Source organism: Aestuariivirga sp. (genome assembly GCF_047600585.1).
Taxonomy (GTDB): Bacteria; Pseudomonadota; Alphaproteobacteria; order Rhizobiales; family Aestuariivirgaceae; genus Aestuariivirga.
Genome location: NZ_JASGKP010000001.1, coordinates 628,885 through 684,334, shown reverse-complemented (window position 1 = coordinate 684,334; position 55,450 = coordinate 628,885). Strand labels below are relative to the sequence as shown.

At 64.4% G+C, this 55,450-nt stretch carries 56 protein-coding genes (2 of these 56 running past the window's edge); 30 read left to right on the top strand and 26 right to left on the bottom strand.

The features are described from left to right. Window positions 1-163, bottom strand: the beginning of a protein-coding gene (locus QM801_RS03145) for an SDR family NAD(P)-dependent oxidoreductase (RefSeq protein ID WP_415017758.1). 581 nt of this gene lie to the left of the window's left edge; 163 of the gene's 744 nt are visible here — the first part of the coding sequence; it begins with the start codon at window positions 161-163; its stop codon lies off the left edge, out of view. Window positions 164-166: 3 nt separating this feature from the next. After that, a complete protein-coding gene (gene pdxH / locus QM801_RS03140; protein WP_415017757.1) occupies window positions 167-799 on the bottom strand; it encodes a pyridoxamine 5'-phosphate oxidase in 633 nt (210 codons plus the stop codon). 162 nt (window positions 800-961) lie between these two features. Between pdxH and fabI the strand changes: the two genes are divergently transcribed. The 3 genes from fabI to aroC are packed head-to-tail and all read left to right on the top strand — an operon-like array spanning window position 962 to window position 3,474. Continuing rightward, entirely contained in the window at window positions 962-1,786 is an 825-nt protein-coding gene (gene fabI / locus QM801_RS03135; RefSeq protein ID WP_415017756.1) for an enoyl-ACP reductase FabI, read from the top strand. After that, complete coding sequence (locus QM801_RS03130) at window positions 1,776-2,378, top strand: histidine phosphatase family protein (protein WP_415017755.1); 603 nt, start codon at window positions 1,776-1,778, stop codon at window positions 2,376-2,378. Before fabI ends, QM801_RS03130 begins: the two co-directional genes overlap by 11 nt. Before the next feature lie 10 nt (window positions 2,379-2,388). After that, window positions 2,389-3,474, top strand: a complete 1,086-nt coding sequence (gene aroC / locus QM801_RS03125) for a chorismate synthase (protein WP_415017754.1) — start codon at window positions 2,389-2,391, stop codon at window positions 3,472-3,474. Window positions 3,475-3,478: 4 nt separating this feature from the next. Here aroC and QM801_RS03120 read toward each other — a convergent pair whose 3' ends face one another. Genes QM801_RS03120 through QM801_RS03110 form a run of 3 tightly spaced genes read right to left on the bottom strand, consistent with a single transcriptional unit; the run spans window position 3,479 to window position 5,432 of the window. Further along, window positions 3,479-4,213 (bottom strand): TlyA family RNA methyltransferase, encoded by a 735-nt coding sequence (locus QM801_RS03120; RefSeq protein WP_415017753.1) that lies wholly within the window; start codon window positions 4,211-4,213, stop codon window positions 3,479-3,481. Next, window positions 4,210-4,455 (bottom strand): exodeoxyribonuclease VII small subunit, encoded by a 246-nt coding sequence (locus QM801_RS03115; protein WP_415017752.1) that lies wholly within the window; start codon window positions 4,453-4,455, stop codon window positions 4,210-4,212. The genes QM801_RS03120 and QM801_RS03115 overlap by 4 nt, the downstream gene beginning before the upstream one ends. Next, window positions 4,452-5,432: a histone deacetylase family protein gene (locus QM801_RS03110; protein WP_415017751.1), complete on the bottom strand. Its 981-nt coding sequence runs from the start codon at window positions 5,430-5,432 to the stop codon at window positions 4,452-4,454. Before QM801_RS03110 ends, QM801_RS03115 begins: the two co-directional genes overlap by 4 nt. 47 nt (window positions 5,433-5,479) lie before the next feature. On the opposite strand from QM801_RS03110, the gene QM801_RS03105 reads away from it, so the two are divergent. Next, window positions 5,480-6,403, top strand: coding sequence for an L-threonylcarbamoyladenylate synthase (locus QM801_RS03105; RefSeq protein ID WP_415017750.1), 924 nt, complete (start codon window positions 5,480-5,482; stop codon window positions 6,401-6,403). 4 nt (window positions 6,404-6,407) lie between these two features. After that, window positions 6,408-7,820, top strand: a complete 1,413-nt coding sequence (locus QM801_RS03100) for an FAD-binding oxidoreductase (RefSeq protein WP_415017749.1) — start codon at window positions 6,408-6,410, stop codon at window positions 7,818-7,820. Window positions 7,821-7,823: 3 nt separating this feature from the next. Here QM801_RS03100 and QM801_RS03095 read toward each other — a convergent pair whose 3' ends face one another. After that, window positions 7,824-8,519 carry an SOS response-associated peptidase gene (locus tag QM801_RS03095; RefSeq protein WP_415017748.1) on the bottom strand — a complete coding sequence of 232 codons (696 nt, stop codon included), beginning with the start codon at window positions 8,517-8,519 and terminating at the stop codon, window positions 7,824-7,826. On the opposite strand from QM801_RS03095, the gene QM801_RS03090 reads away from it, so the two are divergent. Next, complete coding sequence (locus tag QM801_RS03090; protein WP_415017747.1) at window positions 8,518-8,937, top strand: NUDIX hydrolase; 420 nt, start codon at window positions 8,518-8,520, stop codon at window positions 8,935-8,937. The genes QM801_RS03095 and QM801_RS03090 overlap by 2 nt on opposite strands. Window positions 8,938-9,110: 173 nt before the next feature. Further along, window positions 9,111-9,314 carry a hypothetical protein gene (locus QM801_RS03085; protein ID WP_415017746.1) on the top strand — a complete coding sequence of 68 codons (204 nt, stop codon included), beginning with the start codon at window positions 9,111-9,113 and terminating at the stop codon, window positions 9,312-9,314. Here the strand turns inward: QM801_RS03085 and QM801_RS03080 are convergent, their stop codons facing one another. From QM801_RS03080 to QM801_RS03065, 4 genes are read right to left on the bottom strand one after another with little or no spacing between them, the layout of a single operon-like run. Then, the gene (locus QM801_RS03080; protein WP_415017745.1) at window positions 9,315-9,773 is read right to left on the bottom strand and encodes a GNAT family N-acetyltransferase; all 459 of its coding nucleotides are present in this window, start codon (window positions 9,771-9,773) and stop codon (window positions 9,315-9,317) included. Between the two features lie 8 nt (window positions 9,774-9,781). Next, a complete protein-coding gene (locus QM801_RS03075) occupies window positions 9,782-10,336 on the bottom strand; it encodes a helix-turn-helix domain-containing protein (protein ID WP_415017744.1) in 555 nt (184 codons plus the stop codon). Window positions 10,337-10,381: 45 nt separating this feature from the next. Then, complete coding sequence (locus tag QM801_RS03070) at window positions 10,382-11,374, bottom strand: MDR family oxidoreductase (RefSeq protein WP_415017743.1); 993 nt, start codon at window positions 11,372-11,374, stop codon at window positions 10,382-10,384. A gap of 1 nt (window position 11,375) precedes the next feature. Continuing rightward, on the bottom strand, window positions 11,376-12,713 hold the full coding sequence (locus QM801_RS03065; protein WP_415017742.1) for a dihydroorotase: 1,338 nt from the start codon (window positions 12,711-12,713) through the stop codon (window positions 11,376-11,378). A 65-nt stretch (window positions 12,714-12,778) separates the two neighbouring features. On the opposite strand from QM801_RS03065, the gene QM801_RS03060 reads away from it, so the two are divergent. Genes QM801_RS03060 through QM801_RS03045 form a run of 4 tightly spaced genes read left to right on the top strand, consistent with a single transcriptional unit; the run spans window position 12,779 to window position 15,295 of the window. Beyond that, the gene (locus QM801_RS03060) at window positions 12,779-13,603 is read left to right on the top strand and encodes a YgfZ/GcvT domain-containing protein (RefSeq protein ID WP_415017741.1); all 825 of its coding nucleotides are present in this window, start codon (window positions 12,779-12,781) and stop codon (window positions 13,601-13,603) included. Beyond that, window positions 13,600-14,187, top strand: a complete 588-nt coding sequence (locus QM801_RS03055; protein ID WP_415017740.1) for a DNA-3-methyladenine glycosylase I — start codon at window positions 13,600-13,602, stop codon at window positions 14,185-14,187. The genes QM801_RS03060 and QM801_RS03055 overlap by 4 nt, the downstream gene beginning before the upstream one ends. After that, entirely contained in the window at window positions 14,184-14,792 is a 609-nt protein-coding gene (locus QM801_RS03050) for a hydrolase (RefSeq protein WP_415017739.1), read from the top strand. Before QM801_RS03055 ends, QM801_RS03050 begins: the two co-directional genes overlap by 4 nt. Next, window positions 14,789-15,295, top strand: coding sequence for a tyrosine phosphatase family protein (locus QM801_RS03045; protein WP_415017738.1), 507 nt, complete (start codon window positions 14,789-14,791; stop codon window positions 15,293-15,295). Before QM801_RS03050 ends, QM801_RS03045 begins: the two co-directional genes overlap by 4 nt. Window positions 15,296-15,626: 331 nt before the next feature. Here the strand turns inward: QM801_RS03045 and QM801_RS03040 are convergent, their stop codons facing one another. The 9 genes from QM801_RS03040 to QM801_RS03000 form a co-directional block, all read right to left on the bottom strand. Continuing rightward, the gene (locus QM801_RS03040) at window positions 15,627-16,514 is read right to left on the bottom strand and encodes a cell wall hydrolase (protein ID WP_415017737.1); all 888 of its coding nucleotides are present in this window, start codon (window positions 16,512-16,514) and stop codon (window positions 15,627-15,629) included. A 298-nt stretch (window positions 16,515-16,812) separates the two neighbouring features. After that, window positions 16,813-19,452, bottom strand: coding sequence for a pyruvate, phosphate dikinase (ppdK, locus tag QM801_RS03035; RefSeq protein ID WP_415017736.1), 2,640 nt, complete (start codon window positions 19,450-19,452; stop codon window positions 16,813-16,815). An 86-nt stretch (window positions 19,453-19,538) separates the two neighbouring features. After that, a complete protein-coding gene (locus tag QM801_RS03030) occupies window positions 19,539-20,747 on the bottom strand; it encodes an MFS transporter (protein ID WP_415017735.1) in 1,209 nt (402 codons plus the stop codon). Window positions 20,748-21,048: 301 nt separating this feature from the next. Continuing rightward, complete coding sequence (gene glyS, locus QM801_RS03025; RefSeq protein ID WP_415017734.1) at window positions 21,049-23,124, bottom strand: glycine--tRNA ligase subunit beta; 2,076 nt, start codon at window positions 23,122-23,124, stop codon at window positions 21,049-21,051. Continuing rightward, window positions 23,124-24,032, bottom strand: a complete 909-nt coding sequence (locus tag QM801_RS03020) for a glycine--tRNA ligase subunit alpha (RefSeq protein WP_415017733.1) — start codon at window positions 24,030-24,032, stop codon at window positions 23,124-23,126. The genes glyS and QM801_RS03020 overlap by 1 nt, the downstream gene beginning before the upstream one ends. A gap of 190 nt (window positions 24,033-24,222) precedes the next feature. Next, window positions 24,223-24,864, bottom strand: coding sequence for a class I SAM-dependent DNA methyltransferase (locus tag QM801_RS03015; protein WP_415017732.1), 642 nt, complete (start codon window positions 24,862-24,864; stop codon window positions 24,223-24,225). A gap of 6 nt (window positions 24,865-24,870) precedes the next feature. Continuing rightward, on the bottom strand, window positions 24,871-25,062 hold the full coding sequence (locus tag QM801_RS03010) for a hypothetical protein (RefSeq protein ID WP_415017731.1): 192 nt from the start codon (window positions 25,060-25,062) through the stop codon (window positions 24,871-24,873). 36 nt (window positions 25,063-25,098) lie between these two features. Continuing rightward, the gene (locus tag QM801_RS03005) at window positions 25,099-25,950 is read right to left on the bottom strand and encodes a S49 family peptidase (protein ID WP_415017730.1); all 852 of its coding nucleotides are present in this window, start codon (window positions 25,948-25,950) and stop codon (window positions 25,099-25,101) included. A 53-nt stretch (window positions 25,951-26,003) separates the two neighbouring features. Continuing rightward, window positions 26,004-26,813 (bottom strand): tRNA1(Val) (adenine(37)-N6)-methyltransferase, encoded by an 810-nt coding sequence (locus QM801_RS03000; protein WP_415017729.1) that lies wholly within the window; start codon window positions 26,811-26,813, stop codon window positions 26,004-26,006. A gap of 148 nt (window positions 26,814-26,961) precedes the next feature. On the opposite strand from QM801_RS03000, the gene QM801_RS02995 reads away from it, so the two are divergent. After that, window positions 26,962-27,981, top strand: a complete 1,020-nt coding sequence (locus tag QM801_RS02995; protein ID WP_415017728.1) for a polyprenyl synthetase family protein — start codon at window positions 26,962-26,964, stop codon at window positions 27,979-27,981. 16 nt (window positions 27,982-27,997) lie between these two features. Next, complete coding sequence (locus QM801_RS02990) at window positions 27,998-28,240, top strand: DUF2798 domain-containing protein (RefSeq protein WP_415017727.1); 243 nt, start codon at window positions 27,998-28,000, stop codon at window positions 28,238-28,240. Window positions 28,241-28,421: 181 nt separating this feature from the next. Here QM801_RS02990 and QM801_RS02985 read toward each other — a convergent pair whose 3' ends face one another. The 4 genes from QM801_RS02985 to QM801_RS02970 all read right to left on the bottom strand — a co-directional run bounded on the left by QM801_RS02985 (window position 28,422) and on the right by QM801_RS02970 (window position 34,613). Continuing rightward, window positions 28,422-29,264, bottom strand: coding sequence for a 4-(cytidine 5'-diphospho)-2-C-methyl-D-erythritol kinase (locus QM801_RS02985; protein ID WP_415017726.1), 843 nt, complete (start codon window positions 29,262-29,264; stop codon window positions 28,422-28,424). Beyond that, entirely contained in the window at window positions 29,264-30,994 is a 1,731-nt protein-coding gene (locus tag QM801_RS02980; RefSeq protein WP_415017725.1) for a tetratricopeptide repeat protein, read from the bottom strand. The genes QM801_RS02985 and QM801_RS02980 overlap by 1 nt, the downstream gene beginning before the upstream one ends. 99 nt (window positions 30,995-31,093) lie before the next feature. After that, a complete protein-coding gene (locus QM801_RS02975; RefSeq protein WP_415017724.1) occupies window positions 31,094-32,845 on the bottom strand; it encodes a pilus assembly protein TadG-related protein in 1,752 nt (583 codons plus the stop codon). A 142-nt stretch (window positions 32,846-32,987) separates the two neighbouring features. Further along, on the bottom strand, window positions 32,988-34,613 hold the full coding sequence (locus QM801_RS02970) for an electron transfer flavoprotein-ubiquinone oxidoreductase (protein ID WP_415017723.1): 1,626 nt from the start codon (window positions 34,611-34,613) through the stop codon (window positions 32,988-32,990). Between the two features lie 102 nt (window positions 34,614-34,715). On the opposite strand from QM801_RS02970, the gene QM801_RS02965 reads away from it, so the two are divergent. Together QM801_RS02965 and moaB are read left to right on the top strand one after the other, a co-directional pair. After that, window positions 34,716-35,555, top strand: coding sequence for a uracil-DNA glycosylase (locus QM801_RS02965; protein WP_415017722.1), 840 nt, complete (start codon window positions 34,716-34,718; stop codon window positions 35,553-35,555). Further along, window positions 35,552-36,100, top strand: a complete 549-nt coding sequence (gene moaB / locus QM801_RS02960; protein ID WP_415017721.1) for a molybdenum cofactor biosynthesis protein B — start codon at window positions 35,552-35,554, stop codon at window positions 36,098-36,100. The genes QM801_RS02965 and moaB overlap by 4 nt, the downstream gene beginning before the upstream one ends. Window positions 36,101-36,209: 109 nt before the next feature. Here moaB and QM801_RS02955 read toward each other — a convergent pair whose 3' ends face one another. Further along, entirely contained in the window at window positions 36,210-37,079 is an 870-nt protein-coding gene (locus QM801_RS02955) for a DMT family transporter (protein WP_415017720.1), read from the bottom strand. An 84-nt stretch (window positions 37,080-37,163) separates the two neighbouring features. On the opposite strand from QM801_RS02955, the gene QM801_RS02950 reads away from it, so the two are divergent. The 4 genes from QM801_RS02950 (at window position 37,164) to QM801_RS02935 (ending at window position 41,006) form a co-directional block, all read left to right on the top strand. Then, the gene (locus tag QM801_RS02950; protein ID WP_415017719.1) at window positions 37,164-38,300 is read left to right on the top strand and encodes a PA0069 family radical SAM protein; all 1,137 of its coding nucleotides are present in this window, start codon (window positions 37,164-37,166) and stop codon (window positions 38,298-38,300) included. A gap of 114 nt (window positions 38,301-38,414) precedes the next feature. Then, window positions 38,415-39,023 carry a ribonuclease HII gene (locus tag QM801_RS02945; RefSeq protein WP_415017718.1) on the top strand — a complete coding sequence of 203 codons (609 nt, stop codon included), beginning with the start codon at window positions 38,415-38,417 and terminating at the stop codon, window positions 39,021-39,023. Between the two features lie 86 nt (window positions 39,024-39,109). Continuing rightward, window positions 39,110-40,216: a site-specific DNA-methyltransferase gene (locus QM801_RS02940; RefSeq protein WP_415017717.1), complete on the top strand. Its 1,107-nt coding sequence runs from the start codon at window positions 39,110-39,112 to the stop codon at window positions 40,214-40,216. 97 nt (window positions 40,217-40,313) lie between these two features. Then, complete coding sequence (locus tag QM801_RS02935) at window positions 40,314-41,006, top strand: HAD family hydrolase (RefSeq protein WP_415017716.1); 693 nt, start codon at window positions 40,314-40,316, stop codon at window positions 41,004-41,006. Between the two features lie 4 nt (window positions 41,007-41,010). Here the strand turns inward: QM801_RS02935 and mutY are convergent, their stop codons facing one another. After that, window positions 41,011-42,090 (bottom strand): A/G-specific adenine glycosylase, encoded by a 1,080-nt coding sequence (gene mutY, locus QM801_RS02930; RefSeq protein WP_415017715.1) that lies wholly within the window; start codon window positions 42,088-42,090, stop codon window positions 41,011-41,013. Window positions 42,091-42,137: 47 nt separating this feature from the next. Here mutY and QM801_RS02925 point away from each other — a divergent pair, with 47 nt between their 5' ends. From QM801_RS02925 to QM801_RS02875, 11 genes are all read left to right on the top strand, one after another. Beyond that, entirely contained in the window at window positions 42,138-42,617 is a 480-nt protein-coding gene (locus QM801_RS02925) for a DUF721 domain-containing protein (protein WP_415017714.1), read from the top strand. A gap of 44 nt (window positions 42,618-42,661) precedes the next feature. Then, complete coding sequence (locus QM801_RS02920; protein WP_415017713.1) at window positions 42,662-43,300, top strand: DsbA family protein; 639 nt, start codon at window positions 42,662-42,664, stop codon at window positions 43,298-43,300. A gap of 44 nt (window positions 43,301-43,344) precedes the next feature. Further along, complete coding sequence (gene smc, locus QM801_RS02915; protein ID WP_415017712.1) at window positions 43,345-46,800, top strand: chromosome segregation protein SMC; 3,456 nt, start codon at window positions 43,345-43,347, stop codon at window positions 46,798-46,800. A 5-nt stretch (window positions 46,801-46,805) separates the two neighbouring features. After that, on the top strand, window positions 46,806-47,645 hold the full coding sequence (locus QM801_RS02910) for a VanW family protein (RefSeq protein WP_415017711.1): 840 nt from the start codon (window positions 46,806-46,808) through the stop codon (window positions 47,643-47,645). Continuing rightward, entirely contained in the window at window positions 47,642-48,238 is a 597-nt protein-coding gene (locus tag QM801_RS02905) for an HAD family hydrolase (protein WP_415017710.1), read from the top strand. The genes QM801_RS02910 and QM801_RS02905 overlap by 4 nt, the downstream gene beginning before the upstream one ends. Window positions 48,239-48,746: 508 nt before the next feature. Further along, a complete protein-coding gene (locus tag QM801_RS02900) occupies window positions 48,747-49,586 on the top strand; it encodes a LytTR family DNA-binding domain-containing protein (RefSeq protein WP_415017709.1) in 840 nt (279 codons plus the stop codon). 162 nt (window positions 49,587-49,748) lie between these two features. Further along, window positions 49,749-50,153, top strand: coding sequence for an AtpZ/AtpI family protein (locus QM801_RS02895; RefSeq protein ID WP_415017708.1), 405 nt, complete (start codon window positions 49,749-49,751; stop codon window positions 50,151-50,153). A 2-nt stretch (window positions 50,154-50,155) separates the two neighbouring features. After that, a complete protein-coding gene (locus tag QM801_RS02890) occupies window positions 50,156-50,908 on the top strand; it encodes a F0F1 ATP synthase subunit A (RefSeq protein WP_415017707.1) in 753 nt (250 codons plus the stop codon). 30 nt (window positions 50,909-50,938) lie between these two features. Then, window positions 50,939-51,166: a F0F1 ATP synthase subunit C gene (locus tag QM801_RS02885; RefSeq protein WP_415017706.1), complete on the top strand. Its 228-nt coding sequence runs from the start codon at window positions 50,939-50,941 to the stop codon at window positions 51,164-51,166. Between the two features lie 87 nt (window positions 51,167-51,253). Continuing rightward, complete coding sequence (locus tag QM801_RS02880; RefSeq protein ID WP_415017705.1) at window positions 51,254-51,862, top strand: ATP F0F1 synthase subunit B; 609 nt, start codon at window positions 51,254-51,256, stop codon at window positions 51,860-51,862. Between the two features lie 5 nt (window positions 51,863-51,867). Beyond that, window positions 51,868-52,392: an ATP F0F1 synthase subunit B gene (locus tag QM801_RS02875; protein WP_415017704.1), complete on the top strand. Its 525-nt coding sequence runs from the start codon at window positions 51,868-51,870 to the stop codon at window positions 52,390-52,392. Window positions 52,393-52,628: 236 nt separating this feature from the next. Here the strand turns inward: QM801_RS02875 and gcvP are convergent, their stop codons facing one another. Beyond that, on the bottom strand, window positions 52,629-55,450 hold the 3' portion of the coding sequence (gcvP, locus tag QM801_RS02870; RefSeq protein WP_415017703.1) for an aminomethyl-transferring glycine dehydrogenase. 82 nt of this gene lie beyond the right edge of the window; the window shows 2,822 of its 2,904 coding nt (coding positions 83-2,904); its start codon lies off the right edge, out of view — the gene reads right to left on this strand; it ends in the stop codon at window positions 52,629-52,631.

The window sequence follows — 55,450 nt, the reverse complement described above, 5'->3', positions numbered from 1 at the left end:
CGATGTGGTCTTCAGGTCCCGCATCCCACGGGCAGTCTTCCGGGAAGGGTTGCCGCGAACAGGTGATCACGCGCCAGCCGGCGGTGGAGAAGCGCTTCACGGTGGCGTGGCCGATGCCGCGCGAGGCGCCGGTGAGGATCAGGGTCTTGCGGGAGTCTGTCATGACTCAAGGATATAGACGCGCCTTGTTCCATTCGCCATCCGGCTTTTCACGCCGGAAGACAACCCGGTCATGCAGGCGGAAGGGGCGGTCGTGCCAGAACTCGATGGAGAGCGGCCGGATGCGGAAGCCTGACCAATAGGGCGGGCGCGGCACCTCACCCAGGGCATAGCGCGCGGTGGCCATGGCCACGGCCGTTTCCAGTTCGAAGCGGGCCTTGAGCGGCCGCGACTGCTGCGAGGCCCAGGCGCCGATCCGGCTGTCGCGCGGGCGGGACTTGAAATAGGCATCCGCCTCGGCATCGCTCACCGTTTCGACAAGGCCGCGGATGCGCACCTGGCGGCGCAGGGTCTTCCAATGGAAATTCAGGGCCGCCTTGCCGGTCGAGAGCAGCTCGTGGCCCTTCTGGCTTTCGAAGTTGGTGTAGAACACGAAGCCGCGCTCGCTGAAGTCCTTGAGCAGGACCATGCGGACGTTGGGCAGGCCTTCGTCATCCACGGTTGCAACAGACATGGCTTCCGGGTCGTTCGGCTCGCTCTTTTTCGCGTCTTCCATCCACTCGGCGAAGAGCTTGAAGGGATCGGTGCGCTCGGTGAAGCCGAGGGCGGCGGTCAGCGTGGTCAGTTCATTGAGGCTCATGCCGGTACCTTAATCACAGGACTGGACCGCCGTCAGCGCCAGAGCAGGCAAAAAATGGCAGTCCACAGGCAAATTCCTACGCTATTGCAAGCATCTGGATTGTTCCCGGACTTTGTGCCAAGACTCGCCCCATCCGTTTCTTTTCTGGGCAGAACAATAATCATGAACAATAACAAGGGCTTGATGGCCGGCAAGCGCGGCCTCATCATGGGCGTGGCCAACAACAGGTCGATCGCCTGGGGGATCGCCAAGGCCTGCGCCGACCAGGGCGCGGAGCTTGCCTTCACCTTCCAGGGTGACGCCCTCAAGAAGCGGGTGGAGCCTCTCGCAGCCGAAGTGAATTCGCCCATCGTGGTGCCCTGCGACGTGACCGACGCCGCCTCCATCGACGAAGCCTTCAAGGTGATCGAAAAGACCTGGGGCAAGCTCGACTTCCTCGTCCACGCCATCGCCTTCTCCGACAAGAACGAACTCGAAGGCCGCTACGTCGACACCAGCTCGGCCAACTTCGACAAGTCGCTCAACATTTCCTGCTACAGCTTCACCGCCGTGGCGCAGCGCGCCGAGAAGCTGATGAACGAGGGCGGTTCGATGATCACCCTCACCTATTACGGCGCGGAAAAGTGGATGCCCCACTACAACGTCATGGGCGTGGCCAAGGCGGCCCTCGAAGCGTCCGTCCGCTACATGGCCGCCGACCTCGGCCCCAAGAACATCCGCGTCAACGCCCTCTCGGCGGGTCCCATCAAGACACTGGCCGCCGCCGGCATCGGCGACTTCCGCTACATTCTCAAGTGGAACGAATACAACGCGCCGCTCCGCAAGACGGTCACCATCGAGGAAGTGGGTGATGCCGGCATGTTCCTCTGTTCCAACCTCAGCCGCGGTGTGACGGGTGAAGTGCTTCACGTGGATGCCGGTTACCACGTCGTCGGCATGAAGGTCCCGACCGCGCCGGACATGACGCTCCACAAAGATGGCGACTGATCACGCCCTTCCCATCATCTATGTCCGCCACGGCGAAACCGACTGGAATGCCCAGGGCCTCATCCAGGGCAGCATCGACACGGAGCTGAACGCCAAGGGCCATGCCCAGGCACAGGCCGTGGCCGCGCTCCTCGCCACCCATCGCAGCGACTGGACGCGTTTCGAGATCATCGTCTCACCGCAACTCCGCGCACGCCAGACGGCGGAGCATATCGTGCGGGCGCTCGGCCGCGAGATCGACGGGCTCGAACCCCATGTGCGTGAGTTGGGCTTCGGCATCTGGGAGGGAAAGCCCTTCTGGGAACTGAAGGACTCGCCCGTTTACCCCGCCGATCCGGAGGGGCGCTTCTTCTGGCGTCCGGAAGGCGGCGAGAGCTACGAGGACGGCGTTGCCCGCGTGAACACGTGGCGGGCCTCCCTCACCCGGCCCACGCTGGTCATTTCCCATGGTGCCGTTGGCCGTTGCCTGATGGGCGCGGTTGCAGGCCTCGGCCCCCGCGAAATCGTCGGCCTGCCCACGCCGCAGGGCGCCTATTGCCGGCTCGAGAACGGCCGCATCGCCTGGTTTGACGGTGTGAACGATCCCGCCTAATCAGGTCCCCATGTCGCACAACACATTCGGCCACCTCTTCCGCGTCACCACTTTCGGTGAAAGCCACGGACCTGCCATCGGCGCCGTCGTGGACGGCTGCCCGCCCGGGCTGCTTCTGACCGAGGCCGATATCCAGAGCTACCTCGACAAGCGCCGCCCCGGCCAGTCGCGCTTCACCACCCAGCGCCAGGAACCGGATTCGGTGAAGATTCTCTCCGGCGTCTTCGAGGACGACCGCAGCAACGGCCAGCGCACCACCGGCACGCCGATCATGCTGATGATCGAGAATGTCGACCAGCGCTCCAAGGACTATAGCGAGATCCGCGACAAGTACCGCCCCGGTCATGCCGACCTCACCTATGATGCGAAATACGGCATCCGCGACTATCGCGGCGGTGGGCGCTCCTCGGCGCGCGAGACGGCGAGCCGCGTCGCCGCCGGTGCCGTTGCCCGCAAGGTGATTCCGGGTGTGACGATCCGCGGCGCCCTCGTGCAGATGGGCCCTCACAAGATCGACCGCAAGAACTGGGACTGGAGCGAGGTGGACCGCAATCCCTTCTTCTGCCCCGATGCCAGTGCCGCCAAGATGTGGGAAGACTATCTCGACGGCGTGCGGAAATCAGGCTCCTCCATCGGCGCCGTCATCGAAGTCACCGCCTCGGGCGTTCCCGCCGGCTGGGGCGCGCCGATCTACGGCAAGCTCGACAGCGAACTGGCTTCCGCCATCATGAGCATCAACGCGGTCAAAGGCGTGGAAATCGGCGCAGGCTTTGCGGCCGCAGCGCTTTCCGGCGAAGACAACGCCGACCAGATCCGCATGCGCCACGGCAAGCCGGAGTTCCTCTCGAACAATGCGGGCGGCGTTTTGGGTGGCATCTCCACGGGTCAGGATGTGGTGGTGCGCTTCGCCGTGAAGCCCACCTCCTCCATCCTCACGCCGCGCCAGAGCATCACCAAGTCAGGCGAAGAGGCAGACGTCTTCACCAAGGGCCGTCATGACCCCTGCGTCGGCATCCGTGCCGTGCCGGTGGGCGAAGCCATGATGGCAATCGTGCTCGCCGACCAGTTCCTCCGCCACCGCGGACAGGTGGGCTGAAAGCTCACCCCTTGCGGGCAGCGATGAGGAATTCCCTGTTGCCGTCACCGCCTTCGACCGGCGACGGCGCGAGACCGAGCACGGTCCAGCCCGACGCCGTCAGAAAATTCGAGATCGTGCCGCAGACGGCCCCGTGAAGCGCCTCGTCGCGCACCACCCCTCCCTTGCCAATCGCCTCGCGGCCCACTTCGAACTGCGGCTTGATGAGGGCGATCAATTCGGTGCCGGGCTTCACGAGCGCAAGGATTGCAGGCAGCGCCACCAGGAGCGAGATGAAGCTGAGGTCGCTGACGATCAGCGACACATCTTCCGGCAAATCATCCGGTGTGATGTGGCGGACATTGAGTCCTTCCTTCAGCGTGACGCGCGAGTCAGCGGCAATCTCCGCCACCATCTGTCCATGCCCCACGTCGATTGCCGTCACGTGACGCGCACCGCGCTCCAACAGCACCTGCGTGAAGCCGCCCGTGGAGGCACCCAGATCGGCACAGGATTTTCCTTTGGGATCAATCGGAAAGACAGAAAATCCGTGAATCAGCTTCAAGGCCGCACGGGAGACATAGTGGGCGCTCTCATCGGCGAGCACGAGCACATCATCAGGCGTGACGGGCTGTGACGGCTTGCGGGCCGCAGTGCCGTTGACGCGCACGATGCCGCGCAGCACGGCGTCTCGCCCGCGCGCCCGGCTCTGCACCAGCCCGCGCGCAACCAATGCTTCGTCAAGCCTCTGTGACGTCACTCGACATCGAGGGGCGCACGGCCCGTGGGATTGCCCTTGGGATCGAGCGTGATCTTCTCGATCCGCGCTTCCGCCTCGCGCAGCTTCGCCTCGCAATGCTTGCGCAGCAGTTCGCCGCGCTCGTAGATCTTGATCGACTCCTCGAGGTCGACGCGCCCGCCTTCCAGACGCGCCACGATCTCTTCCAGCGCGGCAAGCGCCTTCTCGAAGGAGAGCGCGGCAATATCGTCAGGTGTGGTCATGTCTCGTCCTCGTCGTCTTCGGCGGATTGTTCCAGGGCTGCGGCCAGTGTCTCGCCATGCATCAGCGCATGGAGATGGACACCCACCGAGCCCGCCAGTCCCTGCAGGTCATAGCCCCCTTCCAGCACCGAAACAACGCGGCCCCGGGCATGGGTATCGGCCACCTCCATCAGGCGGAGCGTGGCCCAGGCGAAATCCTCCTCGGTGAGTTCGAGGCTGCCCAGCGGATCGCGCACATGGGCATCGAAGCCCGCCGAGATGATGAGGAGATCGGGCGAGAAATTCTCGAGCGCCGGAAGAATGATGTTGTTCATGGCCTCGCGGAATTGCACGCCGCCATCGCCTGCCCGCAGCGGCGCATTGAAGATGTTGCCCACGCCCGTCTCGCTCACCGCACCGGAACCCGGATAGAGCGGCATCTGGTGGGTGGAACCATAGAACATGTTGGGGTCGGCCCAGAAGATGTCCTGCGTGCCGTTGCCGTGATGCACGTCAAAATCGACGACCGCCACCCGCTCGGCATCGTAACGCTGGCGCGCGTGATAGGCGGCGATGGCGGCCTGATTGAAGAAGCAGAAGCCCATGGCGCGGTTCTGCTCGGCATGGTGTCCGGGCGGGCGCATGGCGCAGAAGGCATTCTCCGCTTCGGCACGGAACACCGCGTCGACGGCGGAGGTCGCGGCGCCAACGGCGCGCAAGGCCGCCTCCAGTGTATGCGCCGACATCACCGTATCGGGGTCGATGTATTCGAAGCCGCTCTCGGGGGCGACGGCCATGATCTTCTGCACATGCTCGGGCGAATGCGCCATGAGCAGCTGCTGCTCGATGGCGCGCGGCGCCTCCCGCCGCAGGGCTCCGGCAAAGTGCGGCGACTCCAGCACCGAATAGACCGCCTTGATGCGGTCGATGCGCTCGGGGTGGCCGGGCGGCGTTTCATGGCGAAGGCTGGACCGGTGGGTGTAAACGAGGGTGGTCATGGGCCTTGGTGTAGCCGAGGCCGTGCCCCGCTGCTATAGCGCGCGCCATGACCCGGGATGACGATATTGCACACGCTGCGGAGGTGCTGCGCCAAGGAGGCCTCGTCGCCTTCCCGACCGAGACCGTTTACGGTCTCGGGGCGGATGCCTGCAGCGATGTGGCGGTGGCCAAGGTCTTCGCCGCCAAGGGCCGGCCGCAGTTCAACCCGCTGATCGCCCATGTCTCCGATCTCGCTGCGGCGGAGGCGCTGGGCCAGTTCCCGCCCGCCGCCCGCAAGCTGGCGGAAGCCTTCTGGCCGGGGCCGCTCACCATCGTGGTGGAACGGACACCGACCTGCCCGGTTTCGCGGCTGGCCTCCGCCGGGCTCTCCTCGCTCGCGCTCCGCGTGCCCTCCCATCCGGTGGCGCTGGCCCTGCTCAAGGCTTTTGGCGGCCCCGTGGTAGCCCCCAGCGCCAATGCCTCGGGCAGGATCAGCCCCACCACCGCAGCCCATGTGCGGGCTTCGCTGGGAACGGGCGTCGACATGATCCTCGATGGCGGCCCAAGCCGCGTCGGGGTGGAATCGACCGTCATCAGCTTCCTCGACGGCACGCCCCGGCTGCTCCGCCCCGGCGGCCTCAGCCGCGACAAGATCGAAGCCTGCCTCGGCCAGCCGCTCTCCGCCGCCACGGCGGGCCCGCTCCATGCACCAGGGCAGCTCGAGAGCCATTACGCGCCACGCGCTTCCTTGCGCCTCAATGCCGATGCGCCGAAGCCGGGCGAAATCTATCTGGGCTTCGGCGGCCATGCCCATGGGCCACACACCCTCTCGGCCCGGGCCGACCTGATCGAGGCCGCCGCCAACCTCTTCAGCAAGCTGCATGAGATCGACGCGGGCGCGAGCGCCATCGCGGTTGCCCCCATTCCCGAAACCGGCCTCGGCGAGGCCATCAACGACCGCCTGCGCCGTGCCGCAGCGCCGCGGGGCTAAGACCATGCCGAAGCGCCCCACCCCGGAAACCCTCACCCGCTTCGCCGCCATCGTGGGCGAAAAGGGCGTGATCCGCGATCCGCAGACGCAGCAGCCCTATCTCGAGGAATGGCGGAACCTGTGGACCGGCAGGACGCCGCTCATCCTCAGGCCCGCCTCCACCGATGAGGTGTCGCGCATCATGGCGCTCGCCAGCGAAACCGAGACGGCGATCGTCCCCCAGTCCGGAAATACCGGCCTCGTCGGCGGGCAGATCCCCAACCCGGATGGCAGCGAGGTGCTGCTCTCCCTTGACCGCATGACGCGCATCCTCACCGTCGATGCCGAGGACTTCTCGATCACGGTGGAAGCAGGCGCCACGCTGGCAAGTGTACAGGCCGCCGCCGCCGAACACGACCGCCTCTTTCCGCTCTCCCTCGCCTCGGAAGGCTCCTGCCGGATCGGCGGCAACCTCGGCAGCAATGCTGGCGGCGTCAACGTCATCGCCTATGGCAATGCGCGCGATCTCTGCCTCGGCCTCGAAGTGGTGCTGGCCAACGGGCGGGTGCTGAGCCAGTTGCGTGCGCTCCGCAAGGACAACACTGGCTATGACCTCCGCAACCTCTTCATCGGCAGCGAAGGCACGCTCGGCATCATCACAAAGGCGGTGCTGAAACTCTTCCCGCGCCCGCGCCGCTACGACACCGCCTTCATCGCCGTGCCCTCGCCTGCCGCTGCGGTAACACTGCTTTCCCGCTTCAAGCAGCACGCCAACTCCGGTGTGGTTGCCTTTGAATTGATTCCGGAAATTGTCGTCACCTTCGTCACCAAGCACATGGGCGTGCGCAGTCCGCTGCCTGCGGGCTCGCCGTGGTTCGTGCTTGCCGAATTCGCCGACGCCGGCGAAAGCGCCATGGAAGACGCGCTTGCCGCCGCCCTCGATGAAGGCCTCGCAACCGATGCCGCCGTGGCCCAGACCGAAGCGCAGCGCCTCGCCTTCTGGGAGCTTCGCGAGAAGCTGTCGGACTCGCAGAAGTTCGAGGGCGGCTCGATCAAGCACGATGTCTCGGTGCCGGTCTCGCGCATTCCTGCCTTCATCGCGGAAGCCATTCCGGCGGTGGAGCGCTTCATGCCCGGCTGCCGCTTCATGTGCTTCGGCCACATCGGCGACGGCAACCTCCACTTCAACGTCTCGCAGCCCGTGGGCATGGACAAGCAGGCCTACCTCGGCCGCTGGGCCGAGATCAGCCACATCGTCCACGAGGTGGTGCTGGCCCATGGCGGATCGATTTCCGCCGAACACGGCATCGGCCAGTTGAAGCGCGAGGACATGCGCCGCATCAAGTCGGCGACGGAACTCGAGGTGATGTGGAGCCTGAAGCGGATGCTCGACCCCAAGGGCATCCTCAACCCCGGCAAGGTGCTGCCGAAGATCTAGCCGCTAGAGCAGGCTCATCTGCCCGCCACCGGAGGCTGCGGCAGGGGGCGGCGCCTTCGGCTTGGGCGGCGGCGCGTTGCGGGCAATCACCGTGGGTTCCATCTCGAAATAGTCATCCGCCGCGGGCTTCAGCAGCGGCACGATCTTCTCCGCATCCTCATCGGTGCAATCGAGCCACAGCGCGAAATCCTCGGGCCGGATGACGACAGGGCTGCGGGTGTGGATGGTCGCCACAAGGGCATTGGCCTCGGTGGTGATGATCGCCGCCGTCTCCAGTTCCGAGCCGTCAGCACCCAGCCAGTGCTCCCAGATGCCGGCGAAAGCCATCAGGCCGTGGTCCGGGCGATGGATGAAATAGGGCTTCTTCTTGCCCGGGATATCGCCTTCCCATTCGTAGAAGCCGTCCGCCGGAATGAGGCAGCGGCGGCGGCGGATGGCATTGCGGAAGGTGGGCTTCTCCAGCACCGTTTCCGAACGGGCGTTGATCAGCGGCTTCCCCGGCGCCACCTCCTTCGCCCAGGCGGGCACGAAGCCCCAGCGCACCAGCGCGAAGTGCCGGTTGGCCCGGCCCTGGCGGACGATCGCCATGGGGCCGCCCGGGGTGACATACTGGCGGGGCGGGAAGTCCGGCTCTTCCAGGTAGTTGAAAAGCGTACGAGTCTCTTCCGGTGAGCGCCTGAAGCTGTAAAGTCCACACATGTCCCCACAGTCTAACACCACCGCCCCCCTCATCAAAGCAGCCTCGGCGTGCGTCTGGCGCGACGGCAGGGTGCTGCTGGCGCGGCGTGGGAAAGTGCTGGGCCAGGGCACCTGGGCCTTCCCCGGGGGCCGGGTGGAGCCGGGCGAAACCGCGCTGGAAGCGGCTCACCGGGAACTGATGGAGGAAACGGGCGTCTCCGCCGACCTGCAGCAGATGATCGGCGAGTTCCGCATCACCACGGCGGAAGCGACCTTCCACATCATCAGCTTCACGGGCTTCTACACGGGCGGCGACGCCGTGGCCGCAAGCGACAGCGATGCAGTCGCTTGGGTCCTGCCGGAGGAGCTTAACACCTACCGCCTCTCGCAGAACATCGAGGCCGCGGTGAAGCGCGCACGCACCTTGCTATCGCTTTGAAGAAAATTCCGTTTCCAGCGTTAACCTTCAATTAAGGGATGACTTCGCGGGCAGGCCTCTAACTGCTATGGTCCATTTACCGACGACGACCCGCTGACCTCACTGCCCCTGCGAACATGCTCAAGCTCGATCAAAAGACAGCCGCTTCATTGCCCTCCAAAGACGCGAAACAAGTGGCGCTGCGCTACATTCTCGAGGCTTGGGAAGAGGCAGTCTATGACGGCCTCGATCCCGATGCCGTTGCCACTGCCGCGATCTTCGCGGCCCTCTCCGACATGATTGCCGTCTATGGCGAGGAACCGGTTGCGCAGATGTGCGCACGCCTCCCCGAGCGCATCCGCCACGGTGAGTTCACCGTAATGAAGACCAAGCAGTAATCAGATTTCCATCGTCATGAAGGTGCTGTTCGGATCAGGCTTGTAGCCTGCGAACGGCGCGCATTCGCTGAAGCCGTGGCGCGTGTAGAGTGCGCGGGCCGGCGCAAAGAAATCGAACGAGCCCGTTTCGAGATAAAGCCGCGACAGCCCTGCCCGCTTCGCTTCGCCGATGAGATGCGTGAGGATGGCGGAGCCCACACCCGATCTTCGCGCCGTCTTCAGCGTGTGCATGGACTTGATCTCGCCCTCGCTCGCCGACATGCGCTTGAGCGCGCCCACACCCATCAGCGTATCGCCATCCCACGCCGACCAGAACGAGATGTCCGCCTCCTTCAGGCGGGAGAGATCGAACACATGCGCCGAGCCCTTGGGCGTCACGGAGATGTTGGTGTCGAAGTGAAAGCGCAGCATGGCGATCACCTGTTCGTTGTCGAGTCCGCCTCTTTCAATGCGCAACATGGTTGTCCTCACACCACAAAGATCAGATAGCGCGCGCCCTTGTCGGACGCCGCGAAGGATGTCTTTCCGAAAAGCTTCACGCGCAGGCTGTCGCCCGCGGCAAGATCGAAGGATTGCCCGCCAGCGGTGAAGGTCATGGCGCCCTCGAGCATGACGAAATAGTGCTCGATCCCCACCCGCGGCTCGCGGTCATAGGTGATGGTGGCGCCGGGCTTCAGTTCGCCCTGCACCACTTCGCCGGCATAGCCATGGGCGGGTGGCACCACGGCGCGGCGGGTGAAGCCGGACGTTCGATCCTGCCACACCGGCTGGTCCTTGGCGTGCAGAACGGCGGGACCCTCGCCCTCCACCATCAGCATCAGCCGCGACATGGTGAGGCCATAGGCAGCACAGAGCTTGCCCAGCACCTGCGCCGTGGGGCTGACCTCGGCATTCTCAAGACGTGAAAGTGTGGCCCGGCTCACTCCGCTCGCCTCGGCCAATGCCTCAAGCGAAAAGCCGCGCTCGATCCGCAGCGCCTTGAGCCGCTCCGCCAGCTTCTGGTCTGAATCCGCGTTGTTCATATACGGGAAATTCTCCCGAATATGAGAGGAAGTCAAGAGCTGTGATCAGCCCCGCACATCGACCACGACGCGGCCCCTGATCTTGCCCGCCACGATGTCGGCGGCCACCCGCGGCACGTCATCGAGCTTCACGTGGGTGGTAAGCGCCGTGAGCTTGCTCTTGTCGAGATCGCGCGCGATGCGCTTCCAGCAGGCAATGCGGCGCGGCTGCGGTGTCGAGACCGAGTTCACGCCGACGAGTTTCACGCCGCGCAGGATGAAGGGCGCCACCGAGGTGGGCAGGTCCATGCCGCCTGCGAGGCCCGTTGCGGCCACTGCGCCTTCCGGCAGCACCTGGGAAATGGCATTGGCGAGCATCACCGATCCAACGGTATCGACCACGCCTGCCCAGCGCGCCTTGGCGAGCGGCTTCACCGGGCCCTGCAGTTCCTTGCGATCGATGATGGACGTGGCGCCGAGCGACTTGAGGAAGGCCTCCTCCTCCGGGCGGCCCGTGGCGGCCACCACGTTGAAACCGAGCTTGGAGAGGATGGCGACAGCGGTCGACCCCACGCCGCCTGCCGCACCGGTCACCAGCACTTCGCCCTGCGAGGGCACCACGCCCTGCTCTTCCAGCGCCATCACGCAGAGCATGGCGGTGTATCCTGCCACGCCCACGGCCATGGCATCGGCTGTGGTGTAGCCCTCCGGCAGCGGCACCAGCCAGTCTCCATTGACGCGCGCCACTTCGGAGAAGCCGCCGTAGTGGCCCTCGCCCACACCCCAGCCGCCGAGCACTACCTTGTCGCCCGGCTTCCAGTCAGGGTGCATAGACGATCGCACGGTGCCGGCAAGATCGATACCGGGAATGAGCGGCCAGCGCCGGATGATCGGCCCCTTGCCGGTGATGGCGAGGCCATCCTTGTAGTTCACCGAGGAGTGCGCCACGTCGATGGTGACATTGCCCTCCATCAGGTCAGCCTCGGTGAGGCGGACGAACTCCACCTTCTGGCCGTCATCTGTCTTGCTCACGAGGATGGCACGAAACGGTTCGCTCACGTCACTTCTCCGGGCTCAGGGCTTCAAGGAATTGGGCAGGCTGGCCCGTGGCAGGCCCCAGGATTTCGCCCTGCCACATCACGCAGCGGCCGCGCACGAAGGTGCCAACGGGCCAGCCGATCACGCGCTCGCCGTCATAGGGCGTCCACTGGCTGCGGCTTTCGATCCAGTTGTTGCGAATGGTTTCCGTGCGCGACAGGTCGACGATGGTGAAGTCTGCATCATAGCCTTCCATGATGCGGCCCTTGCGGACGAGGCCGAAGATGCGCTGCGGACCATGCGCCGTGAGGTCGACAAAGCGTTCGAGCGTCAGGCGGCCGTGGTTCACATGGGTCAGCATCATCGGCACCAGCGTCTGCACGCCCGTCATGCCTGAGGGCGATTGCGGATAGGGCTTGGCCTTCTCTTCCAGCGTATGCGGCGCATGGTCTGATCCCAGCACATCGACGAGTCCGGAGTTGATCGCTGCCCACAACGCCTCACGGTGGCGCTTGTCGCGCACCGGCGGATTCATCTGCAGCTTGGCGCCAAGCCGCGCGTAGTCATCAGCCGAAAGCGTGAGATGATGCGGCGTCACCTCCACCGTCGCCACATCACGGTGCGCCGCCAGCAGCGGCAATTCCTCCGCCGTCGAAATATGCAACACATGAATGCGCTTGCCGTGCTTGCGGGCAATGCGCAGCAGCCGCGTGGTGCAGAGCACCGCCGCCTCCACGTCGCGCCAGACGGGATGGCTCGCGGCATCGCCCGCCACTTGGAAACCCACGCGGTCGCGCAGGCGGAATTCATCCTCGCTGTGGAAGGCGGCACGGCGCGTCAGCCGCGAGATGATGGCTTCCAGCCCTTCGTCATCATCCACCAACAGATCACCGGTGGATGATCCGGCAAAGACCTTGATACCGGCCGAGGCCTCGAGCTTCTCCAGCGCCGGGATCGCCTCCACATTCTCCCGCGTGCCGCCCACGTAGAAGGCGAAGTCGCAGAACATGCGGTTGCGGGCGCGCGACACCTTGTCGGCCAGCGCCTCCGGACCTGTGGTGGTGGGCTTGGTGTTGGGCATCTCGAACACCAGCGTCACCCCGCCTGCGACGGCGGCACGGCTGCCGGTTTCGAGGTCTTCCTTGTGAACGGGGCCGGGTTCGCGGAAATGCACCTGGCTGTCGATCACGCCGGGCAGGATGTGCAACTTCCGGCAGTCCCGCACCTCGGCGGCCACAAGGCCGGAGACATCCCCCACCGCCACGATCCGCCCCTTGTCGATGGCGATGTCGCGGATCCCCGTGCCATCCTGATTGACCACGGTTCCGCCCTTGAGGATGAGATCAATCTGCCGTGACATGGACAGCCTTTCTTGATTGCAGTTCAAGGCTTTCGTAAAGGTGTTGTTCAACCGACGCAAGGCACATGGCTTCACCTTTCGCAGCACAAACCCTCACCTCCCGCGCCGTCATCCGGCTGGCGGGCGAAAGCCCGTTGGACTTCCTGCACAACCTGCTCACCTGCCAGCTTGCGGGCCTGCCCGAACGCAGCTGGGCCTATGGCGCCCTGCTCTCGGCACAGGGCAAAATCCAGCACGATGTCTTCGTCATCCATGAGGGCGGAACCGTGTTCGTGGATTGTGCGGCGTCACAAACGAACGGCCTTCTGCAGAAGCTCAAGCTCTACCGCTTGCGCGCCAAGATCGACATCGCTGCCGACGAAACCCTCGCCGTTGCAGTGGGCACCGGCAATGGACTGGCCGCGCCCGATCCGCGGCGTCCTGCCATGGGACTTCGCGCTCTCGTTCCCAAGGGCAGCCTGCCCACGGGCGAAGGCTACGATGCGCATCGCATCGCCAATGGTTTGGCCGACAGCGATGCCGACATCGGCGAGAACCAGCTCTTCCCGCATGAGGCGAACTTCGACCTGCTGCAGGGCGTGAGCTTCACCAAGGGCTGCTACATCGGCCAGGAAGTGGTCTCCCGCATGCAGCACCGCGGCACGGCCCGGAACCGCATCCTTCCGGTGACGGGCGCGGCGTCGCTGCCAGCGAAAGGCAGCGAAATCCGGAGCGGCGAAACGCTTGTGGGTGAAATGCTTTCGTCCAAGGGCAATGCCGGTCTTGCCCTCATCCGCCTCGACCGGCTGGCCGAGGCAACCGCACCGCTGCTGACAGATGCTGTCACCCTCTCGGTTCACAAGCCGGACTGGATGACGATAGCAATCACCATTCCGGATGCCGCCCGATGACCCTTGAACCCCATGCCGACGGGAAGTTCCGCTGCCCCTGGTGCGGCACCGATGAGCTTTACGTGCACTATCACGACACCGACTGGGGCGTGCCGGAATATGATTCCCGCGCCCTTTTCGAGAAGCTCATTCTCGATGGTTTCCAGGCGGGCCTGTCGTGGATCACCATCCTGAGGAAGCGCGAGAATTTTCGCGCCGCTTTCGATCGCTTCGAGCCTCAGAAGATCGCGCGCTACGATGCCCGCAAGATCGCCAGGCTGATGAATGATCCCGGCATCGTCCGCAACAAGCTGAAGATCGAAGCCGCCATCAGCAGCGCGCAGGCCTATCTCGAGATCGAGGATTTCTCGGGCTACCTCTGGGGTTTCATCGACGGCAAGCCGGTGCAGAACGCGGTGCGCAGCATGAAGCAGGTTCCGGCCGAAACGCCGCTTGCCCAGAAGATCTCCAAGGATCTGAAGAAGCGCGGCTTCCGCTTCGTGGGGCCGACGATCGTCTATGCCTTCATGCAGGCCTGCGGCCTCGTCAACGATCACCTCGTTGAATGCCACCGCCACGACGCGGTGAAGAAGCTCGCGCGATGAACGGCGCTCCGCCCCGTGCATGGCAGCGCATGCTGTCGGGCCGCAGGCTCGACCTGCTCGATCCTTCGCCGCTCGACATCGAGATCGAGGACATCGCCCACGGTCTTGCCCGCGTCGCCCGCTGGAACGGACAGACGCGTGGCGACCACGCCTTTTCCGTGGCCCAGCATTGCGTCGTTGTGGAAGCGATCTTCGCACACCTCAATCCCGCCGCGAACGTGCCCGAGCGGCTGACCGCCCTCCTCCACGATGCGCCGGAATATGTGATCGGCGACATGATCTCGCCCTTCAAGGCAGCGCTCGGCGTCGACTACAAATCCTTCGAGAACAGGCTGCTGGCCGCCATTCACCTGCGCTTCGGCCTGCCCGCCGTTCCGCGCAGCGACCTCGTTGACCAAATCAAGCAGGCCGACCGTGTCGCCGCCTATCTCGAGGCCACGCAACTCGCAGGCTTTTCGGTTGACGAAGCACGCCGCTTCTTCGGCAGCCCGCGCGGCCTCACCGGCCTTGCGCCGGAATTCAGCCACGCGCTTTCGCCCTTGCCTGCAACCAAAGCCGCATCGCAATATCTCGCGGCCTTCGTCACACTGCAGGGCAAGCCATGATCATCGTCACAAGCCTCCGCGACTCGCACGCGCAACTTGCCGCGCACCAGGCGAAGCGCGCCATCAGCATCCTCAGCCCCGATACGCCGCACCCGGATTTTCCGTCGCTTGCGCAAGGCCAGCATCTCCGCCTCACCTTTCATGACGTGATCGCCGACGGCGGCGGGCTGGAAGGACCCAAGATGCGCGATGCCGAACGCCTCGTGGAATTCATTTCGGCGTGGGATCAATCGGCGCCGCTCCTCATCCACTGCTGGGCCGGGATCAGCCGCTCCACCGCAGCGGCCTTCACCGCCATGTGCCTGTTGCGGAAGAGCGAAGACGAAATGGACCTCGCGAGCGAACTCCGCGAGGCCTCGCCGTCGGCCACGCCGAACCGCCTGATCGTCTCGCAGGTCGATCAGATCCTCGGCCGTGACGGCCGCATGGTGAAGGCGGTTGCCGCGATCGGCCGTGGCGCCGACGCCTTCGAAGGCCGGCCCTTCACGGTGCGGGTGAGGTAGTTTTGAACCTGTGATCCACTCAAGCTGGATTCCGGCTCGCGCGCGACATCTCGCTTCGCTCGATCACGGCGCGCGTCCGGAATGACGGGTTGAAAGAGATGACACTTGTTTATGTCGTCACCCCCGCGAAGGCGGGGGCCCAGCTTCTTATTTCGAACGAGCCATCCGCCAAAGCTGGATTCCGGCTCGCGCGCGACATCTCGCTTCGCTCGATCAGGTGCTGCGTCCGGAATGACGGTGGTGGAGGCGAGGTGCCCAAAGGGCGGATGAAGGTGTTTCAAAACACAAAAGGCGCCACGGGGGCGCCTTTGGACGTCGGATCAGGAAACGATCAGCCGTCAGAGTAGAAGATGTGCGAGCCGATCTTCACGAGCTTGCGCATGCTCTTGGCCCAGCGCGGTTTCACGTAGTCGGCGTGATAGTTGGTGGCGGTGCTCATGGCCGAACCCATGTTCACTTCGCCGCTGATCGCCTTCTGGGCGATGCGCTTGGAACGGGCCCAGGCGTCCGGGCTCTTCACGTCATCGGGAAGGCCGTCACAGGCGAAGGAGAACTGGCAGGAGTTGCGGCGCTGCGAGCCCTGATAGACCACGCCACAGATCGACTTCGGATATTGCGGATCCTTGACGCGGTTGAGGATCACCTTGGCGACCGCGAGCTGGCCCATTTCCGATTCGGAACGGGCTTCGAAATAGACCGCGCGGGCGAGGCAGTTTTCCTCGGCGAGCTGGATGCGGCGCTTGGCCTGGTCCTGCTTGCGCTTGGCCTTGGAGGCACCGGAATCATCGTCGTCGGCAATTGCATTGCCGTTGCTGTTCATGTTGGCCAGAGCCAGCTTCTTGACGGCCTTGGCGGAGACATCCTGTTCGGCCTTCAGGTTGACCGAGGCCGGTTCGATGTGAATGAGCTTGTCCTTGGCGTTCTTCTTCTTCGCGCCGGTGACGGGCATGCCGTCGTCGGTGAGGGCTGCGACCTTGCCGGAGGCCGGCATCACGAGGTCACCCTTGCCGTCCGGCTGCACGGTCTGCTTGCGAAGCTGGGCCAGGGCCGCCGACTGGAAAGTCTGGTCTTCCGGCAGAAGCGAGCTTTTGCTTGCCAATTCCGTGGTCTGCGGAAGCGAGGGAAGCCCCGGAAGGCTCCCCATGGAGGCTTCCGCGGTGTGGGCCGATGCATTCTGACCAATGTAGTGACCGGCGAAGGCGAAGGCGGCGATCAACATGATGCCACCAAACACGATCGGCGAATACTCGGACAATGCGCTGCGGGGTTCTTCGAACTCCAGATCAAAGGAGTTGTCAACCCAAGATCGCCGTCCGCGATATTCTGGTGCCTTCAACTTCCCGCTCCGACTTAAACTCAGGCCATCCCTCCCCTAGGGGAGCCTCAGACCCGCTTCCAGTACAATACAACCATTCCCGTTTACCACAGGTTAACCACGTCCGGCAACCTCAAATGGCCTTCCCGGGGCCACTTTTTTGCCTAAAGTGAGGTATGGTTAAGCCCATGAAGTAACTTGACTAAGACTGGTTTTTCCGCAGGTGCGCCTGGGCTGCGGCAAGGCGCGCGATGGGCACACGGAAGGGCGAGCAGGAAACATAATCCAGCCCCTCGGACTCACAGAAGGCAATCGAAGTGGGGTCTCCGCCGTGCTCGCCGCAAATGCCGAGATGGATGTCGGAGCGGCCTTTCCGCCCCCGCTCCACCGCCAGATGGACGAGTTCCCCGACCCCGTCCACGTCCAATGTGACGAAGGGATCGGCCGGGAAGATTCCCTTGGAGGCATACTCGCCGATGAAGCGGGCGCTGTCGTCGCGGCTGATGCCGAAGGTGGTCTGGGTCAGGTCGTTGGTTCCGAAGGAGAAGAACTCCGCCGATCGGGCAATGTCTTCGGCCTTCAGGGCGGCACGCGGCAACTCGATCATGGTTCCCACCCGGTAAGTGAAGGTGAGGCCGGTCTCGCGCTGCACGTCCTGGGCGGCGGCATCGATCCGGGTCCGGACGAGATCAAGCTCGGCCCGCGACACGACGAGCGGCACCATGATTTCGGGGATGGGCGGCTTGCCGGTCTTCTTCGCAACGTCGGCCACCGCCTCGAACACGGCACGGGCCTGCATGTCGACGATTTCCGGATAACTGAGCAGCAGGCGCACGCCGCGGTGGCCCAGCATGGGGTTCTGTTCGCGCAGGTCCATGATGCGGCGGCGGAGCAGCACCACGTCGGCGTTGAGCGCGCGGGCCAGGGCTTCGATGTCGCCCATGTCCTCGGGCAGGAATTCATGCAGCGGCGGATCGAGAAGGCGCAGCGTCACCGGCAGGCCCGCCATGATTTCAAACAGTGCCGCAAAGTCGGCGCGCAGCATGGGCAGCGTCTTGGCCAGCGCGTCGCGGCGGTCGCGCTCGCGGTCGGCGAGGATCATCTCACGGATGGCCACAAGGCGGTCGCCTTCGAAGAACATGTGCTCGGTGCGGCAGAGGCCGATGCCTTCCGCGCCGAAGTCGCGGGCCATCCGGGCATCCTGCACGGTTTCGGCATTGGCGCGCACGGTCATGCGGCGGTGCCGGTCGGCCCAGGTGAGGAGTGTCGCGAAATTGCCGGAGAGCTCCGGCGGACGGATCTCGACCGTGCCCTTCAGCACCTGCCCCGTCGAGCCATCGAGCGTGATGATGTCGCCCCGCTTCAGGGTAAGGCCGGGGGCGCTCAGCGTGCCCGCCTTGGCATCAATGCGGAGCGCGGAAGCACCCGACACGCAGGGCTTGCCCATGCCGCGGGCGATGACCGCCGCGTGCGAAGTCATGCCGCCGCGCGTGGTCAGCACGCCTTCGGCGGCGTGCAGGCCGCGGATGTCTTCCGGCAGGGTTTCGGGGCGAACGAGGATCACCCGCATGCCATCGGCGGCAAGGGCGCGCGCCTCCTCCGCATCGAAGATGATCTGTCCCGACACAGCACCGGGCGAGGCCGGAAGGCCCGAGGCCACCACGGTACGCTTGGCATCGGGATCGATGGTGGAGTGCAGTAGCTGGTCAAGGGAGAGCGGATCGACGCGCAGCAGCGCCTCCTCCTCGCTCATGGCGCCGGCCTTCACGAAATCCGTGACGATCTGCAGCGAGGCAGCGGTTGAACGCTTGCCCGGCCGCGCCGAGAGGAACCAGAGGCGGCCATGTTCCACCGTGAATTCGACTTCAACCGCATCGCGGAGCCGCGCCTCAAGGGCGGCAACCCCCTGCTCCAGCGCCGAATAGGTGGCGGGCATCAGCGATTGCAGGGATTTGCCGCCGCCGTTGCGGAGCGGCAGGATGGGGCGAAGCCGCGAGGCGAGATCGGGCCCTTGGGCCTGCGCCAGGAATTCCCCGGCCATGGCGGCGGCACCCGTCTGCGGATGGCGCGACCAGGCGCGGCCGACGCCGCTGTCATCACCGGCATTGCCGAAGACCATCACCTGCACGATGAGGGCAAGACCTGCATCCTCGGGCGCACCCTGGATCTTGCGCTGTGTCTTGGCGCGGGGCGCATTCCACACGCGCGCCATGGCGGTGATTGCCGTCAGCAATTGCTGGCGCACGTCTTCCTGGAAAGTCTCGCCGTTGTTGCTTTCAAACTGCGCCTTGAAGCGGAGCGCGATTTCCTTGGCGTCCGAACCGCGGAGTTCGGCATCGGAGACATAGCCGCGCTCCTCCTTGTAGAGGGCGAGCACATCCTCGAAGGCGGCGGGGTCGTCGCCCAGCACGGTGTGGGCATAGTTCTGGATGAAGCGGCGGTAGCACTCCTGCGCGAAGCGCACGTCGTTGCTCTCCTTGGCGAGGGCATCCGCCGTCACGTCGTTGAGGCCGATGTTGAGCACCGCCTCGACTGCACTCGGCACGCCAGGCGGAACGCTGGGCCGCACGGCCAGCAGAAGCGGACGCTCCGCATCCCCGAGCTTCCGGCCCGTGGCGGTTTCAAGCTGGGCCAGTGCCTCGTCGATCTTCGCGGCAAGCTCGGGCTTCACCCCCTCGCCCAGACCACGGCAGGCGGAGACCGGCAGCACGAAGCCCGCCGGCACGGACAGTGATAGGTCAGTAAGCCTGCACAATTTCGCGGCCTTGGCGCCGAGGGCGGCCGTATCCGGCGCCGGCGTGGAGCCAAGCTGGCAAAACGTGATGGACTCGGTGCTGGTCATTGCTGCACCGCAACAAAGCCTGAGAATTGGGCAGGGTCAAGCATTCCGTGTGCAGACCATTAACCGCATACCTCTCATCGGCCGTTTCAGGCGGGCTGGGCCGCTCCCATGGTGGGGGCCCGGTTGCGGAAGACGAGCCAGAGCGCAATCGCCATGTTGCAGAGGTTCCAGCCGATGCCGTGCAGGAAGGCCCAGGTGTAGGAGCCGGTGGCATCGAAGATCTCGCCCGAAAGCCAGCCGCCCAGCGCCATGCCCATCACCGTGGAGGTGAGCACCAGCGATATGCGGAAGCCTGCCTGCCGGGCCGGGAAATTGTCGCGGATGATAAGGGCGTAGCTCGGCACGATGCCGCCCTGCGCCAGGCCGAAGAAGGCGGAGACGATGTAGAGCGAGGTGAGGCCGTCGAAGGGAATGTAGAAGAGAAGTGCGAGACACTGCAGCATCGAGCCGATGATGAGCGTGCCGACACCGCCGATCTTGTCGGCCAGCATGCCGGAGGCGAAGCGCGAGATCACGCCGAAGCCGAGCATGAGGGACAACATCTCGGCGCCGCGGGCCGTGCCGTAACCCAGGTCGGCGCAATAGGCGATGATATGGACCTGCGGCATCGACATGGCGACGCAGCAGGCAAGCCCTGCGAAGATCAGCAGGCCCTGCAGCACCGGCGTGCCGTTGGGTTCGCGGCTGAGGGAGGCAGGCGCGGGCCGTTCTTCCAGCGAGGCGCGCGGGCGGAGCAGCAGCGACAGCGGCAGCATGAGTGCCACGCTGATGATGCCGATCACGATATAGGAATTGCGCCAGCCCCATTGCGCGATGGCATAGGTGAGGAAGGGCGGCCAGATGGTTCCGGCGAGATAGTTGCCGCTCGCCACGATGGCGACCGCAATGCCGCGCCGCTTCTGGAACCAGAGGGAAATGTCGGCGACGAGTGGGCCGAAGGTGGTGGCCACCCCGAAGAGGCCGATGATGCCGGCCTGCGCGGCAACGAAGGTCCAGTAGCTGGGGGCATAGGCGCAGGCGATGAAGCCCGCACCGAGGAACAGCGTGCCCACGAACATCGGCACCATGATGCCGAAGCGGTCGGCAAGGCGGCCCATCATCACGCCGCCCAGCGCAAAGCCGATCATGGTCATGGTGTAGGGCACCGAGGCCCCTGCCCGGTCGATGCCGAATTCCTTCTGGATGACGGGAAGCGTGATCACCGCCGCCCAGAGCCCGATGCCGCCGATGGTGGCAAGCGCCAGCGAAACCGCCATGCGGAACCAGGAATAGGACGAGTCGGGTGCGTGCTTCATGAGGCCGCCATATCACGCAAGGGGCAGAGGACGTAGGTCCAGCGCGGCAGAACTGTCCCGCCCCACAGGCGTATCAATTGTCCCCGCTCACTACAACCGTCATTCCGGACGCGTACCATTCCCCACAACCGTCATTCCAGACGCGCGCCCCTCCCCACAACCGTCATTCCGGACGCGCGCCTTGATCGAGCGCAGCGAGATGTCGCGCGCGAGCCGGAATCCAGCTTTGGTCCATCACCCATGCAAGCGAAGAAGCTGGCCCCCGCCTTCGCGGGGGTGACGTTACGGATGATGAGTTGCCTCACCCCTCGATGCGGGAGAAGTCGGCCACTTCGGAACAGGCCTCGCGGATGCGGTTCAAAAGCCGCAGTCGGTTGGTGCGGAAGGTCTGGTCCTTGTCGTTCACCGTGACGCCCTCGAAGAAATCGTCCACCGGTGCTCGCAGCTTGGCGATCGCCTTCATCGCAGCCTCGAAGTCCTCGTGTTCGATCGCCTTGCGGGCCTGGGCCGAGGACGCCGTGATCGCCGAATGCAGCGCCTTCTCCTCGCCCTTGATGAGCTGGGCGGGATGCACGTCACCCGAATAGGTGGTGTTGTCCTTCTTCTCCTCGATCCTGAGGATGTTGGCGGCGCGCTTCACGCCCGCCAGAAGATTCTTGCCGTCATCGGTTTCGAGCAGCTTCGACAACGCATCGACGCGCTTCACAACCATCAGCAGGTCGTCCTGCCCGCCAAGAGAGAACACCGCATCGATGAGATCGTGCCGCGCGCCCTGATCCTTCAGGTAGACCTTGAGGCGGTCAGCAAAGAAGGAGAGCAGATCGTCGGCAGAGAAATCCTTGCCGAAGGTGGTGCCATGCTGGTTCTGGTAAAGCTGCAGCCCCTTCTTCGCCAGCTCCTTCACGTGAACCCGCAAGTTGTTCTCGAGAATGATGCGGATCACGCCGAGGGCCGCACGGCGCAGCGCGAAGGGATCCTTCGAGCCCGTCGGCTTTTCGTCGATGGCCCAGAAGCCCACCAGCGTGTCGAACTTCTCGGCCAGCGCCACCGTCATCGCCACGGGTTCGGAGGGAACACGGTCAGAGGGGCCCTGCGGCTTGTAGTGATCCTGGATGGCCTGCGCCACCTGCTCCGGCTGGCCTTCGAGCAGCGCATAATATTTGCCCATCAGGCCCTGCAGCTCCGGGAACTCTTCGACCACGCCGGTCTTGAGATCGGCCTTGGCGAGGCGTGCCGCGGTCTGCGCCAGTGACTTGTCGGCGCGGCAGGTGCGGGCGATGTCGTTGGCCCAGCCTTCGAGACGGGCGATGCGCTGGCCCTGCGAGCCCAGCGCCGCATGGAAGGTCACGTTCTCCAGCTTGGGCAGCAAGGCTTCCAGCTTCACCTTGCGGTCCTGGTCCCAGAAGAACTTGGCATCCGAGAGACGCGCAGCGATCACCTTGTTGTTGCCGCGCACGATCTCCTTGCCGCCGTCCTTGGCGATGATGTTCGAGACCAGCAGATAGCGGTTGGCGAGCTTCCCCGTCTTGGCATCGCGCAGACAGAAGCACTTCTGGTTGTTCTTGATCGTGGTGATGATCACTTCCGGCGGCACGTCGAGGAAGGCGGGATCGAACTCGCCCATCAGGACGACGGGCCATTCCACCAGCCCCGCCACTTCGCGCAGCAGGCCTTCGTCCTCGATCAGTTCCATGCCCTGCGCCATCGCAAGCGTGCGGGCGTCGTGGCGGATGGTCTCGGCGCGCGCATTGGCATCGACGGTCACATGGGCCTTGTGCAGCTTGTCGGCATAGTCCTCGAAGCGGCGCACGTTGATTGCGCCTTTCGACATGAAGCGGTGGCCGCGCGTGCTGTTGCCGCTGCGGATGCCATCCACATCGAAGGCCACCGTCTCGCCGTCGAAAGTACAGATGATGCTGTGCAGCGGGCGCACCCAGCGAAGCGAGCCTGCACCCCAGCGCATGGGCTTGCCCCACGGGAACTTGCGGATCACCTCGGGCACGAGGGCGGCGATGATCTCGGTTGCCGCACGGCCATCCTTCTTGATCACGGCCACATAGAACTGGCCTTTCTTGTCGTCCTGCTTGCTGAGATGGTCGAGGCTGAGGCCGGTCGACTTGAGGAAGCCGTCGATCGCTGCCTGCGGAGCATCGACGCGCGGGCCTTTGCGTTCCTCGCGCGTGTCGGCAGCCTTGCTGTTCAGCCCTTCGACCGAGAGCACAAGGCGGCGCGGCGTTGCATGGGCCTGCGCGCCTTCATAAGTGAGGCCTGCTTCGACGAGGCCGTTGGTGATGAGCGACTTCAGGTCGTCCGCGGCCTTGGCCTGCAAACGGGCGGGGATTTCTTCGGAGAAGAGTTCGAGGAGAAGCTCGGCCATCACACACGCCCTCCCGCCGTCTTGCTCCAGGCTTCGCAGCAGGCTTTCGCCAGTTCGCGCACGCGCAGGATATAGGCCTGCCGCTCGGTGACCGAGATCACGCCGCGGGCATCGAGCAGGTTGAAGGTGTGCGAGGCCTTGATGCACTGGTCATAGGCGGGCAGCGCCAGGTCATGACGCTCGTCCTTCTCGCCGGCCGCAAGAAGCGCGCGGCATTCCTTTTCCGCATCAATGAAGTGCTGGTGCAGGATCGCGGTATCGGCGTGTTCGAAATTGTAGCGCGAGTATTCCTGCTCGGCCTGCAGGAAGACATCGCCGTAGCTGATGCGGCCCTCGCCTTCGGGGCGGCCGTTGAAGTTAAGGTCGTAGACGTTGTTCACGTTCTGCACATACATGGCCAAGCGCTCGAGGCCGTAGGTGAGTTCGCCCGAGACGGGCGCGCAGTCGAGGCCGCCCACCTGCTGGAAGTAAGTGAACTGCGAGACTTCCATGCCGTCGCACCACACTTCCCAGCCGAGGCCCCAGGCGCCCAACGTCGGGCTTTCCCAGTCGTCCTCGACGAAGCGGATGTCATGGAGCGACGGGTCGAGGCCGATTGCTGCAAGCGAGCCCAGGTAAAGCTCCTGAAGGTCGGGCGGCGACGGCTTCATGATCACCTGATACTGGTAATAGTGCTGCAGGCGGTTGGGGTTCTCGCCGTAGCGGCCGTCCTTGGGGCGGCGCGAGGGCTGCACATAGGCCGCACTCCAGGGCCGCGGGCCCACCGAGCGCAGCGTCGTGGCGGGGTGGAAGGTACCGGCACCCACTTCCATGTCATAGGGCTGGAGGATGACGCAGCCGCGCTCGCCCCAGTACTGGTGCAGGGTGAGAATGAGGTCCTGGAAGGATTTCGTCGGATGGAGTGCCATGTCGCGCCGCATAAAGGCAGGGGCCATGGGGGTCAAGGGCGGGCCCTTTTTCAATCGTCACCCCCGCGGAGGCGGGGGCCCAGCTTCTTCCTTCGCGACACTGTCATATGCCAAAGCTGGATTCCGGCTCGCGCGCGACATCTCGCTGCGCTCGATCAAGGCGCGCGTCCGGAATGACGATGTTTAGGGCTCACACCTTCCTGTACACGTGAGCCCGGGTGGTGAAGTCTCCCTCGGTCGGAGAGAACGGCATGGGCCGGTAGATCGGCGTCGTCTCCACCGCCACAAGCTTCTTCGCCCGCACCAGATTGTCGAGCACGGTGCGGAACCCCTGCTCTTCCCAGATCACCGTGCCCACCGTGAACAGCAGCACGCCGCCGGGTTCGAGGATGCGCGTCAGTTCATGGAAGGCCGCCGCCGGGGCGTGGCCGTTGGTGAAGGTGCCGGTAGAGAGGATGGCATCGAAGGCGCCATCGGGAAAATCCAGCGTCTCGCCCAGCACCGCCTGGCGGAGATCGCTGTAGCAGCCCCGCGCTTCCGCCTTCTCCAGCATGCCCTTCGACATGTCGATGCCGGAGAGATTGTTGTAGCCGAGCAGCGAGAGCACGTTGCCCACCGCACCCGTGCCGACACCCGCATCGAGGATGGTGGCTTCCCGCGACGGCACGTGCGCCGCGACAAGCCCGACGATCACCGGCAGATGGAGATAGCCCACCTGCTGCAGGTCGGCATCATAGGTCTCGGCCCAGGAATCATACATGGCGCGCAACGAGTCCCGGTCCGTGGCGTTATAGACACGCTCCAGCCAGCCGTCCGTCTGCTGTTTGCCCATGGAGGCTCAGTCTTCCGCGTAATAGACGCCGGTGACGGGATCCTGCTTCAGGCGCTTGAATTCAGCGGGGTCGCGCGCTTCCTCGCGCTTCACGCGCTGCGCTTCGGCCTGGCTCTCGATGGCGCCGACCATCTTCTTCAATGCGAGTCCGGCCAGCATGGTGATGCCAGCGGCAACCAGTGACTTGACGAAACGCATGGGTTCACACTCCGTTCGGGGCCGTTCTGGCAATCATTATAGGCCAAAACGTGACCACCATGCACGACTTTCCAGAGCCTCCAGTGCCGCATCCGGAAGCTCGGCAAATCCGCCTGCTGCTCCCCGCCCGCCGCCCAGAAAACGCAGGCCCCAGCCGCCCGGTGCGCCGATGGGGCGGAGTTGCACCTTGTCGCCGAACTTCATGCGCAATGTCGTCTGCAAATGGCCGACGCCATCGATCAGGCCGAGACCAACCGCCTTCTCGCCGCGCCAGTAAAGGCCGGAGAAGATTTCGCTTTCTTCACCCTTCAGACGGGCACCGCGGCGCTCCTTCACCATGGCCTTGAAGCTCGCATGCATCTCGTTGAGCAGCGTCTCGAGGCGTTCGACATCTTCCGGCTTTTCCGGCTGGAACGGGTCAAGCTGGCTCTTGTTGTCGCCCGCAGTGTGGACGCGGCGTTCGACGCCAAGCTTCTTCAGCGCCTCGGGGAAACCGAAGCCCATGGCGATGACGCCGATCGAACCCACGATGGAGTTTTCGTCGGCGTAGATTTCATCCGCCGCGCAGGCGAGCCAGTAGCCGCCCGAGGCCGCCACGTCTTCGCAGAAGGCATAGACGGGGAGGTTCTTCTCCGCCGCAAGCTGGCGGATGCGCGATGCAATGAGCGCCGACTGGACGGGCGAACCGCCGGGGCAATTGATGGACAGCGCTACGCCGGCAATGCCCTTGCGGAAGGCCTTGGCCAGCACCGGTTCCAGCGCCTTGGCCGAGAGCGTCGGCCTCAAGCCGCGCTCGGCCATGATCGGGCCATCCAGCCGGACCACATGAATGACCGGATAGGACTTGCGGAAACGGGCCGGAACGAACTTCAGGAGGGATTTCAGCATGGCCGCCATATGGGCAGCCTCGTGAAAGAAGGCAAGCCGTCAGGCAGTTGGTGTCAGCGGAGGCGCCAGGCCATGCCTTCGCGGAGCACGGCTTCCGCATCGGCAGTGAAGGCGTGCCCGTCCCCGTGCAGCACCAGGCCGGGAAGAAGCTGCATCGGCGCCTTGGAGCCCTTGATCCCCTGCACGATCACACGGCTCGCGGCCGTGCCTTCGCGGGCATAGAGGGGAGCCACACGGATGTCGCCGAAGCGGTCTTCCATGGAGAGCAGGATCTTGCCGAGCGAGTCGGCGCGGTGAATGAGGGTGACGGTGCCGCGCAGCGACACCATCGCGTGCATCACCTTGATCCAGAGATCGAGATCGTCAGGTCCGAAGGCATGGGCCTGCGCCTTGAGCAGGCTCGGCGAATGGGTGACCTTGCCATCCTCGAAATACGGCGGATTGGCATAGGCATGGGCGAAGGTGCCGTGCTGGGGCATGTGCGCGAGATCCTTGCGCATCGCCTCCTTCACGTCGCCGTGGATGACCTTGAGAAGCTGGGCAAAGCCGTTCCGCTTGGCATTCTCCTCGCACATCATGGCGTAGCGGGCAGCCACTTCGATGCCGGTGACGTGGATGGCGGGATTGCGGGCGATCAGGCACAGGGCGGCAACGCCGACGCCGATCCCTGCTTCGAAAACCGTTTCACCGGCTGCTGCCGGAATGGCAGCCGCAAGGAACACCGCGTCGATCCCGGCGCGGTATCCTTTTTCGGGCTGGAGAACACGCAAACGCCCGCCCAGGAAGGCATCTTCCGTAAGCGAGGCGGGCACCGCGGAGGGTGCTTGCGACGGCGCAATGGTGGCTTCGGCGGCGAGCTGCATAGGCCTTGAACGTTAACGAGGCTTGGTGAACGAGAAGTTACCGCAGATTTTCTGCCTTGCATACAATTGCTTAGAGAGCGGCAAAGGGTCACAATTGTGATGCCAATTGCCTGGAAGCAGTCTAAAAGGCTGCAAACGAGGATTTTTCATGGGTGTTGTGATTCCATTCGAGGGTGGTGCGGAGCGTCCGCAACCCACGCTTGACGCGCTGGTCAAGCTGACGGCTCAGGACATGGGGCTGATCAACGATCTCATTCTCGAGAAGGCCCAGAGCCATGTGGAGCTGATCCCGGAAATCGCCGGCCATCTCATCAACTCCGGCGGCAAGCGCATCCGCCCCATGCTCACCGTCGCCGCCGCCCGCATGTGCGGCTACCGCGGCCTGCATCACATCAAGCTCGCCATGTCGGTGGAGTTCATGCACACCGCCACCCTGCTCCACGACGACGTGGTGGACGAAAGCGATACCCGCCGCGGCAAGGATGCGGCGCGCGTCATCTGGGGCAACCAGGCGAGCGTGCTGGTCGGCGATTATCTCCTCGGCCAGGCCTTCAAGATGATGGTGGAGACGGGCTCGCTCGAATGCCTGCGCATTCTCTCGGATGCCGCCTGCATCATCGCTGAGGGCGAAGTGCTGCAACTGGCCGTCTCGCAGGATACCTCCACCACGGAAGACTCCTACCTGAAGGTGGTGGGCTCGAAGACCGCCGCCCTCTTCTCGGCGGCGACCCGCGTGGGCGGTGTCATTTCCAACCGGCCGCGGGCCGAACAGGAAGCGCTCGAAGCGTACGGCCGCAACCTCGGCATCGCCTTCCAACTCGTCGATGATGCGCTCGACTATTCCGGTACCAAGGCCGAGCTCGGCAAGAGCGTGGGCGACGACTTCCGCGAACGCAAGATCACCCTTCCTGTGGTGTTGGCCTTCCGCCGCGGTGCTGCGGAAGAACGGAACTTCTGGAAGCGCACGCTCGAAGAAGGCAACCAGACCGACGCCGATCTCGTCTATGCCCAGAAGCTGATGGAGCGGCACGGCACGATTGCCGACACGCTCGACCGCGCCCGCCACTATGGCGAGATGGCCAAGGACGCGCTCGCAATCTTCGCCGACAGCGAATGGAAAGCCGCACTGCTTGAAGCCGTCGATTTCTGCATTGCGCGCTCGCACTGACATTCACGGACAGAGAATGAAGAAGCTTCCGCCCAAGGCCATGCACGTGGTCATGCCGTTCCTGTTGTCGGTGTTGATGTCGGCGATCGTCTCTTTCGTTGCCACGCTGAAGGCGATGGGGTTTGCACCCGATCTGCTGGTGAGCTGGCTGAAAGCCTGGGGCGTGAGCTGGCTCGTGGCCTTCCCTACGGTGCTGGTGGTGCTGCCGCTCGTGCGTCGCCTCGCCGGAATGATCGTGGAAGCCCCCGGCGGACGCTGACTTTACTGAAAGTTGCTTCGCATGTCCGAAGCTGGATTCCGGCTCGCGCGCGACATCTCGCTCCGCTCGATCAAGGCGCGCGTCCGGAATGACGGGTTGAAAATGATGGCACCTGTTTTAGGTCGTCACCCCCGCGAAGGCGGGGGCCTAGCTTCTTGCGTAACGTCCCTATCGCCGGTGATTAAGATAGCAGCGACGCCGAGACCCACCAGTCCGGATGATCGGCCCGGAGCGATGCCGCCACGCGCTCCGCATCGGCGAGCGTCTCTGCCAAACCGAAACAGGTGGCGCCGGAGCCCGACATGCGGCTGGCCACCAACCCCTTCTCACGCGCCAGCGCATCGAGCACTCCGGCGATTTTCGGCTGTGCCGCGGTCGCCGGTTCCGTGAGGTCGTTCCGCCAGGTCTCTGGCTTCTGCACATCCATCGCATCGCGGTGCGCCTGCCCCTTCTGAAGACCAAGCGCCTTGAACACGGCGGCGGTCTCGCACGGCACGCCCGGATTGACCAAAACGATCGCCGGCGCAGGCAGCCGCGGCAAAGGCGAGAGCAGTTCACCCACGCCTTCCATGCGGCAGGCCTTCTGATGCAGGCACACAGGAACATCAGCACCCAGCGCAAGCGCCACCGTGGTCATCACATCAGCCGGAAGCGGCGCATCAGCAAGCCGAAGATAGGCGCGAAGGGCCGCCGCCGCATCGGCCGAACCACCGCCGATTCCCGAGGCGACGGGAAGATTCTTCTCGAGATGGACTGCAACCGCCGGCAACGCCACGTGCTGCGCCAGCACACTATAGGCCTTGCAGATGAGATTATCGGGGCCGGTGGGGACCGCAGCGGCAAAGTGACCGCTGACGCTCAGGCTCACACCCTCCCCTGCCCTCGGCGAAACCGTGATCAGATCCCCGGCGCCTGCGAAGGCCACGGCGGAATCCAGTTGATGATAGCCGTCGTCGCGGCGGCCCAGCACATGCAGTGCGAGGTTGACCTTGGCCTGCGCCGTCTCGACGATGCCGGCCGGCATCAGCCGTTCGAGGGTTGCTGCTGGCTGTTGTCGGCAGGCTTCACGGGCGGCGCTTCCGCCGGAAGCCCATCCTTCAGCTTGCCTTCAATGCGCGCGAGATCCTCGGGCTGGGGCTTGTTGTCCTTGGCGTGCTGCCACTGGAAACGCGCCTCAAGACGGCGGCCCACGCGCCAGTACGCATCACCCAGATGCTCCGAGATGATGGGATCGCCCGGCTTCAGGTCAACGGCGCGCTCCAGATGGTTCACCGCCTCTTCATAGTCGCGCATCTGGAAATAGGCCCAGCCTAGACTGTCGACGATGTAGCCGTCATTGGGACGAAGCTCGACCGCCTTCTTCACCATGTTGATCGCTTCATCGAGCTTCATGTTCATGTCGATCAGCGAATAGCCGAGATAATTGAGGACCGAAGGCTCGTTGGGTGAGAGGGCCAGCGCCTTGCGGAAATCGGCCTCGGCCTTGTCCCACTGCTTCAGGCGCTCGAGTGCGATGCCGCGATAATAATGAACCGTCCAGACATCGCGGTTCTCGGCCTTCAGCAGGTTGATGGCCTCGTCATAGGCCTTCACCGCTTCGCCGTAGTTCTCGGTGCTGCGCAGGAGATTGCCCAGCGTGGTCCAGGTATCGATGTTCTTCGGCTCGCGGCCGAGAATGGCGCGCATCCGCGTTTCTGCATCCTTGTCGCGGTTGAGCCGCTGCAGATTGATGGCGATTTCGGTATCGGCATTGGTTCGCAGAACGGAGGTGACCGGAACCTGCTCGAAGGTGTCGATAGCCTGCTCATAGCGCTGGCTCGATGCGAGAATGTCGCCGAGCAGGGTCAGCACCACCGGGCGGTCGCTGTCGAGCGAGAGCGCAAGCTGTGCATAGATGAGTGCGACGTCCATGCTCTGGTCGTCGTTCATGGCGGCGGCGAGAGAGAACATGGCCTCGGCCGCGCCCGCTGAAGCTGAGCCGATGAAGGGCTCCGGCACCTTGCCGGCCTTGGCCTCTTCCAGGGCCTTGGCCACCATCACGTTGCTTTCGCCGTTGGCGAGGAACGCGTTGAAGACTTTCTCGGCCTCCGCCCGCTTGCCGGTCCGCAAGAGGTAGTTGCCGTAGGATTGTGTCACGCGCAGGCTCGTGCCCGCATCATTGTAGGCCTTGCGGTAGGCGGGCTCGGCGCGCAGCGCGTTGTTGAGGAAATCGGCGATAAGCGCGCTGTGCAGAGACTTGAAGTTCGCGAAGGTGTCGTTGCGGTCAAGCTTGTTGAGTTCGTTCATTGCCGCCTGGAAGGACCCTTCCCCGGCATAGGACCACGCTGCCAGCAGCGCCGAGGTCAGCTCGCCCACAGGCGTGTAGGCGGCCTCGGCAAAGTTCTTGCGTGCGGCTTCATACTTCTTCTGGCGGAAGTCGCGCAGGCCCAGCACCAGGCGCGCCATGCGCTGCTGGCTGTTGAAGGCCAGCACCTTGTCCGCGAGCTTCTCGGCCTCGGCGGTGTTGCCGTTGGTGAGCTGAAGCTGGAACAGGCGCTCGGTCAGGACCGGGTTGTTGGGGTCCTGCTTGAGGGCTGCGACAAGGAAATCGGCAGCCTCGACGGTGTCGCGGTTGCGGCCCGCGGTCCGGCTGGCGAGGTAGTTGCCGGAGAGCGACGTTTCATAGGAGCTGGCCGAGACCGGCAGGTCCGCCAGGACGACGGCGGTCGCAAGGGCAGCGGTGATGAGGAGCGAGCGAGTTAAGATGCGTGTCATGGGGGCGTAAAATGAGGGTTTTCGGCCCTGACCGCAAGTGAAAGAAAAAGGCGGGACCCGTAAGGTCCCACCTCTCACTATGGCGAAATTGTGTAGTGATTACTTGGAGACGTAGATCGACTTGTTGATCACGTCTTCACCGATGTGGTTGAAGAAGGCGGTCAGGTCGGACGGGGCGTTCGCGTGCTGGTAGTAGCCCGAACCCGACGAGCAGCTCTGCAGGCGCGACTTCGTGGTCGCAGACACGCCGCTGCCGAAGGACGTGACGTAGAGCGAGATGCCCGCCGCCTTGATCTTCGAACACACCGTCAGCATGTCGTTGTCGAGGGCGGTCATCACAGCCGACGACGACGTGGTGCCGAAGCGGTTGTTGGCGATGGCTTCACCGGCAAGGCCGTAGGCGGAGTAGATGGTGTTGTTGAAGCCATAGCTGCCGGCGCTCAGATCGTTGTCGCCGTCGGTCATCAGCACCAGCACCTTCTGCCAGCGGGCGTCGCCATAGGGAGCGATCGTCGTGTTGGGCAGGCTGCCGGAGCCCTTGACCTTGGTGAAGGGTTCACCCGGCGAGATGGCGCGCCAGCCCCATGCAAGACCTTCGCCGATCAGGGTCGGGCCAGCTGCGGTCATGGCATCGATGCCGGCTTCAACGCTGGCACGGTCATAGGTCAGCGGCACCATCTTGCTCACCGCACAGCCCATCCAAGGGCCATAGTTCGAAGTCGACTCGGAGCCGATGTTCATGCCGTCATACTTGCGGTAGTTTTCCTGCTTCTGCTGCAGGTTGGACGTGTTTGTGCTGCTGCAGGTCGAACTGTTCCAGCCAGTGCCATAGCACTCGGTGTTGACAGTCGTGTTGCTGCCCTGGGCAATGTAGCTGTAGCCGTAGGACGTGGACACCGAACCACTGGACGTGGTGCCGGGCGCGTCCGGCACAAAGTAGGCAGGGAACAGCGTATCGGCATTGCCACTGTTCGGCGCGGCATCGTTGACGTTGTAGTCCTGCGTGCCGGTACCACGTTTGCGCGCTTCGACGCAACCGTTCCAGGTGTGATAGGTGGTCGAGGTTTTCTTCAACCGGCTCCAGGCATAATAGTTGTTCCACACCGCAGGCGTGGTGACAGCATCCCAGTTGAGCTTCGACATCGGATTGGCACCCGTGGTGTCGATCCAGTTGAGATTGAAATCATAGGCCGATGTGTCGAGGCGCACGGCCGCCGCGAAGGGCACAAGGCCGACGCGGAGGAATTCGCTGCGCGGTTCAGCGCCGACGCTGCCGCCATAGAGGGTGTTGAGCAACGACTTCGCCGCCGTCTTGGCGCCATCGATCTTGCCGCCGCTCGCCATCGAGCCGGTCGTATCCATCACCATCACCAGTTCGATCGGGCGCATGGCCTTCTGAACGGTGGACGAGGCCTTCATGTTAATCGTATCGATGCCGACCATCGCCATGATGGTGGTCGGGAACTGGATCGAAGCATCAAGCTTCACCGCCTGGCCCGTGATGGTCAGGTTCAGCGTGATGTCGCCCGTGGAATTGTAGTTCTTCCGCACATATTCGTTCGCGAGGGCCTTGAGCTCGGTCATGCGGGCTGTGAGGGCCGCACCGCTGAGGTTCGAAATGGCGGCGCGGTCGTCGGCGGCCACTGCGATTACGGCGGTATCGACGGCAGCGAGGAACTTGCTGTGCTCGTCATTGATGCGGGCGCCGTCGACGGCGGCACCGGCGGCGAGGAAGAACGGAATGGAGGACAAAGCAAAGATCTGCGTCACTGTTGCGCTCGGATCCTTGCAGAAGCGTGAGAACAGGCGGCGAAGCCCGAACTTGCCAAAAGATGAGTGCTGAAGTGCCATGACTTCTCCCCTTTGAATACCGCAGGATTAGTCGAGAGAGTTCAACAACTGATTTCGCAAGTCGGTTGATTTTTAGTGTTCAACCCAAAAGCGCAGGATGCTGGGGAACAGCGTTAATCCTACTTATATGGGAAGAACTACCTTACATATTGGGATAATTCGGCCCTTCGCCACCCTGCGGCACCTGCCAGTTGATGTTCTGGGCGGGGTCCTTGATGTCACAGGTTTTGCAATGCACGCAGTTCTGGTGGTTGATCTGGAAACGCGGTTCCTTGCCCTCTTCGCGCACCACTTCATATACGCCCGCCGGGCAATAGCGCTGCGCCGGCTCATCATATTTGGGCAGATTCACGCTGATCGGGATGGACGGGTCACGCAACCTGAGGTGGACCAACTGGTCCTCTTCATGATTGGTTGCAGAGAAAGCGACGTTGGTCAGGCGGTCGAAGGAGAGAACGCCGTCTGGCTTGGGATAGTCGATGGGCTTTGCCGCCGAGGCGGGCTTCAGGGTGGCATAGTCCGGCTTGCCGTGCTTCCAGGTGCCGAGGCCGAAGCCGAAGAGCGTGCGCATCCACATGTCGACCGCGCCCAGCATGACGCCGCCCACGAGGCCGAGCTTCGACCACATGGGCTTCACGTTCTTCACGCGGTCGAGGTCCTGATAGACCCAGGAGTTGCGCCAGGCCTCTTCATATTCCGTTAACTCATCCGCCTCGCGGCCGTTGGCAAGTGCTGTCACAATCGCTTCCGCCGCCATCATGCCGGTCTTCATGGCGTTGTGCGTGCCCTTGATGCGCGGCACGTTCACGAAACCGGCAGAGCAGCCGATCAGCGCGCCGCCCGGGAAGTAAAGCTTCGGCACCGATTGCAAACCGCCTTCGGTGATGGCGCGCGCGCCATAGGCAATGCGGCGTCCGCCTTCGAGCACCGGCGCGATCAGCGGATGATGCTTGAAACGCTGGAACTCCATGTAGGGATAGAGGTGCGGATTGTCGTAGTTGAGGTGCACGACGAACCCGATCGACACGAGGTTGTCCTCGAGGTGATACATGAAGCTGCCGCCGCCGGTCTTCCAGCCCAGCGGCCAGCCCATCGTGTGGGTGACCTGGCCCTGCCTGTGGTTCTCCGGCTTCACTTCCCAGAGTTCCTTCATGCCGATGCCGAACTTGGACGGCTCGCGCCCTTCGGAAAGATTGAACTTCGCGATGATCTCCTTCGCCAGCGACCCGCGCACGCCTTCGGCGATCAGCACATACTTGCCGGTGAGTTCCATGCCCGGCTGGTAATCGGCCTTGTGGCTGCCGTCCTTGGCGATGCCCATGACGCCGGCGACAACGCCGCGCACCGAGCCATCCTCGCGATAAAGAACTTCAGAGGCTGCAAAGCCCGGATAGATTTCAACGCCGAGGCCTTCGGCCTGATGCGCCAGCCAGCGGCAGACATTGCCCAGCGACACGGCATAGGCGCCGTGATTGCTCATCAGAGGCGGCATGGCCGCATTCGGCATGCGGAGTGCGCCCGCATGACCCAGTACGTAGAAGCGGTCTTCCTTCACGGGCGTGTTGAGCGGCGCACCCTTCTCCTTCCAGTCGGGAATGAGTTCGTTCAGCGCAATCGGATCGATCACCGCACCCGACAGGATGTGGGCGCCCACTTCCGAGCCTTTTTCGAGAACGCAAACGGTGGTCTCCGGCGAAAGCTGCTTGATGCGGATGGCAGCCGACAGGCCCGCGGGACCGGCGCCCACGATGACCACGTCATATTCCATTGCTTCCCGTTGAATATCGCTCACCATGGGCCTCGCAGTTTGAGTTCGGATGTGGGCCTGTTATAGGATTTGCATGATGTCAAACAAGCGCCCAATTGCGACATGAGCGAAAGTCCAAACGCCGCAGGAGAATCTGCCGCCGAGGCCGCCCGCATGCTGCTGTGGCTGCGCGAGATGGGGGCTGACGAGGCCCTGTCGGTTGACCCCGTCAACCGCTTCGCCGAAGCGCCGCCGCAGGCCGCCGCTGCACCTGCCGTTGCACGCCCTGCTCCGCCGAAGCAACCTCCGATCAACGCCGCGCCGCCGCGGCCTGCACCCACGCGGCCCGCTACCGAGGGCGAGGCCTCGATCGAGGAGATTCATGCCGCCGCACGCTCGGCCTCATCGCTCGGCGAACTCGTGACGGCCCTCGAGCGCTTCGATGCCCATCCGCTCCGTCGCACAGCGTCCAAGCTTTGCTTCGCCGAAGAGGCCGCGAAGGCCCGCGTGCTGGTGATCGCCGACCGTCCGCGTGCGGAAGAAGACCGCGCCGGAAAAATCTTCGCCGACAAGAATGCGGTTCTGCTTGAACGCATGCTGGCGGCGATCGGGCTGGGCGAAGGCGCCGGAGAGCCTGTGTCCTATCTCAGCTTCCTGCCCTGGCGGCCACCCGGCAACCGTCCGCCCATCGAGATCGAATGCCGCCTCATCCTGCCATTCGCGGAACGCGCCATCGCGCTGATGCAGCCCAGCCTCATCCTCGCCTTCGGTGGCCTTGCCGGACAATGGCTCGCAGGCGGAGCGGAATCGATCCAGCGGCAGCGCGGCACCTGGCTTGCCGCGGGCAGCACCCCGCTTCTCTCCACCTTCCATCCGGAAGCCCTGCTCAAGTCTCCCGCGCTGAAGAAGCTCGCCTGGCAGGACCTGCTCACCTTCCGCGCCCGACTGGAGTCGCTTTCATGAACACAATCAGCGGCGCGCGCGACTTCCTGCCCGCCAACATCGCCGTCATCACCATCTCGGACACGCGCACGCCCGAGACCGACAAGTCGGGACAGACGCTCGCCGACCGCATCACCGGTGCGGGCCACGTGCTCACCCATCGCGCCATCGTGAAGGACGAGGTGCGGCAGATCAGGGCGCAACTGCGCAAACTTGCAGCGCGCAAGGATGTTGATGTGATCATCACAACTGGCGGCACGGGGCTCACCGGACGCGACGTGACGGTGGAAGCGGTGCGCCCGCTTTTCGACAAGGAAATCGAAGGCTTCGGTGTCGTCTTTCACCTGATCTCTTACCAGAAGATCAACACCTCCACGATCCAGTCGCGCGCCACGGCGGGCGTGATGAAAGGCAAGTATGTCTTCTGTCTGCCGGGCTCGCCCGGCGCCTGCAAGGATGCCTGGGACGGCATTCTCGTGCACCAGCTCGACTACCGCCATCATCCCTGCAACTTCATCGAGATCATGCCGCGGCTGGACGAGCACCTGAAACGGAAGAAGGGTTGAACACCCTCATCCGCCCTGTCGGGCACCTTCTCCCGCAAGCGGGAGAAGGCCAAACATGATCGCCTTCTCCCCTCCGGGGAGAAGGTGGCCGAAGGCCGGATGAGGGGACTTATCTGACTACCACCCTGCGCCCGAGCACACCGCTCACGATGGCGAGGCCGATGAGCAGGATGATGCCGCCCACCACCTGTGGCCAGTGCAGCGTCTCCCCCAGCAGTACCACCGCCGAGATCACGCCGATCGGCGTCATCAGCATCACGAAGGGTGTGGCTTCATCCACCCGCACGCGCTTCAGCAGCGTGAACCACGCCGCATAGGCCGCATAGAATCCGATGAAGCAGACGAAGGCGAGATAGAACCAGTCGAGCGGTGTGGCCGAAACGATCGACTGCCACTGCCCGCGTTCGAGGACGAGTGTCGCCACCAGCAACTGCGGCACACCGAAGAGCGCATTCGCCTTCAGCACCATCAGCCCTGAATCCCGCGACCACAGCCGCGTCAGCACCTGCCCCAGCGCCCAGGTGGCGCCGGCGGCGATGACCGCGAGCACCGGCAACAGCGGCGGCCGCTCCTGCGGCAGGCCGATGACGATAGCGACACCGGTGAGCGCGATCGCCGTGCCCAGGATCTTCCGCCCATCGAGCGCCTCGCCGAGGAGGAGCCACCCCAGCAGGATGGCAATCGGCACCTGGGTCTGGAGCACGAGGTTCGCCGTCGTCGCCTCCACATAGGCAAGGGCCGAAAACATCAGCGCGCCCTGGATCGTGACCGAGAAGGCGGCGATCACTGTCAGCTTCAGCCACGGCGTCTTGGGCATCTCCCGGTGGGCCACCAGCATGATCAGGGCAATCACCGCATAGACCAGCAGCATCATGAAAAGCGGCTGGAAATGGGCCGAGGCAGGCTTCGTCAGGGTGAAGCCAACGCCCCAGAACAGGGGCGGCAGAAGGGCAAGCAGCAGATTGCGGGAGTGCATCATGAGGAACCCGCGCCATGCCCGGATTTGCCCGCTTCGGCAAGATTGTTCTTGATTTGTTCACGGTGACAGATTACCTTCTTCGCCATGCCCACCCTGATGACCATGCGCCCCTCTTCCGGCCTTGCGCCCGATGCGCTCGGAACGGGGAAGCTTGAGCGCCTGCCGCAACTGGAACGCGGCCGCGGTGCTGCCATCAACCCCATGGGGCGCTTCGAAACCTATTCGGAGAGCTGGGTCGATGACGGCTGGGAGTCCCTTGCCGATATTCCGAAGCTGCGAACAGAGATCTTCACCGAAGCGCCGAAGACGATCATCACCCGCAACCAGTCGCCGGACATTTCCTTCGACCGTTCCATCAATCCCTATCGCGGCTGCGAGCACGGCTGCATCTACTGCTATGCGAGGCCCGCCCACGCCTACATGGGCCTCTCGCCGGGTCTCGACTTCGAGAGCAAGCTCTTCATCAAGCCGAACGCGGCGGCGCTCCTCCGGGAGGAATTATCCGCGACCAACTACACGCCGGCGACGATCGCGCTCGGCGCCAATACGGATCCCTACCAGCCCATCGAGCGCGGCTACCGCATCACCCGCAGCGTGATCGAGGTGCTGGCGGAATTCCGCCATCCCTTCGGCATCGTCACCAAGTCGGCCAATGTCATGCGCGACCTCGACCTGCTCAAGCCCATGGCGGAGCAGGACCTCGTGAAGGTGGCACTCTCGGTGACGACGCTCGATCCGAAGCTCGCGCGCAGCATGGAGCCGCGCGCCTCCACGCCGGCAAAGCGCCTTGCCGCCATAGAGGCGCTGGCCAAGGCCGGCGTGCGCACCGTGGTGATGATGGGGCCGATCATTCCCGGCCTCAACGACCACGAGATCGAGAACATCCTCAAGGCTGCCCGCAATGCCGGTGCGGCGGAAGCAGGCTACACCATGCTGCGCCTGCCCTTCGAGGTGAAGGAGATCTTCAAGGACTGGCTCGACCGCGAACATCCGGACCGCGCTGCCAAGGTGATGAGCCATGTGAAGGACGTGCGCGGCGGGCGCGAGAACGACCCCAACTTCGGCACCCGCCACACCGGCACCGGCCCCATCGCCTGGATGATCGGGCGGCGCTTCCAGATGGCGGCCCAGCGCCTTGGTCTCAACGCCGAACGCCTGAAACTCCGCACCGACCTCTTCCACCGCCCCATCCAGAAGGGCGAGCAGATGGCGTTGTTCTAGTGCATCCCGGTTTCCCGCCCCGCGTGCTTCGATTTTTCCACTGCAGCCGATAAGCTGCGGAAAAACAGCACGTGGAAATTGGAGCGACTCAAGGTTGTTGGCTAATGGAACGGCATGCTGTTCCCGACCTTCGACCGCGAAACGGAATTCCTGATGCAGGACATGATCGTGTGCGGCGTGGATGAAGCGGGACGCGGGCCCTGGGCGGGGCCTGTCGTTGCGGCGGCCGTCATTCTGACACCCGGCCGCATTCCGCCCGGCCTCAACGACTCCAAGAAACTCACCGAAGCAAGACGCGACGCCCTGTTCGAGCCGATCATGGCGGCGGGCATCGTGGGCGTGGGCATCGTGCAGGCGCCCCGCATCGACGAGATCAACATCCTGCAGGCCACCTATGAAGCGATGGTGCAGGCCGTGGCGGCGCTCGGGCAGGTCCCGCATGTGGCGCTGGTCGACGGCAACCGCGCGCCGCCGCTCTCCTGCCGTGCCGAGACAGTGATCGAAGGTGACGGCAAGTGCCTCTCCATCGCCGCAGCATCGATCATCGCAAAGGTGACGCGCGACCGCCTGATGCGCACGCTCGATTCCCACTATCCCGGCTACGGCTTCGCGTCACACAAGGGCTACGGCACCGAGACGCATCAGGTGGCGTTGCGCAAGCTCGGCCCCTGCCCCGAGCATCGCAGGAGCTTTGCACCGATCCGCGCGCTGCTTGCGGATTAACCATATTTCGGGGTTTCGATTCACGCGCTGACTCCGAGGACTCATAACACGCACAACAACAACTGATTTGTGTGTGGGTGAGTGCGATGGGCGTGATTGTGAAGCCGGATGTGAAGCTGCTGCAGAACCAGATTCTGCAGGGCGATTGCCTCACCGAGCTGAAGAAGATTCCGACGGGTTCCGTCGATCTCGTCTTCGCCGATCCGCCCTACAATCTCCAGCTCAACGGCGATCTCACCCGCCCCGACCAGAGCAAGGTCGATGCCGTTGACGATCACTGGGACAAGTTCTCGTCCTTCGCCGACTACGACAGCTTCACCAAGGCGTGGCTTGCGGAATGCCGCCGCGTGCTCAAGCCCAACGGCGCCATCTGGGTCATCGGCTCCTATCACAACATCTTCCGCGTCGGCACGGTCATGCAGGACCTGGGCTTCTGGATCCTCAACGACGTGATCTGGCGCAAGACCAACCCGATGCCGAACTTCCGCGGCCGCCGTTTCACCAATGCCCACGAGACGCTGATCTGGGCCTCGCGCGAGGAAGGCTCGAAGTACTGCTTCCACTATGATGCGATGAAGGTCTTCAACGACGACCAGCAGATGCGCTCCGACTGGACGCTGCCGCTCTGCACCGGCGGCGAGCGCCTGAAGGATGCCGCGGGCGACAAGCTCCATCCCACGCAGAAGCCCGAGGCCCTGCTCCAGCGCGTGATGCTGGCCTCCACCAATCCGGGCGACATCGTGCTTGATCCCTTCTTCGGCACCGGGACCACGGGTGCGGTCGCCAAGCAGCTTGGCCGCAACTTCATCGGCATCGAGCGCGAAGAAACTTACGCCCGCGGCGCCCGCGCCCGCATCGCAGCGACCGAGCCCCTGCCCGAGGATGCCCTCAAGACCACGACGGGCAAGCGCGCGGAACCGCGCGTGCCCTTTGGCACGCTGATCGAGCGCGGCCTCGTCAAAGTCGGCGAGACGATCTACGATCCCACCCACCGCATCGCGGCGCGCGTCCGTGTCGACGGCTCCATCGCCTGCAAGGACAATTCCGGCTCGATCCACAAGATCGGTGCCCATGTGCAGGGCGCGGAAGCCTGCAACGGCTGGACCTTCTGGCACGTGCAGCGCGGCCCCAACCTCGTGCCCATCGACATCCTGCGCCAGCAGGTGCGCGCCGAGATGGCGTCGGTGGCCTAAATCCATCATTCTGATGAGTGATTGACGAAAAACGCGGGCAGCCAGCCTGCGTTTTCCGCATTTGTCTGTGAGCCGCTTTGGCCCTATTCATGCGGGCATGTCAGACCGTCCTTCAGCCCGCACCCAAACCTCGTTCCTCTTCGATCTCGACGGCACCCTCGTCGACAGCGTCTATGACCACGTCATGGCCTGGCACCGGGCGCTGCGCGAGAAGAACATCGACGTCTCGATCTGGCGCATCCATCGCCGTATCGGCATGTCGGGTGATCTCTTCACCGCTGCCCTCTCCCGCGAGCTTGGCCACGAGATCGATGACAAGCTGCGCCAGGAACTGAGCGACCTTCACGCCCATCACTACAACACCCGCGCCACCGGCACCGTCGTGCTGCCGGGCGCGCGCGAACTGTTGAAGCATCTCAGCGACAACGAAATTCCCTGGGGCATCGCCACCTCGGGCCGCATGCGCACGGCAGGCCCGGTGCTGGAAGCCCTTGGTGTCGATCCGGCCAAGCATGTGGTGATCACCCGCGACCTCGTGCGCTACGCCAAGCCGGACCCGGACCTTTTCATCGCCTGCGCCGAGAAGCTCGGCACCAACATCGCCCATGCTTGCGTGGTCGGTGATGCGGTGTGGGACATGCTGGCGTCGCGCCGTGCCGGCGCACTTGGCATCGGGCTTCTCTCAGGCGGCTACTCGACGGGCGAACTTGAACGCGCCGGGGCATACCGCGTCTATGAAGACCCCGCAGACCTGCTCCGTCACATCGATGAAGTGGGCGGACGGCGCTAACTTATTATGCTTCGCCCAAAACATGGGCGACGATCTTGCGCATCACCGTGGGCAGTGCTTCCGCATGAAGATCACGGCGGGCGACGAATCGTGACTCCGGCAGCGTGGCGTTGTCCACCTCCGCCGCCCACACCGTCAGCTCGAGATGAAAATGCGTGAAGGTGTGCGTGACCACGCCGGGCAGCCTGCGCCATGCGGCATCAACCGGCGCCGACTTCTCTTCGTCCGGCAGCTTTGCCAGCCATTCGCTTGAGGGAATTTCCATCATGCCGCCGAGCAGGCCCTTCTCGGGCCGCCGCCGCAGCAATACCGCGCCATCGGCGCGCGTGATCCAGTAGGCATGGCCGCGCCGTGTGGGCACCGTCTTCTTCGCCGCCTTGCGCGGCAGCTCCGCCGCAATGCCGGCGATGCGCCCACGGCAATCCTCCGTCCACGGACAAATCAGGCAGTTGGGCGATTTCGGGGTGCAAAGCGTGGCACCCAGGTCCATGATTGCCTGGGCGAAGTCACCGGCGCGCTGCTCAGGCACCAGTGCCTCGGCCCGCGCGCGAATCTCGGGCTTCGACTCCGGCAACGGCTGTTCGATGGCGTAGTAGCGGGAGATCACCCGCTCCACATTGCCGTCAATCGCCGCATGGCGGAGGTCGAAGGCGATCGCAGCAATCGCCGCCGCCGTGTAGGGGCCGACGCCGGGCAGCGCCAGCAGCGCCTCATAGGACGCGGGAAAACGGCCCCCATGGCGCTCCACCACCGCCTTGGCGCAGGCGTGCAGATTGCGGGCGCGGGCATAGTAGCCAAGCCCCGCCCAGGCGCGCAGCACGTCATCGAGGTCGGCTGCCGCCAGCGCCTCCACCGTGGGCCACAGCGCGATGAACTTCCGGAAATAGTCGCGCACCGCGGCAACCGTCGTCTGCTGCAGCATCACCTCCGACAGCCAGACGAAGTATGGGTCCTGGCGCTCGCCGGAGTGGTGCCCCTTCACCCGCCAGGGCAGGTCCCGGCCATGGGAATCGTACCAGGCCAGCAGCCGCACCGCCTCAACAGACCCTTTTTCCGGCCTTCTTTTCAGCCCCTCTTCCGCCATGGTTTGCGCTATGATTCCGCTCCGGATTGACGGCATATTCTCGCACAATGGAAACCCTCGACAAACACTTCCGCACGCTCACCAAGGCCGCGTTTGAAAAGCACGGCTTCCAGAGCGCCGACCTGTTGAGCCATTGGGCGGTGATCGTGGGCGAGGACATCGCTGGGCTCTGCCTGCCCGAGCGCATCTCCTGGTCACGTCCCAAGGAGGCAGGTGCCGCCCCCGCCGGCACGCTCACCCTCAAGGCCGCCCCCGGCCGCGCCCTCGACATTCAGTACAAGGCAGAACTGGTTCGCGAGCGGATCAATGCCTATCTGGGCTATGCGGCCATCGCCAAGGTGAAGGTGGTGGCAGGGCAAGCGGCCCTGCCGTCCGCGCCGGGCAAGGCCGGAAAGTCTGCGCCGCAGACAGGTGAGAAGCCGCTGCCCGCCGCCATGGAAAGGCTCGAAGACGATGAACTAAAACAGGCGCTCGCCCGTTTAAGGGACGGAATTCTCACTGAAAAATCACGTTCTCCACAGGGGTAACAGGCGTGTGGCCTTGCCCCCCAACATCAAGTAGGAAAGCCCCTATGATCCAGATCTCCCGCCGTCTTCTGCTGGCCTCGGTTGCGACCACGGCCCTCTTCCCCGCCGTCGCCATGGCGGAGGATGCACCCGACCTGTCCAAGCTGGCCGAGCCGCCCGCCAACGGCGAAATCGCCGAAGGTTCGGCCGATGCCAAGGTGACGGTGATCGAATACGCCTCGTCAAGCTGCCCGCACTGCGCCGACTTCTTCATGAACGTCTATCCGGCGTTGAAGAAGGACTACATCGACACCGGCAAGGTGCGCTTCCTGTTCCGCGAGTTCCCGCACAACGATGCCGGCCTCGGCGGCTTCATGATCGCCCGCTGCGCCCCGCCCGACAAGTACATGGGCATCGTCGGCGCGCTGTTCAAAACCCAAGCGACTTGGCTGCCCAATCCGCTCGAGGGCCTGAAGGCCATCGCGCTGCAGGCCGGCTTCACCGAGCAGGCCTTCAACGACTGCATCAAGAACGTCGATGTGGCCCAGAAGATCCTCACCGAGCGCAAGCGCGCCGAAGGCTTCGGCGTTACCGGCATTCCGACAATCTTCATCAAGGGCGGCAGCGATGCCGGCTTCAAACGCTATGAAGGCGACCACACCATCGAAGGCCTGAAGGCCGTGATCGACCCGATGCTCGGCTGAGCGCCGGGCCGGTCTGGGGACACGTTGAAGGGAACGGGGCAATCATGAAGTTCACGCGGCTGAGGCTCACCGGCTTCAAGTCATTCGTGGAACCGACCGAACTGGTCATCGAGCCGGGTCTCACCGGCATCGTCGGCCCGAACGGCTGCGGCAAGTCCAACCTGCTGGAAGCCCTGCGCTGGGCCATGGGTGAAAACTCGTATAAGTCCATGCGCGCCTCCGGCATGGAGGACGTGATCTTCTCGGGCACCACCCAGCGCCCCGCCCGCAACATGGCGGAGGTGCTGATCACCCTGACAAACGAGGACCGCTCTGCCCCGCCCGCCTTCAACGATTCCGAAATCCTCGAGGTGAGCCGGGCCATCGTCCGCGACGATGGCTCGACCTACCGCGTCAACGGCCGTGAAGTGCGCGCCCGCGACGTGCAGCTGCTCTTCGCCGATGCCTCCACGGGCTCGCGCTCACCCGCCCTCGTGCGCCAGGGGCAGATCTCGGAGATCATCAACGCCAAGCCGCAGTCGCGCCGCCTCATCCTTGAAGAGGCTGCCGGCATCACCGGCCTGCACACCCGCCGCCACGAGGCCGAACTGAAGCTCCGCGCCGCGGAACAGAACCTCGCCCGCCTCGACGACGTGACCTCGCAGCTCGAGAGCCAGTTGAACAGCCTGAAGCGTCAGGCCCGGCAGGCGGTGAAGTACAAGCAGGTCTCGGGCGAAATCCGCAAGCTGGAAGCGGCCGGCCTGTTCGTGGCCTGGCGCGATGCCGCCGCCGACGTGGAGCGCGACACGCATCTCCTCGAAGAAGCAACCCGCATCCTCGCCGAGCACACCCGTGCCGCCTCGGAAAGCCTGCGCACCCGCGACGAGTTGGGCGACACGCTGCCGAACTTGCGCGAACAGGAAACCATACGCGCCGCCGTACTGCAGCGCCTGACGCTGGAACGCGCCACCCTCGATGACGAGGAGAAGCGTGTCGAGGCCCGCCTGCAGGAACTGAAGCAGCGCCAGTCGCAGATCCGCGCCGACGTGAGTCGCGAAGAAGGCCTGCTCGCCGATACGGACGGCGTGATCGCTCGCCTCGCCGAAGAGGCAACCGATCTCGAAGCCTCCTCCGGGGCCGATGCCGAACGCCGCGCCGAAGCGGCCCAGGCCTTGCAGGCCGCCGCCGATGCCCTGGCCCGCGCCCAGGAAGCGGCCGATGAGGCAGGCCGCAAGCTCGCCGATCTCGCCGCCCAGCGCAGCGCCATGGAGCGCAGCCTCGCCGAACAGCAGAACCGCCTCGCCCGCCTCGACAGCGAATTGCAGTCGATCGCCCAGCGCAAGTCCAACCTCATCGCGCAGCTTGGCGACGTGGGTGATGGTGCGGCCCTTGCCGCCGCCGTCGAGGCCGCCGTGACAGCAGCATCCGATGCTGAAACAGAAGCGAACGCGGCGGAGGCCTCGCTCCGCACCGCCCGCAGCAGCGAAGGCGAGAAGCGCACCGCCCACGACGAGGCCCGCCGCAAGGCCGACCAACTCTCGACCGAAATCCGTACACTGACGAATTTCCTCAAGAACGATTCCGGCGGCCTGTGGCCTTCGGTTGTCGATGCGCTCAACGTCGAGCCCGGCTATGAAACGGCACTGGCTGCGGCGCTGGGCGACGATATCGAAGCCTCCTCCGACGAAGGCGCGCCGGTGCACTGGCGCACGCTGCAACAGCTTGCCGACATTCCGCCGCTGCCGGGCGATGCCACCCCCCTCTCCAAGCATGTGCAAGCGCCCCCTGCCCTGTGGCGCAGCCTCTCGCACGTGGGCGTGGTCTCGCGCAGCGTGGGTGCCGCCGTGCAGCCGCAACTGAAGCCCGGCCAGCGTCTGGTCTCGCGCGAAGGCGATGTCTGGCGCTGGGATGGTTTCGTGGCTGGCGCGGAAGCGCCGAGTGCTGCCGCCAAGCGCCTTGCTGAACGGAACCGCCTCGTCTCGCTCGAAGCCGAGATGAAGGAGGCGCAGGGCGCCGCCGAAGCTGCCCGCAGCGAACATGAGGCCGCCCGCCTTGCGGTCGACGCCGGCGTCAAGACCGAGCGCGAGCGCCGCGAGGCGTGGCGCGCCGCGACGTCCGCCCTCGATGTCGCCCGCCGGGCGTTGCAGATGCACGAGCGCAAGCTTGCCGAACAGACGGCCCAGACCAGCGCCCTCGACGAAGCCCACCGCCGCACCGACGCCCAGCGCAGCGAAGTGGCCTCCGCCCTCGAGGCCGTGAGCGCCGAAGTGGCCGCTCTCCCCGCCCTCGACGGCCTGCAGATAGAAGCGGCAGGCCTTCGCGATACCCTCAACCGCGAGCGCACCACCTATGGCGAGGCCCGCGCCCGCCACGATGGGCTCGAACGTGAAGCCCGCATGCGCAGCGACCGCCTCAAGGCGATTGCGCAGGAAACCGAGCAGTGGCGCGCCCGCGCCGCCAAGGCCCGCGATCAGGTGGAAACGCTCTCCACCCGCCTCAGCGAAACCGAAGCCGGCCTTGCCGAAATGGCGGCCATGCCGCAGCAGCTGGCCGACCGCCGCTTCAAGCTGATGAACATGCTGAGCGAGGCCGAACGCGACCGCAAGGCCGCAGCCGATGCCCTGCAGCAAGCCGAGAACAATGTCCGCGAGGCCGACCGTGCGCTCCGCGAGGCGCAGGAACGCGCCGCCACCTCGCGCGAAGAGCATGCCCGCCTCGGTGCGCGCCTCGAAGCCTCGCGCCAGCGTCACGACCAGTGCCAGGGCCGCATCGCCGAGACGCTGAACTGCCAGCCCTCGGAGGTTCTCGCCTCCGCCGGCGTCGATCCCGAGAAGCTGCCGTCGGCCGAGGAGATCGAGAGCAAGCTTGTCTCGCTCCGCGAAGACCGCGAGCGCCTTGGCGCCGTCAACCTCCGTGCCGAGGAAGAGGCCGCTGCGGTGGCTGAGCAACTCGACAAGATGCGGACCGAGAAGGACGAACTCGTCCAGGCCATCACCAAGCTGCGCGGCGCCATCGGCTCGCTCAACAAGGAAGGCCGCCAGCGCCTGCTCGACAGCTTCGGCACCGTCAACGCCAAGTTCACCGAACTCTTCACCACGCTGTTCGGCGGCGGCGAAGCGGAACTGCAATTGATCGAGTCGGATGATCCGCTGGAAGCCGGCCTTGAGATCCTCGCCAAGCCGCCCGGCAAGAAGCCGACGACGCTCTCGCTCCTTTCGGGCGGCGAGCAGACGCTCACGGCGCTCGCCCTCATCTTCGCGGTGTTCCTCACCAACCCCTCGCCCATCTGCGTGCTGGACGAAGTCGACGCGCCGCTCGACGACCACAACGTCGAACGCTTCTGCAACCTGCTCAACGCCATGCTGCAGCGGACCGAGACGCGCTTCCTCATCATCACCCACCATCCGCTGACCATGGCCCGCATGAACCGCCTCTTCGGCGTCACCATGATGGAGCGCGGCGTCTCGCAGCTTGTCTCGGTGAACCTCGAGGAAGCAACGGAACTGGCCGAAGCAGGCTGACCCCCGTGAAGCAGGCGCTGCCCAAACCGCTGAAAAGGTCTGCGCTGCGCCTCGCCCTGGGCCGCCTCTACTACGTCAACAAGCGCCGCCTCTCGTGGTATCTCTCATCCACGCGCTTCGCCACCGAGCGGAGTCAGCAACAGCTTCCCCACATGCACATGCAGCACGGCACGCCGATGCTGCGCGAACTCTCGGGCGTCGACATGACGCTCCAGCGCAACAAGATGGCGAGCCTGAAGATCGCTGCCGCCTGCATCGACGGCGTGATCCTGAAGCCGGGCGAGACCTTTTCCTTCTGGCGCATGGTGGGCAAGCCCAGCCTGCGGCGCGGCTTCAAGGTGGGCTTCGTGCTGAAGAACGGCAAGCTTGCCGAGGACGTGGGTGGCGGCCTCTGCCAGATGACCAATCTCATCTACTGGATGACCATCCACACCGACCTCGAAGTGGTGGAGCGCTGGCGGCATGGCTTCGATGTCTTCCCCGATGCGGGCCGCACCCAGCCTTTCGCCTCGGGTGCCACCTGCGCCTACAACTACATCGACCTGCAGATCCGCAACCCCACCACCGATACCTACCAGCTCAACGTCTGGCAGAAGAACGACTGGCTGCGTGGCGCCTGGCGCTGTTCTGCGCCGCAGAAGAAGCGTTACGAAATCTTTGAAATGAATCACGAGATCAGGCCGGAGTGGTGGGGCGGCTATTCCCGTCACAACGAGTTGTGGCGGCGGGCGCGTGATGCCGTGACGGCGGCACCGCTGGGTGAGGAATTCATCACCGCCAATCACGCCATCATGATGTATGAGCCGCTGCTGCCCGCGCCTGCCCCGGAGGATGTATCCGCATGAATGTTGTGTTCGACCTCGGCATGGTGCTGATCGAGTGGGACCCGCGCCATCTCTACCGCAAGGTCTTCGATGATCCCGCGAAAATGGAGTGGTTCCTCTCCGAGGTCTGCCACGGCAACTGGAATCTCGAGCAGGATCGCGGCCGCTCCTGGCCCGACGCGATTGCCGAAGCTGTGGCCCGCCACCCCGCTCATGCGCACGAGATCGCCCTTTATCGCGAACGCTGGATGGAGATGGTGCCGGGCGCCATTGAAGGCTCGGTTGCCATTCTCGACGAACTGCATGCCCGCGGCGCGCCGCTCTATGCCATCACCAACTGGAACGGCGAAACCTTCCGCGAGACGCGCGCCCGCTTCTCGTTCCTGGACCGCTTCCGCGACATCGTCGTGTCGGGCGACGAAGGGCTGATCAAGCCGGACCGCGCCATCTTCGACCTGCTCTGCACACGGAACGGCCTCGACCCGGCGCAGTGCCTGTTCATCGACGACAGCCTGAAGAACGTGAAGGGCGCCGAGGCGGCGGGCTGGCAGGCCTGCCATTTCACGACACCGGAGATGCTTCGCCGCGAACTCGAGTCGCGCCGCCTGCTCTGATCCCCACCCTCTCCATCCTCCGTGCGACACTTTGCTGTGGCTTGCAACGACAGGGCCGGGCGTGAACGGTCAGAGGCGTTTCGCGGGCCTTTCCCGTGGGTGGCGTGAACAGGCACGGCCTACCGCGCCCGGTTTGCGTGAAGAATTGCGCTCAAACGGCCTGCCTTGCAGTCCAAATTTCATCCCTAGATTGCAACCGCCCAAGTGCGGATTGAGGCCGCAACGGCGACGGTGGACCCGCTCTACTTACGCCACAACCGAAACATGAGTTTTTCTCAAAAACCCAAACTTTCAAAGAGCTTGTGGAAGTCGTTTTACTTGCAATATTGTATAGAACAAACCAAGGATAGCAGCAGAACCGGCGCAGAATTTACGATGAGTTGGGCGCGAACTCAATCTCAAGTAGAGGTGTGACGTCAGGACTGCTGGCGGCAGAATGGACTGGCGGACTGGCGTCATCGGTATCAAGGGGGCGGACGAAGTGAGTGGACCGGACTCAAGACATCGGATGGACGGCGGTCCTGACCGTTCGCGCCGGGCCTTTCTGACGGGCGTTCAGACGGCGGGTCTGGTCGCCGTCATCGTGGCGGGTGCCATCCTGTTCTGCGCCTCGAACGTGGCCGAGATCGGCGCTGTCGTTCCCGTTCTCCCCTTTGCCCTCGCCATGGCGGTGCTGGGCTATCTCGCCCTCTTCCTGCGACAGGTCTACAGCGATCATCTCGCCGCCACCCACACCGGCAGCCGACCCGTGTTGCATGACGCGATGGCCGACATCGTGCTGGTCGTCGTTCTCACCTTCACCGCCATGAAGATCTGTTCCTACAGCTTCAACCACACCCACGATGCCCTGGAGTGGCCGGCGTCACTTCTCTATTTCTCAGTCGTGGTGCTGTGCGCCCGCCTCCTGCGCGAACGGAATGCTGGCACTTTCCAGAGCGGCGCCGCTCTTGTTTCCGCCCCGCCCGCCGATGCACATCGCGCTGCAGCCAGCGAACTCATCTATGTCGAGGCCGAGGACCACTATGTGAAGATGGTCTACAGCGACCGCGTCGAACACAAGCGCGCCCGTTTCAGCGACGTCACGGCCGATCTGGGTGACACCGGCATGCGCGTCCATAAATCCTTCTGGGTGAACCGCGCCTTCGTCACCGGCACGCGCCGCTCCGGCCGGAGACTGGTGCTGGTGCTCCGCGACGGCGTCGATATCCCGGTGGGCCGTAGCATGGAGCGGACGGTCGTGGATGCCCTGGCCAGTGGCAAAGATGGAGGCAGGGCCGGAGGCTCTTCGCCCGTTCCTGCGGCCGCCAAGGAGCGGATTCGCCCCGGTGCGGCGCCGCCCGGCCCGTGAACTCTTGCCGCAGCGCGGCATCGGCGGCAAAGCCATTGGAATTCCAACGGGTTAAAACCCGAATCCAATTCTTGACACACTTTCGCCCGCGAACTAAGGAGAGCGCGCTTTGGAAAGGCCTCTTTCCGGACGCGTTTTTCATTGCCCGGAGACTGTGACACCATGGCCAACCCGCGCAAACCGAAAGACCCCGGCAGCGAGACCGACCCGAAGCTGGGTGATCTTTCCAACCGCCTCAAGGACCTGTCCGACCGCATCGCGGCCGAGACGACCGAACAGGCGGCGGCCAGACAGCCCTCGAACCGCTACGAGAGCGCCAAGGATTATTCCAAGGGCTACCGCCTCGCCAGCGAGTTCGTGGCAGGCGTGCTGGTCGGGGGCCTTCTGGGCTACGGCATCGATTACCTGACGGGGACGCTTCCACTGTTCCTGATCATCTTTCTGCTGCTCGGCTTTGGCGCCGGCATCCTGAACATGTCGCGTGCCGCGAACAGGAGCCAGCCCACGGCGGAGGAGCTTCGCAAAATGACGCCGCCCGACAAGGCGGATGATGAAGAAGAGGACTGATCGTGGCCAACGATCCTATTCACCAGTTCCAAATCCATGACCTCACCGGGTCGTTCAATCTCGGCGGTTATGAGATCAGCTTCACCAACTCCGCCCTCTTCATGGGCGTCACGGTTGCGGTGATCACCGGCTTCCTCTGGCTCGCTTCCGGCCGCGCCGCCCTCGTTCCGGGCCGCCTGCAGTCGGTGGGCGAACTCTGGTACAGCATGATCGACAACATGGTGCACAACGTGCTGGGGCCGGACGGGAAGAAGTTCTTCCCCCTCGTCTTCTCGCTGTTCTCCTTCGTGCTCGTCGCCAACATGCTCGGCATGTTCCCCTACTTCTTCACGGTCACGAGCCACGTCATCGTCACCGCCTCGCTTGCGCTCTTCGTCGTCGGCCTCGTGGTCGTCGTCGGCATCTGGAAGCACGGTCTGGGCTGGTTCAAGCTTTTCGTGCCGCACGGCGTGCCGCTCGTCATCCTGCCCTTCATCTCGCTCATCGAAATCATTTCCTTCCTGTCGCGCCCGATCTCGCTCGGCCTGCGTCTGTTCGGCAACATGCTTGCGGGCCACATCGTGCTGAAGGTCTTCGCCGGCTTCGTCGTCAGCCTCGGTGCTGCGGGCGGCCTCGGCATTCTGGGCGCGGTTGCGCCGCTTGCCATGGCAGTTGCCCTCACCGCGCTTGAATTCCTGGTCGCGTTCCTGCAGGCCTTCGTCTTCGCCATTCTGACGTGCGTCTATCTCAACGACGCGCTTCATACCCACCACTAAAACCAATCCATCACTCAAGGAGAACTCAAAATGGATCCAGCAGCAGCAAAGCTTATCGGCGCGGGCATCGCCTGCATCGGCATGGGTGGCGCCGGTATCGGCGTGGGCCACATCTTCGGCAACTACCTGGCTGGTGCGCTCCGCAACCCCGCCGCTGCCGGTGCCCAGTTCACCAACGCGCTGATCGGCGCCGCTCTCGCTGAAGGTCTCGGCATCTTCTCGCTCGTTGTGGCGCTCCTCCTCCTCTTCGTCGCCTGATCGGCCTCAAGAGTTGAACATCTGATCCGGACCGGAGCGTGCCTCGCCTGAGGTGTTCCGGTCCATCCCACTATTCGAGGATGTGCGATGTCGCAGAGCACGACTGCAACGACGGTTGAATTCCAGGTCGCCGAGGAAACGGCGCCTGCCGCTGCCGCCGGTGGCGAAGCCCAGGGCACCACCGAGGGCACGGAAGCCAGCGGTGGCGAGCATCACGGGGTTTTCCCGCCGCTCGACACCAAGACCTATCCGTCGCAGCTTTTCTGGCTCGTGATCTTCTTCGCGGCACTCTACGTGCTGATGAGCAAGGTCATCCTGCCGCGTCTCTCCGCCATCCTGACGAAGCGCATGGCCACCATCAATGGTGACCTGGCGCGCGCCAACGCCCTCAAGAACGAAACCGAAGCGGCGGTGAAGGCCTATGAAAAGGCCCTCGCCGACGCCCGCGCCAATGCCAATGACATCGCCCGCACCACCCGCGAGGCAGTGACCAAAGACGTGGACGCCGAAAGCCACAAGCTCGACGCGGCCCTCGCCAAGAAGGTGTCGGACGCGGAAGCCAAGATCGCCGCCAGCAAGGCCAAGGCGCTCGACGCGGTGGAAGACATCGCCGCCAACTCGGCTGCCGAAATTGTTGCCGCTCTCGGCGGCGGCAAGGTCACCAAGGCCGCGGTGGCCAAGGCCATCAAGGGATAACGGACATGCTCATCACCAGCCTCGCCCCCACCCTTGCCGCCGGCCTCGCCCTCGACAACACCTTCTTCGCCTTCGTGGCGCTGGTACTATTCCTCGGTATCGTGCTGTGGGCCGGCGCCCACAAGTCGGCCGGCAAGATGCTGGACGACCGTTCGGCCCGCATCGCCGGTGAACTGAACGAGGCCCGCCGCCTCCGTGAAGAGGCCGAAGCCCTTCTCGCCGAATACAAGCAGAAGCGCCTCGACGCCGAAAAGGAAGCCGGTGAAATCGTCGCCCGCGCCAAGGCCGATGCCGCCCTCTATGCCGAGGAAGCCAAGAAGAAGCTGTCCGAAGCCATCGAGCGCCGCACCAAGCAGGCCGAAACCAAGATCGCCCAGGCTGAAGCCGCCGCCGCCAAGGACGTGCGCGCCCGTGCCGCCGATCTGGCCGTTGCCGCTGCAGCCAGCCTCCTCAAGGACGGCATGAAGGGCAAGGCCGGCGAAGGCCTCGTGAGCGAGTCCATCGCCGCGGTGAAGACCCGCCTCAACTGATTTCGCGCCCTTGGGCGCAATGAAAAACCCGGCCTCGCGGCCGGGTTTTTTGTTGGGTCATCCCCTCACACCGCTTTTTCCTGTCGTCACCCCCGCGAAGGCGGGGGCCCAGCTTTTTCTGATTGGCAAAAGCTGGATTCCGGCTCGCGCGCGACATCTCGCTCTTGCTCGATCAAGGCGCGCGTCCGGAATGACGGTGTGAGAGTGGTGCGCGTGAATGACAGCGCCAGCCAGCCTTACTCCGCCGCCTCGAGGTACTCGCTCATCGGCGGGCAGATGCACACGAGGTTGCGGTCGCCATGAACGTTGTCGACACGCGCCACCGGCGGCCAGTACTTGTCGTTGGGATACTGGCGGAGCGGGAAGAAGGCCTGCTCTTTCGAGTAGGGATGCGTCCACTCGCCGAAAAGCTCGGCGTGGGTGTGAGGCGCGTTCTTCAGCACGTTGTCCACCCGGTCGGCCTTGCCCTTCTCCACCGCGGCGATCTCGCCCGCGATGGCGATCATCGCGTCACAGAAGCGGTCAAGCTCGCGCTTACCTTCAGACTCCGTGGGCTCGATCATCAGCGTATCGACGACCGGGAACGACATGGTGGGGGCATGGAAGCCATAGTCCACCAGACGCTTCGCCACGTCCTCCACGCTGAGGCCGGTGCGCTCCTTGAGGTCACGGAGGTCGAGGATGCACTCGTGCGCCACGAAGCCGCCCGGGCCCGTGTAGAGCACCGGGAAATGCGGCTTGAGGCGGGCCGCGATGTAGTTGGCGTTGAGAATGGCCATGGCGGTTGCCTTGGCCAGCCCCTCGCCGCCCATCATGGCGATGTACATCCACGAGATCGGCAGGATCGAAGCCGAGCCCCAGGGACCGGACGAAACGGCACCGAGATGGCCCTCCTTGCCCGCCGCGGGGTTGACGCCATCGACCACCGTGTGCCCCGGCAGGAAGGGCGCCAGATGCGCCTTGACGCCGATGGGGCCCATGCCCGGCCCGCCGCCGCCGTGCGGGATGCAGAAGGTCTTGTGCAGGTTCATGTGGCAGACATCCGCCCCCAGCTCGGCCGGGCGCATCAGCCCAACCTGCGCATTGAGGTTGGCGCCATCCAGATAGACCTGCCCGCCATGGGCATGGATGATCGCGCAGATGTCGATGATCGCCTCCTCGAACACGCCATGCGTCGAGGGATAGGTGATCATCAGGGCCGCCAGCCGCGAGGAATACTGCTGCGCCTTGGCCTCGAGGTCCTTCACGTCGACGTTGCCCTGCGCGTCACAGGCCACCGCGACGATCTGGAGCCCCGCCATCGCCGCAGAGGCCGGATTGGTGCCGTGCGCCGAGACCGGGATCAGGCAGATGTCACGCTCATGGTTGCCCCAGGATTCGTGATAGCGCTTGATCGCCAGCAGGCCCGCGTATTCGCCCTGCGAACCCGCGTTGGGCTGCAGCGAGATGGCATCGAAGCCGGTGATCTCGGCCAGCATCTCCTCAAGCTCTTCGAAGAGCTGCTGATAGCCCTGCGTCTGCTCCAGCGGTGCGAAGGGATGCAGCATGGCGAATTCGCGCCATGTCACCGGGATCATCTCGCTCGTGGCATTGAGCTTCATGGTGCAGGAGCCGAGCGGGATCATCGCCTGGTCGAGCGCCAGATCCTTGCACTGCAGGTGGCGGAGATAGCGCAGCATCTCGGTTTCCGAGTGATACATCGAGAACACGGGATGCGTGAGGAAGGTGCTCTTCCGCTGCAGGGCCGGCGGAATGACCTCCCCGATCTTGCTGTCGATCGCGTCCACATCGATCACCCGCTCCGCATCCGACTTGAACACCGAGAGCAGCTTCATCAGCTCCTGGCGGCGCGTCGTCTGGTCGAAGGAGATGCCGAGGTGGTTGGCATCGACGAAGCGCAGGTTGATGCGCTTCTCCTTGGCCTTGGCCCACAGCATGTGGGCGCGGCCCGGCACGTGCAGGGTCACCGTATCGAAGTACGACTTGGTGGCCACCTCGAAGCCCCACGACGTGACCGCCGCCGCGAAGACCTCGGCAAAGCGGTGGGTGCGTTCCGCGGTTTTGCGGATGCCCTTGGGCCCGTTGTAGACGGCGAACATCGAGGCGATCACCGCCAACAGAACCTGCGCGGTGCAGATGTTGCTGGTCGCCTTCTCGCGCCGGATGTGCTGCTCGCGGGTCTGAAGCGCCATGCGGAGCGCCCGGTTGCCCTTGGCATCGACCGAAACGCCGATGAGGCGGCCCGGCATGGTGCGCTTGTATTCGTCGCGCGTGGCGAAGAAGGCCGCGTGCGGCCCGCCGAAGCCCATGGGCACGCCGAAGCGCTGCGACGAGCCGATGGCGATGTCCGCCCCCATTTCACTTGGCGTCTTGAGAAGCGCCAGCGCGAGAAGATCGGTCGTGACGATGGCCAGTGCGCCGGCGCCATGCAACGCCGAAATCACGCCCGTGAAATCGCGCACCTCACCCGAGGAACCGGGATAGGAGAGCAGCGCGCCGAAGACTTCGGCGGCCCGCAGGTCCTTCAGCGGATCGCCGATCACCAGCGTATAGCCGAAGCCCTTGGCGCGGGTTTCCATGACGCCGATCGTCTGCGGATGGGTGTCGGCATCGACGAAGAAGGCGGTCGATGGCGACTTCGCCACACGCTTCGCCATGGTCATGGCTTCCGCCGCCGCCGTGCCCTCATCAAGAAGCGAGGCATTGGCGATGGGAAGGCCCGTCATGTCGACGATCATCTGCTGGTAGTTCAGCAGCGCCTCAAGGCGGCCCTGGCTCACTTCCGCCTGATAAGGCGTGTAGGCGGTATACCAGCCCGGGTTCTCCAGGATGTTGCGCAGGATCACCTTGGGCGTGATGGTGCCGTAGTAGCCCATGCCGATCATCGAGGTGAAGACCTCGTTGCGGCTGGCGGCCTCGCGCAGATAGGAGAGCGCGGTGCGCTCCGGCATCGGCTTGGCAAGGTCGAGGGGGCGCTTGGCGCGGATCTTGCGCGGCACCACCTTGTCGATGAAGTCGTCGAGGGTGCTGGCCCCCACCGTCTTCAGCATGGCTGCGG

Bases quoted from the DNA above. Each gene is read 5' to 3' on its own strand.
- QM801_RS02950 (WP_415017719.1), top strand. From the start codon at position 37,164: ATGCCCACCCTGATGACCATGCGCCCCTCTTCCGGCCTTGCGCCCGAT.
- QM801_RS03105 (WP_415017750.1), top strand. From the start codon at position 5,480: ATGACCCGGGATGACGATATTGCACACGCTGCGGAGGTGCTGCGCCAA.
- QM801_RS02920 (WP_415017713.1), top strand. From the start codon at position 42,662: ATGATCCAGATCTCCCGCCGTCTTCTGCTGGCCTCGGTTGCGACCACG.
- QM801_RS03075 (WP_415017744.1), bottom strand. From the start codon at position 10,336: ATGAACAACGCGGATTCAGACCAGAAGCTGGCGGAGCGGCTCAAGGCG.
- QM801_RS03115 (WP_415017752.1), bottom strand. From the start codon at position 4,455: ATGACCACACCTGACGATATTGCCGCGCTCTCCTTCGAGAAGGCGCTT.
- QM801_RS02955 (WP_415017720.1), bottom strand. From the start codon at position 37,079: ATGATGCACTCCCGCAATCTGCTGCTTGCCCTTCTGCCGCCCCTGTTC.
- QM801_RS03030 (WP_415017735.1), bottom strand. From the start codon at position 20,747: ATGAAGCACGCACCCGACTCGTCCTATTCCTGGTTCCGCATGGCGGTT.
- QM801_RS02965 (WP_415017722.1), top strand. From the start codon at position 34,716: ATGAGCGAAAGTCCAAACGCCGCAGGAGAATCTGCCGCCGAGGCCGCC.
- QM801_RS03100 (WP_415017749.1), top strand. From the start codon at position 6,408: ATGCCGAAGCGCCCCACCCCGGAAACCCTCACCCGCTTCGCCGCCATC.
- QM801_RS03020 (WP_415017733.1), bottom strand. From the start codon at position 24,032: ATGGCACTCCATCCGACGAAATCCTTCCAGGACCTCATTCTCACCCTG.
- QM801_RS02885 (WP_415017706.1), top strand. From the start codon at position 50,939: ATGGATCCAGCAGCAGCAAAGCTTATCGGCGCGGGCATCGCCTGCATC.
- aroC (WP_415017754.1), top strand. From the start codon at position 2,389: ATGTCGCACAACACATTCGGCCACCTCTTCCGCGTCACCACTTTCGGT.
- fabI (WP_415017756.1), top strand. From the start codon at position 962: ATGAACAATAACAAGGGCTTGATGGCCGGCAAGCGCGGCCTCATCATG.
- QM801_RS02875 (WP_415017704.1), top strand. From the start codon at position 51,868: ATGCTCATCACCAGCCTCGCCCCCACCCTTGCCGCCGGCCTCGCCCTC.
- QM801_RS02900 (WP_415017709.1), top strand. From the start codon at position 48,747: ATGGACGGCGGTCCTGACCGTTCGCGCCGGGCCTTTCTGACGGGCGTT.
- QM801_RS02980 (WP_415017725.1), bottom strand. From the start codon at position 30,994: ATGACACGCATCTTAACTCGCTCGCTCCTCATCACCGCTGCCCTTGCG.
- QM801_RS03015 (WP_415017732.1), bottom strand. From the start codon at position 24,864: ATGGGCAAACAGCAGACGGACGGCTGGCTGGAGCGTGTCTATAACGCC.
- QM801_RS03045 (WP_415017738.1), top strand. From the start codon at position 14,789: ATGATCATCGTCACAAGCCTCCGCGACTCGCACGCGCAACTTGCCGCG.
- QM801_RS03080 (WP_415017745.1), bottom strand. From the start codon at position 9,773: ATGTTGCGCATTGAAAGAGGCGGACTCGACAACGAACAGGTGATCGCC.
- QM801_RS03055 (WP_415017740.1), top strand. From the start codon at position 13,600: ATGACCCTTGAACCCCATGCCGACGGGAAGTTCCGCTGCCCCTGGTGC.
- QM801_RS02995 (WP_415017728.1), top strand. From the start codon at position 26,962: ATGGGTGTTGTGATTCCATTCGAGGGTGGTGCGGAGCGTCCGCAACCC.
- QM801_RS02975 (WP_415017724.1), bottom strand. From the start codon at position 32,845: ATGGCACTTCAGCACTCATCTTTTGGCAAGTTCGGGCTTCGCCGCCTG.
- QM801_RS02970 (WP_415017723.1), bottom strand. From the start codon at position 34,613: ATGGAATATGACGTGGTCATCGTGGGCGCCGGTCCCGCGGGCCTGTCG.
- QM801_RS02985 (WP_415017726.1), bottom strand. From the start codon at position 29,264: ATGCCGGCCGGCATCGTCGAGACGGCGCAGGCCAAGGTCAACCTCGCA.
- QM801_RS03110 (WP_415017751.1), bottom strand. From the start codon at position 5,432: ATGACCACCCTCGTTTACACCCACCGGTCCAGCCTTCGCCATGAAACG.
- QM801_RS02880 (WP_415017705.1), top strand. From the start codon at position 51,254: ATGTCGCAGAGCACGACTGCAACGACGGTTGAATTCCAGGTCGCCGAG.
- QM801_RS03050 (WP_415017739.1), top strand. From the start codon at position 14,184: ATGAACGGCGCTCCGCCCCGTGCATGGCAGCGCATGCTGTCGGGCCGC.
- QM801_RS02925 (WP_415017714.1), top strand. From the start codon at position 42,138: ATGGAAACCCTCGACAAACACTTCCGCACGCTCACCAAGGCCGCGTTT.
- QM801_RS03090 (WP_415017747.1), top strand. From the start codon at position 8,518: ATGTCCCCACAGTCTAACACCACCGCCCCCCTCATCAAAGCAGCCTCG.
- ppdK (WP_415017736.1), bottom strand. From the start codon at position 19,452: ATGACCAGCACCGAGTCCATCACGTTTTGCCAGCTTGGCTCCACGCCG.
- QM801_RS03060 (WP_415017741.1), top strand. From the start codon at position 12,779: ATGGCTTCACCTTTCGCAGCACAAACCCTCACCTCCCGCGCCGTCATC.
- QM801_RS02905 (WP_415017710.1), top strand. From the start codon at position 47,642: ATGAATGTTGTGTTCGACCTCGGCATGGTGCTGATCGAGTGGGACCCG.
- QM801_RS02895 (WP_415017708.1), top strand. From the start codon at position 49,749: ATGGCCAACCCGCGCAAACCGAAAGACCCCGGCAGCGAGACCGACCCG.
- QM801_RS02935 (WP_415017716.1), top strand. From the start codon at position 40,314: ATGTCAGACCGTCCTTCAGCCCGCACCCAAACCTCGTTCCTCTTCGAT.
- QM801_RS02990 (WP_415017727.1), top strand. From the start codon at position 27,998: ATGAAGAAGCTTCCGCCCAAGGCCATGCACGTGGTCATGCCGTTCCTG.
- QM801_RS03005 (WP_415017730.1), bottom strand. From the start codon at position 25,950: ATGCTGAAATCCCTCCTGAAGTTCGTTCCGGCCCGTTTCCGCAAGTCC.
- QM801_RS03065 (WP_415017742.1), bottom strand. From the start codon at position 12,713: ATGTCACGGCAGATTGATCTCATCCTCAAGGGCGGAACCGTGGTCAAT.
- QM801_RS03130 (WP_415017755.1), top strand. From the start codon at position 1,776: ATGGCGACTGATCACGCCCTTCCCATCATCTATGTCCGCCACGGCGAA.
- QM801_RS02940 (WP_415017717.1), top strand. From the start codon at position 39,110: ATGGGCGTGATTGTGAAGCCGGATGTGAAGCTGCTGCAGAACCAGATT.
- glyS (WP_415017734.1), bottom strand. From the start codon at position 23,124: ATGGCCGAGCTTCTCCTCGAACTCTTCTCCGAAGAAATCCCCGCCCGT.
- mutY (WP_415017715.1), bottom strand. From the start codon at position 42,090: ATGGCGGAAGAGGGGCTGAAAAGAAGGCCGGAAAAAGGGTCTGTTGAG.
- QM801_RS03095 (WP_415017748.1), bottom strand. From the start codon at position 8,519: ATGTGTGGACTTTACAGCTTCAGGCGCTCACCGGAAGAGACTCGTACG.
- QM801_RS02945 (WP_415017718.1), top strand. From the start codon at position 38,415: ATGCTGTTCCCGACCTTCGACCGCGAAACGGAATTCCTGATGCAGGAC.
- QM801_RS03010 (WP_415017731.1), bottom strand. From the start codon at position 25,062: ATGCGTTTCGTCAAGTCACTGGTTGCCGCTGGCATCACCATGCTGGCC.
- pdxH (WP_415017757.1), bottom strand. From the start codon at position 799: ATGAGCCTCAATGAACTGACCACGCTGACCGCCGCCCTCGGCTTCACC.
- moaB (WP_415017721.1), top strand. From the start codon at position 35,552: ATGAACACAATCAGCGGCGCGCGCGACTTCCTGCCCGCCAACATCGCC.
- smc (WP_415017712.1), top strand. From the start codon at position 43,345: ATGAAGTTCACGCGGCTGAGGCTCACCGGCTTCAAGTCATTCGTGGAA.
- QM801_RS03040 (WP_415017737.1), bottom strand. From the start codon at position 16,514: ATGTTGATCGCCGCCTTCGCCTTCGCCGGTCACTACATTGGTCAGAAT.
- QM801_RS03000 (WP_415017729.1), bottom strand. From the start codon at position 26,813: ATGCAGCTCGCCGCCGAAGCCACCATTGCGCCGTCGCAAGCACCCTCC.